The organism is Sediminibacterium sp. FW305-C-269 (assembly GCF_058231045.1).
Genome location: NZ_JBIQXQ010000002.1, coordinates 461374 through 519044, shown reverse-complemented (window position 1 = coordinate 519044; position 57671 = coordinate 461374). Strand labels below are relative to the sequence as shown.

The window sequence follows — 57671 nt, the reverse complement described above, 5'->3', positions numbered from 1 at the left end:
TTTCAAAGACGGCAGATGGAAAGGCCGGGGCGATATTACCTTCAAGCTACCGAGCGACCATGGCATTACCCTGTTTGGTTCGTATACACATGACCTGGACAATGGCCGTACCCGTTATAATGATGAGGATATCACTACCGACAATATCTTCAGCCAGCTGATACGCAGACAGGGCATCCGGCAGAAATTCCTGGGTGTGGAAGAAGTAAAACTGGCAGTCACCAAAGAATGGAAGAACAAATTTTCGGTACAGCCTTTTTTTACGCGTACGGCCTACGAAACCTTTAACCCACTGCCAACTACCCGATCATTGCTGAATCATGTTTCGCAAAACAATATTGTAAACTCAGAATTGGGCTTACGCTTACGTTATGCACCCGGCGAGAGAACCTTTGCTCGTCACCGTAAAGAGATCAGGCTGAAAAGTAATATGCCCGTTTTTGAAGCCAGAACCGCCTGGAGCATTGAAAACCTTTTTGGTTCCAATTACCAATACCTGCGGTTGGGGGCAAATATCACCCAAAATGCCCGTATCCCGCGTTGGGGCAAGCTCAATTACATGATCTATGGCGGACAGGTCTTTTCCAAAGAAGCCCTGCCGTTCATGGTACTTGAGATACATCCGGGTAATGAGATCTACTATTACAACAAACAGTCTTTTAACCTGATGAACCGCTTCGAATACATCAGCGATAAATTTGTTGGTATCAATGTAGAACACAATCTTGAGAAAAAACTGATCAACCTGTTGCCCTTTATGCGCAAGACTAATATGCGCCAGTTCTGGAACGTAAAATCTGTCTGGGGAAATCTTTCAGACGAAAACAGGCGTTTAAACATACAGGACTATTACTATGAATACCGCATGCGTTCCTTGCGCGGCGGATTTTATACAGAATTGGGAACCGGTTTTGAGAATATCTTTAAACTGCTCAGGATCGACCTGGTATGGCGTTTTGCACCTTTGCGCAATATACCACCGGGCATGAACCCGGCATTATTCAAGTCCCGCACCAATGATTTCGGCATATTCGGAAGTGTACGCTTCCAGTTCTGACAGGCACTGTATTTAATAAATCTTTACCAACTCCAGGGTTCCCCTGCATACTGCATTGCTTATCTTTAAAGCTATGAAAGGAATGATCACAGCTTTACTGGCTGCCCTGTTTCCGCTCTGTCTGCTCGCCAATACCATTGATCTTACACCCGGTATGTTGATCAGGAACTCTGTCACGATCAACCAGCGGTCATATACCTTATCAGCAGCTGCAGACATCAGTAAACCTTTATTGACCATTGAAGGCAATAATATCACGGTTGATTTTAACCAGGCAATTCTGCAGGGTTCAGGCGATAAAAGCAGGCCGGATGAATTTTACGGGCTTGCTGTGCTGGTAAAAAAAGGCTCGAAAAACATCATCATCAAGAACGCCTTCATACATGGCTATAAAGTGGCCATACTCGCAGACAGTGTCGACAATCTCACCATCGATCATTGTGACCTGAGCTATAACTGGCGCCAGCACCTGCAGAGCAACCGTGAGCGGGAAGATATCAGTGACTGGATGAGTTATCACCACAACGAAAAAAATGAATGGCTGCGTTATGGCGCCGCCCTGTACCTGGTGAATTGCAGATCGGCAGTGATCACCAATAATATCGTTACCGGCGGGCAATGCGCCCTGATGATGACGCGCTGCGAAAAAGCGACCATATCGGATAATGATTTCTCCTTCAACTCCGCTATCGGCATTGGTCTGTACAGAAGCAGTCACAACAGGATCTACCATAACCGCGTTGACTATAACGTTCGCGGCTATAGTCACTGTAAATACAAACGCGGACAGGACAGCGCCGGATTCCTGGTATTTGAACAAAGCAGCGATAATATTTTTGCCTATAACACAGCCACGCACAGTGGCGATGGTTTTTTCCTCTGGGCCGGTCAAACCACTATGGATACAGGCGAAGGTGGGTGTAATGATAATTTTATCTACGGTAACGATTTCTCTTACGCACCCACCAACGGCGTGGAAGTCACATTCAGCCGGAACCTGATCATGAAGAACACCATCAAAGACTGTGACCATGGCATCTGGGGCGGATATAGCTACGACACCGATATCACCGACAATGTCTTCGCCAATAACCGCATCGGCATTGCCATCGAACATGGACAGAACATCAACATCGTACTCAACGGTTTTCAGAACGACCAGACCGGTGTGAAATTATGGTCGCGCGAGAAACAGCCTGCCGACTGGACCTATGCCCGGAAAAGAAATACCGACAGCCGTAACTACTGGATAGCCGCCAACCGTTTTACTGCTACCCCAAAAGCTTTCGATATCATGGGAACCGATACAGTGGTATTCAGCGGCAATACCAAACTGCTGGTGGACGAAACCCTGGTATTAGGTGACCGTGCAGAAAACATAGACACTTCCCGCGACGCAGACATTCTGGATATGGAATACCAGCCGGATGAACGGCTCAAAACCATCAAAGCCACCAGTATGCCCGCTACCCTGCTGCCACAGGGCAAACAGGAGATACGCATTACGGAATGGGGGCCTTATGATTTCCGCTACCCACTGGTATGGCTGAAAGATGTGGACAATACTGGTCTGTACCATTTCGAGATACTGGGCCCCAATGGAACCTGGGAAGCAGAACAGGTCTCAGGGTTCAGGATCATTTCTATTGATACCAACCATTTTCCGGCAACTGTAACTGCGAGAGCAGACAGTGCACAGGCTGATCGATATATCCGTTTACTTTACAAAGGGCCAGCTTACCGCGATCAGTTTGGCAAATGGCAGGACAGTGCCCAGGCGCATATATTCAGCTATCGGGAATTTGCGCCACAGGCACAGTGGACCGTGAACTGGTACCGCTGGGATGCGGAACATGATCCGGCCAAAGATTACCAGACATTCAGCACCCTGTTTGAACAGCCAGCCTTTCATACGGCCACAACAGCTAACATCGATTATACCTGGTGGGGAGCTGTTGGCAAGGGATTACCTGCAGATTCTTTTGCCACCGTAGCTACCACGAAAATGAGAGTCCCCTCCGATACCTATGAACTGGGCATTACCGCTGACGACTATGTGAAAGTATTCATCGACGACCAGGAACTGATCAACGCATGGGATAGCAAGTACACAGAACTGGATGAGAATACACATCACCGCAAGCAGATCAGACTGTCGGCGGGAGAACACCGGATACACATTGTACATGCAGAGAACAAAGGATTGGCTACCCTGCAGTTTTACCTGAAACCGCTAACAGCTATACCCGCGCGGCTTTGAAAGTGTAGTTCTTCTGAGAAAAATAACTGAAAGCCACCACAAAGACCGTAGTGACCAGTTTGGAAGGTGTGGGATACCATTTGAACACTTCCACAAAGAGTTTCAGAAAAGTATAATTGAGGAACAGGCAGCCAAGTACCACCATGAAATATTTACCCAGCTGCTTGCGCTTACCTACCGATGTTTCCTGGAACACCACGTAACGGCTCAGGTAAAACCCGATGGGGAACGTGACACAGAAGCCGATCAGAAATGCCGCAATGTGCGGGCCAATGCTCAGGAACCCAATATGGATGATCTGCTTCTTCAATATAAAATTGTAGGAAACAAAGAAAAGGGCAATGTCCAGGCAGGTGTTGAAACCACCGCAGGCTGCATACCGGAAGGTCTGCAAAGGCATGAAACGGCGAAACAGTGGGTAAAAAAGGTCCACAACGCCCAATATCAGGCCACGGGTACTATCATGCAGCTTTCGCATAATGCTGGCGAAGGTAGGGGTTAATTAATTACTTTTGCCAGCCGAAAATGTTAAGAAATGAGCGTTGTTACCAGGATAAAAGAAGTTACCGCAGCCGCTATTCACCAGTTATACCAGGTAGAACTGGCAGCCGGCGATGTATTGGTAAATGCCACCAAACCTGAATTTGAAGGCGACTATACCGTAGTGCTGTTCGCTTTTGTGAAACAACTGAAAAAATCGCCAGATGCATTGGGACAGGAACTGGGGCAACAGATCGTATCGACCCACCCGGATCTTTTTACTGCGTATAATGTGATCAAAGGTTTCCTGAACCTGACGGTTGCGGATGCTTATTGGTTGCAGTTCATCAACGGGCAATACAGCAATACGGATTTTGGTCATGCGAAACCGAATGGTGAGAAAGTGATGGTGGAATACTCTTCTCCCAACACCAATAAACCGCTGCACCTGGGGCATCTCAGGAATAATTTCCTGGGAAGGAGCATCGCAGAAATTTTAAAGGCCAACGGTAACGATGTGGTGAAGACCTGCATCGTGAACGACAGGGGCATCCATATCTGCAAAAGTATGATCGCCTGGCAGCTGTTTGGCAATGGCGCCACACCCGCTTCCACCCATACCAAGGGCGATCATTTTGTGGGCGACTATTATGTGAAGTTCAACGACGAATACAAACGCCAGGTAGAAGAGCTGAAAGCCAAGGGCAAACTGGACGAAGAAGCAGAAAAGACCGCACCCATCATGCTGGCCACCCAGCAGATGCTGCTCGACTGGGAAGCCGGCAAACCCGAAGTGATGGAACTCTGGCGCACCATGAACAGCTGGGTGTATGAGGGTTTTGATGCCACTTACCAGCGCATCGGCAGCGATTTCGACAAGACCTATTACGAAAGCGATACCTATTTGCTGGGTAAAGACCTGGTAGAGACCGGTCTGGCCAAAAATGTGTTCTACCAGAAACCCGATGGCAGTGTGTGGATCGATCTTACAGCTGACGGACTGGATGAAAAACTGGTACGCAGAAAAGACGGTACTTCTGTATACATCACACAGGATATTGGCCTGGCGGAACAGAAGCAGAAAGAGTTCAATGCCAAACAAAGCATTTATGTGGTGGGTGATGAACAGAACTATCATTTTAAGGTATTGAAACTGATCTGTCAGAAACTGGGACTGCCTTCGGCTGATGGCATTTATCACCTCAGTTATGGTATGGTGGAACTGCCTACCGGTAAAATGAAAAGCCGGGAAGGCACCGTAGTGGATGCCGATGACCTGGTGGAAGAAATGGTGAACATAGCCCGCCAGAAAACAGAGGAACTGGGCAAGGTGAAAGATTTTACAGAAGAGGAATTACAGGAATTATACGACACCATTGGCCTGGGTGCCCTGAAGTTTTTCCTGCTGCGTGTGGATCCCAAGAAGAAAATGGTCTTCAATCCCGAGGAAAGCATCGACTTCCATGGTTTTACCGGGCCATTCATTCAATATACGCATGCCAGGATCAAAAGCATCCTGCGCAAAGCCGAACCGGTGACCGGCATCCGGGAACAGGGTCCGCTCCTGCCCCTGGAAAAAGAACTCTCCATTCACCTGGAAATGTTCCCCACCGTGTTACAGGATGCAGCCCAGGAACATGACCCATCCAAAGTGGCCATCTTCGTGTTCAACCTGGCTAAGACCTTTAACTCGTTTTATACCGAACATTCGATAGCCAATGCGGAGACACCTGAAAAAAAGGCGCTTCGTTTGCAGTTATCACAACTTACGGCCCAGACCATCAAAAACGGGATGAGCGTGCTGGGTATCCGGGTTCCCGAAAGAATGTAATCCCTTAGGGGCCATGGATTCACAGGTACATTCAATTAAAATCTGTGAATCTTCGGCAAAATTTCCCTGTTTGCTTTACATTTGCGTTCCCAAAGATGCGGAGGTGGCGAAATTGGTAGACGCACTACTTTGAGGTGGTAGCGCCTTTTACCGGGCGTGGGAGTTCGAATCTCCTCTTCCGCACTGAACCGGCTCATTTTGAGCCGGTTTTTTTGTTTTCAACGCTTAAGCTTACTTTGTAAAAAAATAGTCCATGTCGAGTTTTATCATCACCTGTCCCAACTGCAATACCCAGTTCGAACCCGGCGATTCCATGCGTGAGGAGATCCAGAAAGAGCTGCGCGGTAAGATGGCCGACTGGCAGAAGAAAAAAGACGAGGAATTCAGGCTGAAGGAGAACAGTCTGCTGCTGCAACTGCAGGCCAAAGACGAGGAGAACCGCAAACAGATAGAAGCTGAAAAAAAGAAGCTGGAAGAAGGGATCCGCAAATCAGTGGTCACCGATTTTGAGAACCAGTTGAAAATGCTGCAGCAGACGGCCGCCGAAAATGAAGAGAAACTGAAAGAGGCCCGCAAGCAACAACTCGAATTCCTGCAGAAAGAGCAGGCCCTGAAAACCAAGGAAGAAGAACTGCAACTCACGGTTCAGAAACAATTGCTGGAGGAAAGAGAGAAGCTGAAAGAACAGCTGCAGAAAGAGGAAGCGGAAAAATTAAGCCTGAAAGAACAGGAATACCAGCTACGCATGAAAGAACTGGAAAAGCAGCTGGACGACCAGAAAAAACTGGCCGAAGAAATGCGCCGTAAATCCGAACAGGGAAGTATGCAGTTACAGGGTGAGGTACAGGAACTGATGCTGGAGGAATTGCTGCAGGCCACTTTCCCCTTCGACAAGATCGAAGAAGTGGGCAAAGGGGTGCGTGGTGCCGATTGCACCCAAACCGTACGCAACCAGTTTGGCAACGAAGCGGGTAAGATCATTTACGAAAGCAAACGCACCAAAGATTTCTCCAACGAATGGATAGAGAAACTGAAAGCCGATATGCGCACACTTGGCGCCGATGTGGCGGTGATCGTTACGCAGGCTTTCCCTAAAGACATGGACCGCTTTGGCGAAAAAGAAGGCGTATATATCTGCAGTTTTACAGAAGTGAGAAGCGTGGCGCTTTTATTAAGGAACGCTTTGCTGAAAATAGCCGATGCCAAAAAAAGCCAGGACAACAAGGGCGACAAAATGCACATGCTCTACGATTACCTCACTGGCAGTGAATTCAGCGAACAGTGGAAAGCCATCCGCGAAGGTTTCATGAGCATGAAACTAAGCATCCAGCGCGAAAGGGATGCCATGGAAAAACTCTGGAAAGCCCGTGAGAAACAACTTGAGAAAGTATTGCTGAACGCAGCCCATATCAAAGGCTCGGTGGAAGGGATTGCCGGCGCCGATGCTATTAACCTGAACCTGATCGAAGACACAGACCCTTTATTACTTGAGTAATCCCTTCAACCATATCGACCCATCTGCACAGCCCGACCGCCCTTCGAAGAAGAAACCCATCTTCCCCGTAAACGATGACCTGCGCCAGTACCTGGTGAAATATGGGCGGGAAGTGAAACTGCCGGTGAGTTATGCCGACCTCCAGCGCTTCACCTACACCGTTCCGTTAAAAGACAAATACGGCAAGGAGACCGCCTGGGAAAAAGTTTCGTACGACATGCACGAGTGGGAATTCCTGCGCGAGAACCTGGTACGCATCTACGCCATCCTGAAAACCGAGGGCGACCTCAGTTTCATCAACCACCTGGATGTGGCAAGGATCGATTTCTGTTTTTTCGGGAACAGTCAGCCCTTCCGTATCCGCATCGTGAACAAGTTCAACGATAATTACGATCACTATTATATCAAGAAAGCCGATGCCAGCCGTATTTACGGACTGGAACTGGAACACCTGCTCTCCCCCAACCGGATGACCTATTTCACCGATAAGGAGACCCTGATAGAAGAGCATATACCCGGTATACCCGGAGATATCTTTATACACGATTACCTTCAGGATCCCAACACCAACCAGATACGCCTGGCCAAAGAGTTCGTAAAATTCAACGAACGCTGTTTTGTACACCTGCTCGGCGATATGCGTGCGTATAATTTCGTGGTCAATATCACACCCGATATTGAAGATTACCAATACCGTATCCGTGCCATTGATTTTGATCAGCAATCTTACGAAGGAAGAAAGAACCTGTACCTGCCGCAGTTCTTCAAGGAGAACAAACCATTGGTGGATATTGTGGCCAAACACCTGGATGCCAAATCCATTGCGCAATACCAGGCAGAAGAAAGGACCATGATGACTTTCCGACTTGTATCCGCCCGTTACCGGATGAAGGAAATCCTGGATATCATGGCATACGATGATATCTCCAAACCTGAGAAGATCGAACAGCTGAAACAGGAATTATCCGAACATTTCCACAACCCCACCTATTTCAAAAAGGCAAGGACCATGGGACAACTCGTAAAACGGCAATTAAAAGTAATGCTCCAGAAAAATCTCATGTTCGTCCCCAAAACCAAAACCCCCAACCGCTTCGACGACTAAAAAACATTCTATCATTCACTCATTCACTCATCCACTCATTGCTCATTGCCCTCCCCCACGCCAAACAAACAGTCCCCATGATCCGGTACTGGATCAATAAAGGAATGTTCAGTTCCTTTTTCACAAATCTTGCCTGAATGGTTCCACTATCAGAAAGTGTAAAGGGGTCAATCCGCAATACTTCACTGAAATCGACATCACCATAGCCCCACCATTTGAACAGGGCTTCCTTGCAACTCCACAAAAGGGTCAGTAAGCGGGTTTGCTGGTCAGCGGGATATCCCTGCACAAATGCCAGTTCTTCCGGATGCAGGAATTTGTGTTGGATCTTTTGCACCCTTTCCGTGATCTCTTCAATATCTACCCCCACCCTTTCCGCACTGCTCACGATGGCTGCGGCATATTTGCTGCAGTGAGAGATGGAGAAATGGTATTGTTCACCGGGTAAAAAAGGTTTGCGGGTGTCGGCGATCTCGATTTCCTTACTGGGAAAATCCGGAAACAGGAATGGCAGCAGGTAACGGCCGGCCAGGTGCTGTAAGCGTTTATGCGGATGAGTGATCTCTCTTCCCAGTGGCACTGCCTTCAGGAAAAAAATGGCTTCTTCTTCGATCTTCCAGACGGCCAGCCTGGTAGTTGGGTTGATATCTTGTTGATAAAACAGCGGCACTGCAGCAATTTAGCATTTAGATTGCAGGGCTTACATAATATAAGCGCTCAATTAGATAAAAGTACAAAGAATGATCCTCACAGATTCACGCATACTGGAAGAAATGGAAAAGGGCAGCATCAAGATAGAACCTTTTAACCGTGCCGACCTGGGCAGCAACAGCTATGATGTGCACCTGGGAAAATGGCTGGCCACTTATGTGAATGCAGAACTGGATGCCAAAAAACACAATAAGATCGAATATTTCGAAATACCTGATGAAGGTTTTGTATTGCAGCCCCATGCATTTTATCTTGGTGTAACCCAGGAATATACCGAAACCCATTCGCATGTTCCTTTTCTGGAAGGTAAATCATCTACCGGCCGGTTGGGCATTGACATACATGCCACCGCGGGCAAGGGTGATGTGGGTTTCTGCGGCAACTGGACGCTAGAGATCTCCTGCAAACAGCCTGTGCGTGTGTACAAAGGTATGCCCATCGGCCAGCTCATCTATTTCCCTGTGGATGGAGAGATCGCGGTCAAATACAACCAGAAAGGCAATGCCAAATACAGCGGACAGCCGGATAAGCCGGTAGAGAGCATGATGTGGAAGAACCAGTTCTAGATCAGTGATTCAGTTTCCAGATGGCTGCTGTCAGTACGGTGGCAAAACTTACCCAACAGAGATAGGGAACCAGAAGCCAGGCAGCCGTTTTCGACAAACGGGCGAACCAGACAATGGTCAGCAGGATGAACAGCCACATGAGCACGATCTCAAGTAATGCCGCACCGATCAGGTGCTGGTTAAAAAACAGGATACTCCAGCAGAAATTAAGCACGAACTGGATCATAAAAAGCAAAACTGCCACATTGCGCACAACAGAGCGCGGCTGTTTCCAGACCAGGTACAAACTGATCCCCATCAACAGGTACAGGATTGACCAGACGGGACCAAACACCCAATTGGGAGGATTGAAGGAGGGTTTCTGCAGACCTGCATACCAACCCGGTATCTCACTGATCGTGAAAATGCCGCCTAAAGAACCTATTCCAACCGTGAACAGAACGGAAGCCGCCAGTTTTTGCCAATTAAAGTTTGCCATATTTCTTCTGGTAGGCGATTAACCATCCCACCACCTCATTATAACTGTTCAACCCCTCTGTTTGTTTATTCAGTTTCAGGTATTGATCGTACAAACCGGATACGGCGGGTGAAATACGGTTCCTTCTCTTATAAAAGAATTCGCGGATCTCTTTCCTGTCTCTTTTCACCAGGGTATCCAGTAAAGACCGGTTCTGCAGGATCATCGCCTCAAATTGACTGTAATCCTTTTCCTTCCCGTACATACGCACCTGTTCCCCCTGGGCATAGGAAAACAGGTCCAGGCAGGCAGAATACCGCACATATACATTCTTAGAGGCCATTGCCGCCAGGAATCCCACAAAATTGGCTTCGCTTTCACTGGCATAACCCAGCTGGTGGGCCATTTCGTGGAGGGTAATATAAGGTATCAGTACCCGGGGCAGATCAGTTCGGAGCTGGGCCTCGCCGGTAAAAGGATTATAATACCCTGTAAAACCCACATAATCGGCAATGCTGCTGTACAGGCTGGATTTTACGGACCGGTTCCGGTAATTCAGGAATTCATATTCATAGGAAGCCGTTTCGTAGGAACGATAGGCTTCCCGGTACAGGGTGTCCAGCGGAGGCTCGGGTAAAACCGTATTCCCTATCTGGCGCCGGCATTCATTCAGTTGATCGATCAGCTGGTGAGCCAGTGAAGTCACTTCTTCCTTGCTATAGCCATTTTTATTGATCCGGAGCTGGTAGGCAATGCCCAGGCGATGGTAATTGAGTCCCCACATCAGCTGAAACACGATGAATACCCATAAGAGGGTCCGCAAAAAGCTGAACCCCACCAGGATCAGCCTTGCCTGGGTAAGCTCTCGACGATAGCGTAAACGTATCAGCCGGACAAGCTTTATCAGCAATAACAGGGATATCCAGGCATACAGCAGATCGCCCAGGCTGAAGGGCACCCAACGGGTGAGGGTACGGAGCGTGGAAGCCAGTGCCGGGTAGATACCCAGGGAGTATGATCGCTCCACCTGTTCCGGAAAAGCTGAAAAAACGGTGATAATCAATGAAATAGAAAAAAGGATGCCCAATTTCACCCATTGATATGCTGAAATGACCTTTTCCTGCTTCATGACCACAAATATGATATAAAATACCCTATCATTGCCCACAGGGTGCAGATCGGGCCCGGTTCAATTTTCCTTTGGGATTTCGGGCGTTTTGGCGTACCTTTGCAAGCCCTTAAAAAACGGTTATGAATCAGCGGCGGGAATTTGAGATAGCATTTGTGGGTTTGAAGCCGGGGATCCATGTTTACGAATACCGGATTGAGGATAAGTTCTTTGTACCGTATGGGGAGCAGGATTTTACCAACTGCGTTGCGAATGTCAAGCTGAGCCTCGATAAAAAAAACGGCTTCATGCAGCTGAAATTCGACATCGACGGAACGGTGAATGCACCTTGCGACCGGTGTGGGAACACACTGCCCATGCAGCTTTGGGACGAGTTCAACATCATTGTAAAAATGGTGGACGACCCGGAAGAGATGAACGAACAGGAAGAGGACCCGGATGTATATTATATCAGCCGTGGTGAAAGCCATTTACACCTGGCCGACTGGATTTACGAGTTCATCAACCTGAGTGTTCCGCTGCAGAAAATGTGCAGTAAGGAAGAAATGGGTGGACCCAAATGCAATACAGAGGTACTGGAGAAACTGAGGAAAATGGAAGAAGAGACCCGGAAAGACAGTGGCAACACTGTTTGGAAAGGACTGGATAAATTTAAAAACCTAGATTAATTTTTTTTGATACCATAAATTTCGAGATATGCCGAATCCTAAACGCAGACACTCCCAGCAACGTAGCGCCAAGAGAAGAACTCACTACGTAGCGCAGGAAGTAACATTGAGCAAAGACAGCACTACTGGTGAAACACATGTACGCCACCGCGCACACGTGAGCGAAGGAAAATTGTTCTATAAAGGGAAACTGGTAGCTGAAAAAGCTCCTCTGAAAGCGTAACCTTTTTAGTACAACTTTTAGCTTCGTGCCACGATGAATATTGGATTAGACATGATGGGTGGGGATTTTGCACCGCTGGAAGCGGTCAAAGGACTACAGCTGTACCTGTCTGACCCAACCCGCACGGCATCCATATACTGCATAGGTGATGAAACACTGGTAAAACCTCTGTTGGAGGAACACCAGGTTGCGTCACCTAATTTGCATTTGGTACATGCCCCCGAAGTCATCGGTTACCAGGAACATCCCACCAAGGCGCTGAAAGAAAAACAACGCTCCTCCATCGCCATCGGTTTTCATATGCTGGCCAACGGAAAGATCGATGCTTTTATCAGTGCGGGCAATACCGGCGCCATGCTGGTTGGTGCCATGTTTAGTATCAAACCCATCGAAGGTGTGCAACGGCCTACCATTGCCACTGTTGTTCCCAAGATCAATGGCGCTACGGGTGTGATTGCGGATGTGGGCCTGAATGCCGACTGCAAACCCGAGAACCTGAACCAGTTTGCCATATTGGCCAGCTTGTATGCACAGTACATCCTCGGTATCAGCCAACCTAAAACCGGTCTGCTGAACGTAGGTGAGGAGGAAGGAAAAGGCAACCTGCTTGCACAGGCCGCTTATCCTCTCCTGAAAGAAAATACAGCCATTCATTTTATCGGCAACGTTGAGGGTCGCGACCTGTTCAATGATAAAGCAGATGTAATCGTCTGTGACGGTTTTACCGGTAATATCCTCCTAAAAATGGCGGAGTCACTGTACGATGTGGCTGCGAAGCGTGGTTATCAGGAAGATGCTTATTTCAGCCGTTTCCATTATGAAAACTATGGTGGCACGCCTGTTCTGGGTGTAGCCAAACCCGTGATCATCGGTCATGGTATCAGCAATGCCAAAGCTTTCCGGAACATGATCGATGTGGCCGGCAAAATGATTGATAGTGATCTCTGCGGAAAGATCACCGAGAAGTTCCGATCCTGATAATCCAATCCGCCAGCATACTGCCGCCATCCAACCGCCCACTTTTTCCGTTCGTAAAAAGCAAACCCGGCACCCTATGAGCCTATCCTCATTTTTTTGCAAGCGAATTTTCCAGCTGAGCGGCTGGACCGTAGATACCAACCTGCCACCTGAGATCAAGAAATGTATCATCATAGCAGCCCCTCATACCAGCAACTGGGATTTCTGGTATGCAATGGCCAGTTTCACCATCTACCGGCTGAGGATCCGGTTCACCATTAAAAAAGAGTGGATGCGCTTTCCCTTTGGTCTGCTGATGAAACCACTGGGAGGCATCGGCATTGACCGTACACCCAGAACAGCCGGTGCCGATAGAAAAAGTTTTGTAGAAGCCATGATCGACCTGTTTCACCAGAACAAGGAACTGATTATCCTGATTACGCCGGAAGGTACCCGGAGCCGGCAGGATAAATGGAAGACCGGATTTCACCATGTAGCACAGGGAGCTGGAGTACCCATTTGCCTGGGTTATGTTGACTATAAACGCAAAAAAGCCGGTATTGGTAAAGTCATCTACCCTACCGATTTTGCTACAGATATGCGCACAATGATGGATTTTTACCGGAATATCCATCCGAAATACCCCGAAAACTTTGCGCTTGACCAGGAATTTGCCGGGTAAAAGGAATTTTTCAGTCTCCCGGCATCGTATTTCATCAAGCTATATTTCCACCTATCACAATCCTCATTTTCCCCTCAAACAGGCAAAATACCTGTAACTAATTGATTTTAATATACTTAAATGCATAACACATTATTATGCCATAGAAAATACTAACCTAAAGAAGGTACTATGTATTGCATAGTATTATTAATGGTTATATCTTTGATCTGTCAAACAAACAAAAACCATTAAAATAACCGTTATGAAAAAGTTCCTTTTTGCCGCCTACATGATCTTCCTGGTAACCCTGGTACCTGCTGTGATCTTTGCTTACCTGCATTCAGACAACAGCGGAAAGAATAACAAAACCAATACGGAGATCAGTAAAGAAGTCAGCAATGGCCGTGAAGATGCCGATCTGTTACACCTGGCAAAGACATTTTAACCGGTTATATGCAGATTTCCATACCATTGTTGGAACAGACAGCAGTTTCCCAAGGGTAGCGGATTAGCCAGCCCTGTACATCCGCTCCCTTTTAATTTCCTCTTTTCGATGTAGCTATTTTACGATTGCCCATTGCCGGGATGTCCAAAACTTTACCTTTGTCGCAAACAAGCGTTAGTCTACCATGTGGCTGAACAACATCCTGGAAACCATCGGAAACACCCCCCTGATCAAACTCAACAAGATCACCAAAGATATTCCGGCCACCGTGCTGGCTAAAGTGGATTATTTTAATCCGGGTAACTCTATCAAAGACCGTATGGCCCTGAAAATGGTGGAAGTGGCCGAAAAAGAAGGCAAACTCAAACCGGGCGGTACCATCATCGAAGGCACCAGCGGTAATACCGGTATGGGCCTGGCACTGGCTGCCTGTGTGAAAGGATACAAATGCATTTTTGTCACCACCGACAAACAATCCAAAGAAAAAGCAGATATCCTCAAAGCCGTAGGTGCGGAAGTGATCGTTTGTCCGACCAACGTACTTCCCGAAGATCCGCGCAGTTATTATAGCGTGGCCAAAAGACTGGGCAAAGAGATCCCCAATTCCATGTACATGAACCAGTACGATAACCTGGCCAACCGCCAGGCGCACTATGAAAGTACGGGACCTGAGATATGGGAACAGACAGAAGGAAAGATCACGCACCTGGTTTGTACGGCCGGTACAGGAGGTACGATCACCGGGACTGCGATGTATCTCAAAGAAAAAAATCCGAACATTACAATATGGGCCATTGATGTATATGGTTCCCTGCTGACCAAATACTATAAAACCGGCGAGATCGATATGTGTGAAGTTCACCCGTATATCTCAGAAGGTTTTGGCGAAGATTTTGTACCGCAGAACTACGATATGAGCGTGATCGATCATTTTGAACAGGTGACCGACAAAGATGGCGCAGTGATGGCCAGGCGTATTGCCAAAGAAGAAGGACTGTTCTGCGGATACAGCGCCGGCAGCTGTTTGCAGGGATTGATGCAGCTGAAATCAAGCCTTACCAAGGACGATGTGGTGGTGTGTATCTTCCACGACCACGGCAGCCGCTATGTAGGTAAGATCTACAATGACCAGTGGATGATGGAACGCGGTTTCCTGGATGTAAAAACTTTCAAGGACATCGTTAACGGAAGACACAGCAAAAGACTGGTTACCCTTGAGCCCACCCATACGGTAGCCGAAGCGGTTGACCTGATGAAAAAATACGATATTGAACAGATACCTGTGATGAAGGATCATGAATGTGTTGGGGCAGTCAGCGAGAGCGGCCTCTTCCAGAAAGTGTTCAGCAATCCTGAGATCCGTAATGCAACAGTGGCCAGTGTACTGGAACCCGCCTACCCCGTGGTTGATTTTGATACACCCGTGGAAAGACTTGGCAGCCTGATCACCAAAGAAAACGGGGCCGTACTGGCTAAAGATGAGAAAGGCGAATACCACATTGTTACCAAGTATGATGTGATACAGAGCCTAGCAAAATAGTTAGGCGGCAGTAATCGTGAGGCGTGAATCGTGAGTAGTCAATGGTGAATGTTTTTCTGAGACTTATCACTGACTACTCACGACTGACTACTCACGACTGACGAGCCCTGCTCACTCAAATCTACCTACCATGATCTCTACCCGGCATGATGTATTTCTCACAGTGGCGCAGCAGAAAAGCTTTTCAAAAGCCAGCCAGGTATTGTATATCTCGCAACCTGCCATCAGCAAACACATCAAAGCGCTGGAAGAACATTACAAGGCCAAACTGTTTGACAGAAAAGGTATCCATATAGAACTCACGCCTTCAGGCAAACTTCTGTTTGAAAAACTGACCGAGGTAAAAAGGATACAGGAACAGACAGAATTTGAAATTTCCAGCATCCGCGATGTAATGCAGGCGAAGGGCATGCTGAAACTTGGAGCCAGTACCACCATTGCCCTGTATACACTACCGAAAGTACTTTCAGCATTTCACCAGCATTATCCGCAGATCCATATCAGCCTGCTGAACCGAAATACCGAACTGGTGATAGAAGCCCTGCTGAACCAGGATATTAACCTTGGTATTACAGAAGGCCGTACCAAACTCACCAATATCGATTATCAGCCCTTTACCACTGATAAAGTAGTGGCAGTTTGCAGCAGGAAAAGTCCGCTGGCCAGAAAAAAACAATATACCATAAAAGAGATTCTGACTATGCCGCTAGCTATTCGCGAAAGAGGCAGTGGCACGCTGGCTGCTTTGAAATATGCGCTGGAAAAAAACAAAGTCAAACTAAGTGACCTTAATATCAAAGTACGTTTAGGCGGAACGGAAGCATTGAAAAATTTTCTCATTGAATCCGATTTACTTGGTTTCCTCCCGCACAGATCGGTGGCAAAGGAACTTGCGTATGGCGATCTTACCGAAATCCATTTTGAGGAACTACAGATCGAAAGAAATTTCTATTTCATTCAACGCAAGGGAGAAAATAGCGAACTCAATAAAAGCTTTATCAAACTGGCACAGAAGATTTATAACTTATAGTTATGGATCATAATAACTATAGATAATACAGGTTATATCTATTCCATAGTTTTACCCTGTGAAAACAGTCATTTTACAGGGTTCGTTACTGGAAAACCTAGTTTGTGCCCAATGCGGAAAAGCCTATCCTGCTTCAGTTCTGCAAACCTATGCAACCTGTTGCAACCAGCCGCTGCTGGCACATTACCAACTGCCGCATCTATCCAAAAAAGAACTATGTAACCGGCCACAGTCTATCTGGCGTTATCGGGAATTGTTACCGATACTGGATGACAACAACATTGTTTCCCTTGGCGAGGGATGGACACCGATTCATTCGCTTTCCGGAATGGCATCGCACCTGGGACTGCGTGAAATTTTATTAAAAGACGAAAGTGTAAACCCCACCGGTTCTTTCAAGGCTAGGGGGCTGAGTGTAGCCATTTCAAAAGCGAAGGAACTAGGTGTTACGCACTGCATCATTCCCACTGCCGGTAATGCTGGTGGTGCGCTGAGTGCCTATGCTGCGAAAGCGGGTATGCGTGCTACGGTGGTAATGCCAGCACATACACCCGACACACTGAAGGAAGAATGCCGACTGTATGGTGCAGAATTGATACTTATCGATGGGCTGATTGATACCTGCGGAAAAAAGGCCCGGCAGATGGCTACAGAAACAGGAGCTTTCGATATTTCTACCATGAAAGAGCCTTACCGGCTGGAAGGAAAGAAAACAATTGGTCTGGAAATTGCTGAACAGCTCAACTGGCATTTGCCCGACGTGATTATCTATCCTACGGGTGGAGGTACCGGCCTCATCGGCATGTGGAAGGCTTTTCGCGAAATGCAACAACTCTACTGGATCACCGGCAAGCTACCAAAGATGGTGATTGTTCAATCTGAAAATTGTAATCCTATGATACAAATGTTTGAGACCGGAACCTTTCCGGAATCTTTCACGGCAAAACCTTCCGTTGCGAATGGATTAGCTGTACCACACCCCTTTGCCAAAGACCTGATCTGCGAAGTGGTGCGCGAAAGCAAAGGCACGGCAATTACCGTAAGTGAAAAGGAAATCCAGGATGGCATTGCAAAAGTGGCCAGCCAAGAAGGATTGCTCTTATCACCGGAAGGAAGTGCAGCCTATATGGGTCTTCGCAAACTCATTGAAAAGGATTATGTCCGCGAAGATGAATCCGTTCTGCTGTTTAATACAGGCGCCTGGTATAAATACCGCTAGCAGCGGTTCACCATCTCTGCTGTGCCGTAAAGGGAAAAATCCAGGAAGCTGTTACCAGCTGTTGCTGGTTGCGACAGGTATACATGGCCGTGCAGTTTAGGAAAAGATGCAGCTGCTGCAGAAATGCATAACCCCGCTGTTAAAGTTCTCTGTAACTTAGCTTATGCCCCTGTACACCGATCAATTAAACCGGCAGGTGAAAATCACCAACCCTCCCAGGCGTATCGTTTCACTTGTGCCTTCACAAACCGAATTGCTTGCATACCTGGAACTGGACGAAGCCGTAGTGGGTATTACCAAATTCTGTGTGCGTCCCGATACTTGGTTTCGCGAAAAAACAAGGGTTGGCGGAACAAAACAGCTACATACAAAAATTATCCAATCCCTGCAACCCGATCTCATCATTGCCAATAAGGAAGAGAATGTGCAGGCGCAGGTGGAAACGCTGGAAGGTCTGGCACCCGTTTGGGTAAGCGATATCAATACACTCGATGATGCGATTGACATGATCGGCCAGTTGGGAAGCATCACGGGAACCGATGTAAAAGCACAATCACTGATCAATACCATCCGTATAGGACTTACCGCACTGCAACATTCCCTGGCAGGCAGAAAAAAAATCCGGGCCATTTACCTGCTCTGGAAAGATCCGTACATGACAACAGGGGGCGATACCTTCATTCACCACATGATGGAATACGCCGGACTGGAAAATATATTTGCTCATGAGACCCGCTATCCAGTCATCACGACAGAAATGATGCAACAGGCAAAACCCGATCTGGTATTGCTATCCTCGGAACCCTATCCTTTTGGTGAAAAACAGGTTCGAGAACTGGCGAAATACTTACCCGAAACAAAACTGCTACTGGCTGACGGAGAAATGTTCAGCTGGTATGGCAGTCGACTGCAATATGCCGCAGAATACCTGCAAAAGCTCCATACATCCCTGGTTTAATCAATGGACCTGTAGAGAAAGCTAACAGATGTTTGCCCTAAGTAAAGTATCTTGCAGCTAACAATAAGCCCCAAAAACCGCTAAACCTGACAATCTAAACACATGAAAAAATACCGTGCCGGCGTATTATTCGGCGAAGAACTCGAAGCATTGTACAATGATGCAAAAGACAACCAATTTGCACTTCCTGCAGTTAACACCATTGGCACCAACACCATTAACGCAGTGCTGGAAACAGCAGCCAAAGTAAATTCACCGGTGATCATCCAATTCTCCAACGGCGGTGCACAGTTCATTGCCGGTAAAGGAATGCCCAACGATCAATTACAGGGGAATATTGCCGGTGGCATATCCGGTGCCCTGCATATCCACAACGTGGCCAAACATTATGGCGTACCTGTAGTGCTGCATACCGACCACGCTGCCAAAAAATGGTTACCCTGGGTGAGCGGTCTGATCGATGCCGGCGAACAATTCTACAAAGAGAAGGGCCAGCCGTTGTTCAGCTCACATATGCTGGACCTGTCTGAAGAGCCCCTGGAAGAAAATATTCATACCTCTGTTGAATTCTACAAACGCATGGCGCCACTGGGCATGAGCATCGAGATCGAACTCGGCGTTACCGGCGGTGAGGAAGACGGCGTGGACAACAGTGGCGTTGAGAACGACAAATTATACACACAACCACAGCACGTTGCATACGCATACACCGAACTGAGCAAAGTAGGTAAACTGTTCACCGTAGCGGCCGCATTTGGTAACGTACATGGTGTATACAGTCCGGGTAACGTAGAACTGCGTCCTGTGATCCTGAAAAACAGCCAGGACTATATCGAGAAAGAACTGAAGACCGGTCCAAAACCTGTTTATTTTGTATTCCACGGTGGAAGTGGTTCGCCACAGCACCAGATCAGGGAAGCCATTGGGTATGGTGCTATCAAAATGAATATCGACACCGATCTGCAGTGGGCATTCTGGGAAGGTATTCAGCAGTTTTATGTTAAAAATGAAGCCTACCTGCAGGGCCAGCTGGGTAATCCGGAAGGCGCTGACAAACCCAATAAAAAATACTACGATCCAAGGGTATGGTTACGCAAAGGCGAGGAAAGCTTCAGCAAGAGGCTGGAAACTGCTTTTGAAGACCTCAACTGTATTAACCGGAACGCGTAAATAGTACCGGAATAAGTATAATCACCGCCAGCCTGAAAAACTGGCGGTTTTTTGTGCCCTGCTGTGGTCTAGTTGATCCTGTCGCCAAAAGAATACTGATTGACAATTAGATTCGTTTTAAAGCTGAACTATTTGGTTATAGTAGTGATATATATTAATTTATCCCTTATTTTCACTCCCCTTTTCAGGAAGGGGATGGTAAAGCGGAGGAACCCGATTCACCATCCGGGTGGTTAAAAAATGATTATCTTCACCGCCCCAATTGCAATTGACCGTTATGAAAAAAGAACGTGAAGAAGACTTTGAAGCAAACCTGACCGGAGATGATAGCCAGGGAGGAGATCCTGCCAAACCCCGGTGGTTCAAACGCATCAGGAAAGGTATTTTAACTTCTACAGCCGATAAAAAGGAAACACCCGAGGGTTTATGGACCAAATGTCCGGAATGTAATTATATCTGTACCACCAGCGAATTAAAAGAGAACCTTTTTGTTTGTCCTAAATGCAATTACCATCACCGCATAGGCAGCGATGAATATTTTGATGTGATTTTCGATAACAAAGAATACACCGAACTTTTCGAAGATATACAAAGCATTGATGCACTCGGTTTTACAGATCTCAAACCCTACCAGAAACGCCTGGACGATATCCACTCCAAAACCGACCTGAAAGACTCCATGCGCGTTGCCGTGGGTAAGGCCAATGGAGAAGGTATTGTGATCGCCTGTATGGATTTTGAATTCATCGGCGGCTCGCTGGGTAGTGTGATGGGCGAAAAATTCAGTCGCGCGGTAGATTACTGTATCCAGCACAAACTTCCCTATCTCGTGATCAGCAAAAGTGGTGGTGCCAGGATGATGGAAAGTGCTTTCAGCCTGATGCAGCTGGCCAAGACCAGCGGTAAATTATCGCAGTTAAGTGATGCCAAACTTCCCTATATCTCTTTACTCACTGATCCTACTTTTGGTGGTATCTCGGCCAGTTTTGGTATGCTGGGCGACCTGAATATTGCTGAGCCCGGTGCCCTGATCGGTTTTGCCGGTCCGCGTGTGATTAAAGAGACCATCAAAAAAGACCTTCCCGAAGGTTTCCAACGCAGTGAGTTTTTACTGGAGCACGGTTTCCTGGATTTCATTGTTGACAGGAAAAACCTGAAAGACAAACTGGCGCAGCTGGTTTTACTTTTCAGAAGCTAAGTTTCAATTAGTAGTCAGTAGTTAACAATTGCTCATTACTAACTACTAATTATTAATTACCAATGACCAACTTTCATGGCCGAAATGAACAACCGCCAGGCTTACTTTAACTACTCCATAGAAGACAAATATGTAGCGGGTATTGTATTACTGGGAACGGAAGTGAAATCGATCCGTGAGGGTAAGCTCAGTTTCAACGATGCTTTCTGCCTGTTCGATGACGGGGAATTATGGGTTCGGGGCCTGTTCATTGCCAGTTATACACACGGAACAGCCTATAACCACATTGAGGTGCACGATCGGAAACTACTGCTCAACAAAAAAGAGCTGAAGAAGATACAGGCCAAGATCAAAGAGAAAGGATATACCGTGGTGCCACTGAAAGTATTCTTTACGGACAAGAACCTGGTAAAAGTAGAGATCGGACTGGGCCGCGGTAAAAAGCTGCACGACAAACGCGAGACCATCAAGAACCGCGACGTGGAGAAAGAGATCAAACGTTACCTGAAATAAACCGCTTTTTCCAAAGGTATTTTATTCCTCTTCGGGAGTTTTGTACCTTCTTTTTTTCTCTGGCCGGTAATCCAGTTGTTCCACCAAAGCTTCTGCTGTTGGGTTCCGGGTAACGGAGACCGCCACCTGGAACAAGGCAATATAGATTACCACGGTTCCCAGCAGTTCGCCCCAGCTTAACCAGTAGCCCCAGAAACGGTACACCACTGCTTTTTCAGGATGGTCCGTTTCATAGATCACTTCTGTCTTTTCTCCTGTTTCCCATTCACGAAAAACATACCGCGCGTCTATGGCATATTGTTTACGGCCATCATGGAACAACGCCTGGGGAATATTTTTGCCCGATGCACTGTCTGGCAGCCATTGAATCGTAGCCGGAGCCTTCTCCCCATCAAAATAATCCGGCTGCCGGGTAGCCACCAGGTAACAGGCAAAACAGACAAGGTAGAGTATGGTAACGGATTTATACAAGCGGGTAATGATATGCTTACAAATAATATATGTGAAACGCATCGCTTTAAAAAAATGGGATCAAGAGAACACTCTTAATCCCATCATCATATGCATCGGGTTGGGTTAGTTCGCGAGACTTCGGAAATCCACGGGAACCAGTTTGCTGACCCCGGGCTCTTGCATGGTCACACCATAGATCACATCTACCGCACTCATGGTCTGTTTGTTGTGCGTTACGATGATGAACTGCGAATTATCGCTGAATTTCTTGATCATCTGTGTGAACTTACCTACGTTGGCATCATCCAGCGGTGCATCCACCTCATCCAGGATACAGAAAGGCGCCGGTTTGATGAGATAGATCGAGAACAGCAGTGCCGTAGCGGTCAGTGTTTTCTCTCCTCCACTCAACTGGGTGATGGAAGAAGGACGTTTTCCTTTGGGCTTGGCGATGATTTCGATACCTGTCTCAGCCAGGTTCTCGGGGTTCACCAATATCATATCTGCCGTATCCTCTTCTGTGAACAGGGCTTTGAACACTTTCTGGAAGTTCTCGCGTACCTGGTTAAAGGTATCGAGGAACTGCTGGTTGGCAGTGGCTTCCACTTCCTGGATGGTTTGTAACAGGCTTTCTTTGGCCGATACCAGGTCGTTCTTCTGTTCGAGAATGAACTCATAACGTTTTTTCATTTCCGTATACGCTTCAATAGCGGTCGGGTTTACTTCGCCCATATTCTCGAGGCGTTTCTTCATCCTGTCTGAACTGGCCTGAAGGTCTTCCAGCGCCGTATCGGTAGTTCTCGCCTGATCCAGTATCTCATCCAGTTCCACTTTGAATTCTACGCTCAGTCTTTCCTTCATACCGGCCAGCTGCAGTTTCAGTTCATTCAACTTGTCTTTGATCTCTGTTACCAGGTGATCGATCATTTCCTTGCTCTTCACTTTCAAACGCAACTCACTCTCTTTTTCCTGTAAAGCATTACGCAGATTGTAGTATGCCTGGTCCGCTTCGTTCAGTTTTTTCTCCTCTTCTTCTTTCTTGCGCAGCATTTCCAATAACAGTTCTTCCGAACCGATCAAGGCTTTTTCACTCTCTTCAATATTGGCGCTGGCTTCTGACAGTTGCGAGGTATTGTTACCGATCTGCAGGTGCAGGTCGTTCAGCTGGTTCTCCTTGAACACCAGTTCCTGCTTCAGGCCGGTGATCTTGCTCTGTTGGCGTGTCAACTGCAGGTTGGTCTCATTGTATTGAACCGATGCAAAGTTGTATTCGTATTCAGCCGACTGGTAATCCTGTTCCACTGATTTCAGTTCCTCAGAAGTAGACTGCAACTGCTCATTCAGCGAATGGAACTCTTCGCGGGTAGCCGCAATCGCGTCGTGTTCGGCCTGTAAGCGCATGTCCAGGTCTTCCAGGCGCTGTAAACCGTTTTGCTGTGCTGCCTGCAGGTTCTCCATACGGTTCTTGGCAGCAAATACCTGGTTGGTCAGCTGGTTGATCTCATTTTCGGTCTGTTTGATCACGTTCTCCTTCAACTGGTCGTTGAAAGCGATCACTTCATTGTGTTTGGCCTGGATATCTGATTTCAGCAGGTTCACCACCGCTTCCTGGTCGAAGATCTCTTCAGACAGTTTTTCCAGGTTCTTGGCACGGCCAATCTTCTTTCCTTCAAACAGTCCTACACTACCACCGGTCAATGTGTATTTGCCTTTTACATACTTACCGGTCTTTTCCAGTACTACAGCTCCGTTGCTGTTGGCAATGGCTTCATCGTTCTCGGCTATGTAAACATTGGCCAGCAGGTATTGCGCCAGCTTACGGTATTGCTCGTCCACCTCTATCACATCCATTGCTCTGATGGTGTTGGCGGGCTGATGGGTCTCTACGCGGTAGTCTGCGAATTTCTCCAGCATGAAGAAATTGGCTTTCCCTTTTTTATTCGCATCCAGCAGGTGAACGGCCTGTAAACCTTCTTCCAGGTTGTTCACCACATAGTAGTTCAGGTAAGGTTCCAGTACGTTCTCTACGGCAGTGCGGTATTCTTCCTTTACATAAATGATGTCCGACAGGATTGGCGCCGAATGGTTCCATTCAGGGTTCTTATGCAGGAACTTGATGCTCTCCGGATAACCTTCCATTGAGTCGATCAGGCTTTTCAGCAGGTTATATTCGTTACGCTTGGCATCCAGTTTCCGGTTCTCTTCGTTCAGTTCGTTGCGGAGCAGTTCCAGTTGAGCCTGTGTTTCAAATATCTGCTCTTTGGTACGCTCCTGGTGTTCCTGCAATTGCTGCAGGTCAATGCGTTTGGCCTCGAGGGTGGTCTCCTTCTCTTCCAGTTCAACCGTCAGTTGCTGCATCTGCGACTCACGATTCTGTTTTTCTTCATTCAGTTGGGTCTGGGCACGCTGCAGGTTCAGGATTGAGGTATCAGCAACAGCCACTTTTTTCTCCGCATCGAACTGGCTGCGCTGGATCTGCTGGTAGCGGTTGCGCAAAACATCCAGCCCGGTACGTTTTTCATCGAAACTGCGGCGTTTGTCTTCCACATCCAGTTTGGTGGTTTCCACTTTATCCTGCAGTTCCAGCAAACTCGCTTCTTCCTCGCCTACCTGTATCTGTGTATAAGAAATCGAATCACCAATGGTCTTTAACTGCCCCTCGGCTTTTTCCAGGAACTCTTTCAGGTTGGTTTCCTTCTCTTTCAGGTAATGCAGTTTCTGGGTAGCCAGGTTCTTTTCGTTCTCCTTGCTGCGCAGTTCCTGCAGGTATTCATTGAACTCGTGCTGCATGCTCTGCAGGGCACGTTCTTTTTCGATAAACCCTACTTTTTCCTGTTCGATCGCGGCCTCATCGGTGGCGATCTCTGCTTCCAGCTGGATCTTTTTGTCGTTCTCCGATTCCTGCTGCTCGTTCAGTTCTTTGTAAGTGATATTGAACCCTTCGAGAGAAGCTTTGGCCAGTTCAATGGCCACTTCGCGGTATTCTTTTTTGATCTCGTAAAATTTCTCCGCTTTCTTGGCCTGGTTCTCGAGTGTCTTTAATTGGTTATTGATCTCGAACAGCAGGTCTTCGATACGTGCCAGGTCCTGTTCGGTGGCATCCAGTTTATTCTTGGCTTCTTTTTTACGGGTCTTGTAGATGGTGATACCGGCGGCCTGCTCCAGCATGCGGCGACGGCTGTTCTCCTTGTCCTTGATGATATCATCCACCATTCCCAGTTCGATGATAGCATAACTGTCGGTGCTTACACCGGTATCCAGGAAGAGGTTATGAATATCTTTCAGGCGACAGGTCACATCGTTCAAACGATATTCGCTTTCCCCGTTCTTGTAAAAGCGGCGGGTTACGGTTACGGTATTGAATTCGGTAGGTAAGAGGTTCTTGGTGTTTTCGAACGTGAGGCTTACTTCGGCCAAACCGCTCGGACTTCTGGTTTTACTTCCGTTGAAGACAAGCGCTTCCAGATTTTCACTTCTGAGTGCAGATATTTTTTGTTCACCGATCACCCAACGGATGCTATCGATGATATTACTTTTTCCACAACCATTCGGTCCGATAATACCGGTGATCCCTTCGTCAAAACTCACTACAGTTTTATCAGCAAAACTTTTGAACCCTTTGATTTCTAATGACTTTAATCTCACGTATATTCCTGTTTAAGTACCTGCGAACATACAGTAAAAGGGGTAGAATTCCTGTAGAGAAAAAATTGCTGTGTATAATAAGTGGAGAAGTATGGAAGTATTTTATATTTCACTCAAAAAATACGTTTCAATAAATTGTAAATCAATTACTTAAAATAGGTTAATTTCTTTTTAAAATGCAACCATACGCCCTATTAATGTAATTTTCCAGCCGGTATATTTGTCCCTAAACCCATTCACTTTGGCGAAGATCATTTTCACAGTTACCAACGACCTCAGTTACGACCAGCGCATGCACCGGATCGCGGGCAGCCTGGCCAAACAGGGGTACAAAGTGATATTGGTGGGAAGGCGCCTGCCCTCATCGGCCGATCTGCCCGACCGGGGATTTTTGCAGAAAAGAATCCGCTGTTTTTTTCATCGCGGGGTCGGGTTCTATGCAGAATACAATTTTCGTTTGTTCTGGTACCTGTTGTTCAGGCAGGCCGACATGATCTGCGCCATCGACCTCGACACCATTCTGCCGGTGTACCTGGTAACTGCTATCAAAAAACAGCAAAGGGTATATGATGCCCATGAACTTTTTACCGAACAGAAGGAGGTCCTGTCACGCCCGCAGATACACCGGTTCTGGCTGGCGGTGGAGCGGTTTGCCGTGCCCCGTTTTACCAAAGGATATACCGTGAATGAAACCATCCGCACCGAGCTGGCAAAGAGATATGGTGTGAGGTATGCCGTTGTACGAAATCTGCCCAGATTGACCACCCTCACAAACGATTCTCCCCGAACCCGGGAAAAATGGATCCTATACCAGGGTTCGGTAAACGAAGGCCGCTGTTTTGAGACCCTGATTCCCGCTATGCAGCAGGTGAAGGCGAAACTGGTGATCTGCGGAAAGGGTAATTTTTTTGAACAGACCCGGGCCCTTATAGAACAATACAAGCTGCAGCAAAAAGTGACCTTACGCGGTTATGTTGACCCGGAAGATCTGGTCACCCTTACCCCACAGGCATCTATCGGTCTCACACTGTTCGAGTCTGAAGGCATGAACCAGTATTACTCGCTGGCCAACCGTTTTTTTGATTATATCATGGCCGGTATACCCCAGGTATGTGTGGACTACCCCGAATATGCCGTCATAAACCAACAATTCAATATTGCGTACCCAATACCGGATACCGATCCGGATACCATTGCAGGAGCTCTGAACAATTTACTTACCGATACTGTTTTGTATGAACAGTTACGGCAGAACTGCCTCAGCGCAAGAAAGATCCTGAACTGGGAAAATGAAGAACAGGTGCTGATCAGGTTCTATAAAGAAATAGCTTAGTGGAAAAAAAACTGCATATCATCTCCTTTAACGTTCCTTACCCTCCTGATTATGGTGGTGTGATGGATGTGTTCTATAAATTACCGGCACTGCAGAAACTGGGTATCAGAATTCACCTGCATTGTTTTGAATATGGCCGTGGTGTGCAGCCCGATCTGAACAGGTATTGCGAAAGCGTACACTATTATGAGAGGCATACCGGGCACAAGGGCTTGTCCAACACCCTGCCCTACATTGTTTCGAGCCGCAGAAGCGAAAGCCTGCTGGAGAACCTGCTGAAAGATGATCATCCCATCCTTATGGAAGGTGTTCATTGCACTTTCCTGCTGCTGGACAAGAGATTTGCCCACCGAAAATGTTTTGTAAGGCTGCACAATGTGGAATACCAGTATTATCGTGATCTCTGCAATAGTTCTGCTTCCTGGATCAAAAAAATGTACTACTGGATGGAAAGCAGGCTATTGAAGTCATACGAGAAAAAGATAGCCAACAAGGCCGTATTCTGGGGTACCACCGAAAAAGACAACGAGGTATACCGGAAAGAACTGGGTTGCCAACATATTGCTTCCATGCCACTCTATATACCCGATTGGCAATTAGATTGCCAGGAAGGAATGGGCAGTTACTGCTTTTACCACGGCGACCTGAGTGTGGATGCCAATGACAAAGCCGCTACCTGGCTGCTTGATAACGTTTTCCGGAAAATAAAAGTGCCTTTTGTCATTGCCGGAAAGAACCCATCGGAAAAATTAGTAGAACTGGCTCATGCACAAAACCATACCTGCCTGGTGGCAAACCCTTCTGACAGTGAGATGATCGATATGATCACCAAAGCCCATATCCATGTCATCCCTTCGTTTACCAGCACCGGCACCAAGACAAAACTGATCAATGCCCTGTTTCATGGAAGGCACTGTGTGGTGAACGACGCCACCGTTGCGGGTAGCGGGCTTGAGTCTGCCTGTCATATCGGAACCAATGCCAATGCATTCTGCGAACTAATTGCACAGTTATACCACCAGCCTTTTACTGAAGAAGAAAGTAAACTACGCAGACACCTGCTTACAGGCTTGTTCAACAACGAAGCCAATGCCAGGCAAATGGTGGAATGGATATGGGGTAAAGAATAATCAAACAACCATTATACCGCTATCGCTGCACTATCAATCACCCTTCCGCCCTCTGTTTTAAGCATGCGGGAAGGATAGCGGTTGATAACGATAAAATCGTGGGTAGCCATAAGGACTGCGGTACCGTAATCGCGTGATATCTGCATAAGTAACTGCATGATCTCATCACTGGTCTCGGGGTCGAGGTTACCGGTAGGTTCATCAGCCAATATCAGTTTGGGAGAATTCAGTAAGGCACGGGCAATATCTACACGTTGCTGCTCGCCACCACTCATTTCAAAGGGCATTTTGAAGCCTTTGCTTTTCAGGCCTACTTTTTCCAGCACATCATTGATCTTTTCTTCCATCAGCCGTTCATCCTGCCAGCCGGTGGCTTTCAGTACAAAACGGAGATTTTCCTGAACATTCCTGTCGGTCAGCAACTGAAAATCCTGGAAGATTACGCCCAGGTTACGGCGCAGAAAGGGTACTTTTTTCCAATCCATCGTACGCAGGTCAAAACCTACTACAGATCCCTGTCCCTCTTTCAGGGCCAGCTCTCCATAAAGTGTTTTCAGCAAACTACTTTTACCGGTTCCGGTTTTACCAACCAGGTATACAAATTCTCCGCGACTGATGCTGAAGTTCACATTCTGCAACACCAGGCTATCTCCCTGGTAAATATTGGCATTCTGTATAGAAACTACGATGTCTGACATGATCCTAAATTACGATTAGTTAACAACATGCGGCCATCCGGCTACAGTTTTAGTTTACTGATAACAACCTGATTAATATACGATCTCTCCAAAAGCCCCTTTCAGCAGCAGGGAAGATTTTTCCGCCTCTGCTACCCTGCCCACTACCCGGGCTTCAATACCCATTTGCTGTGCTGTAGCGATCATGGCATCTGCAGCTTTCTCATTGGTGAATACTTCCAGTCGATGCCCCATATTGAACACCTGGTACATTTCGCGATAGTCAGCTCCGGAGTTCTTCTGGATCAGCTGGAAGATTGGTGGGACCGCAAACAGGTTGTCCTTGATAATGGACAACGGGCGTGGCAGATATTTCATACACTTGGTCTGACCGCCACCACTGCAGTGTATCAGTCCATTGATGTCTTCAAAATGTTCATCCAGCAAACGCTTCAGCAAAGGCGCATAAGTCCGGGTGGGAGATAATAATAATTTACCGACAGGGATTTTCTCACCATTCACTTCCATCTCATCTGTGAGTTTACTGCCGCCGATGTACACCACATCCTTATGTAGTGTGGTCTCGAAGGTTTCAGGATATTTCTCCGCATAGTATTTACTGAGCACGTCATGACGGGCACTGGTCAAACCATTACTGCCCAGGCCGCTGTTATATGCCGTTTCATACGCTGCTTTACCGGCACTTCCGAAACCTACGATCAGGTTACCGGGAGCGATCTTGTCATTGGTGATGAGTTTGTTCTTGGGCCAGCGGGCCGTCATGGTACCATTCACAGCAATGGTCCGTACCACATCGCCCACATCAGCAGTTTCACCTCCGAGGTAGTGAATATTTACGCCATAACTGCGCAGCCGGTCGAAGAATTCCTGTGTGCCATTGATCACGGCCTGCAACACGTCACCCGGGATGCGGAGTTTGTTACGGTCGATGGTGGAGGAGAATAAAAAATTATCGGTTACACCCACACAGAGCAGGTCATCCAGGTTCATGGCCACCGCATCTTCGGCAATGCCTTTCCAGACAGCTACATCGCCCGTTTCTTTCCAGTACAGATAAGCCAGGATACTTTTGGTGCCTGCACCATCGGCATGCATGATATTCACCCAGTCGGGATCGCCACAGAGCAGATCGGCATAAATCTTACAGAAAGCATGGGGATATAAACCCTGGTCCAGCTTCTGGATAGCCGCATGTACTTCTTCTTTCTGGGCCGATACACCGCGTTTTGCGTATAGTGACATTTTGGAATTTTGTAATGGATAATTCTGGAACGGGGCAAAGGTACAGATTCGGGGTGGTAGGCGGTCATTTCCCCATCTGCCAATTCCAAATTTTCCCGAATTACTCCCTTACTTTTGCGGTTATTATGAGGGTACATCGTGAATTAGCGGGTTCGCTGCCGGAGTTTCAAAAAGCTGTGGTCACCATCGGCACTTTCGATGGGGTTCACCTCGGTCACCGTCAGATCATCGCCCAGATGAAGGAAGAAGCGGCAAGGATCGGCGGAGAAACGGTGATTATTACCTTCCATCCCCATCCCCGGAAGATCGTTTCCTCTGTCCCGGGCGATATCAAATTACTGAGCACACTCAACGAAAAGATCCACCTGCTGGAAGCGGCGGGTGTTGACCACCTGGTGGTGGTTCCTTTCGACCATCGCTTTGCCAACCAGACTGCTGAACAATATGTAAAGGATTTCCTGTATCATTATTTCAAACCGCATACTGTCATCATTGGCTACGACCATCGTTTCGGGAAGGGCCGAGAAGGAGATTATCATTTACTGAAGAGTTACGGACAAAACCTGGGTTTTGAGGTGAAAGAAATCTCTGAACAACTGATCAATGAGATCGTGGTAAGTTCAACACGCATTCGCCGGGCCATTGCAGAGAATGATACCGCAACGGCGAACCGTTTTTTGGGCTATCCCTATTTTTTTGAAGGCGTGGTGATTGAAGGGAATAAACTGGGCCGGACCATCGGTTATCCTACCGCCAACCTCCATATCAGCAGTGAAGAGAAACTGATTCCCGGCAATGGCGTATATGCAGTAACCGTGGTGCTGAACCCCGAAACACAACCTATCACTACCAATCCAAAGCCCGGAAATAGTTACAAAGGCATGATGAATATTGGTCTGCGTCCGACGGTGGATGGCAAGAAACGGGTGATAGAAGTCAATATTTTTGATTTCAATAAAGACATCTACGGACAAACCCTGCAGGTGCACGTGCAACAATATCTTCGCGGCGAAATAAAATTCAACGGGCTCGAAGAACTGAAAGCGCAATTGCATCAGGATCATGAAGAAGCCGTCGGCTGTTTAGCCGGGATCTGAGTCACCCTGCTTTTTCTCTTTTCTCGTAAACAACGCATCAGGGTCAAAATCGATGATCTGCCGGTAATCTTCCAGGCCGAATATAGCAGCCAGCCGGATCAGGGTCTCAATCTTTACTTCTGATAATCCATTCTCCCAGGTAGATAAGGTAGAACGCCCAACCTGCAGGGACGATGCCACATAACGTTGGTCATAATTACGCAATTCCCTGATTAGCCTGATATTACGGGCAATGCGCATTCTTTCTTCGTTTCGATGGTACATATGTTCGGATTTAAGAGGCTCAGACGCACAATAGTAATTCCTTTCTGTTTCAGAAAAAAGGGTGAAAACACGCTATTAGACCAGGTATTTCAACCCTATTTTCACCCCGTAGATATCTGTCTGGCAGAACAACATAGTTCTATCTGTTTTCCTTGCATCCGGTAACCCGGCTGTGGAATTTTACGACATCATTTGGCCAATGATGGGCTTGAATCCATTCCGACAGCTTTGCCCTTATCAAAAAATAGAAAGGTAGGACCCGGAGTTGAAACGGGAATACAGTTAACCACTGTTTCAACAAGAACCCAAATCCACAACCATGAAGAAGTCTATGATTCTTTTTTGTTTCCTGATCGCTACCGTTTTTTTCTTTTTCTCCTGTAAAAAGAAGATTGATGAACGTATTACGGAAGAGCAGGCAATAACAAACCTTGCGGCTTCAGCAGATTTCCAGGATTTCAGTAAAAAATTCCTTCCCGATCTGCTGATACTGGCTAATTACCACCGGCAGGTGACAAATCGGGGAGGGCGCATATCTTTTATCAATGACCTGAAACTGACCAACGGCGAAGAAGCTAAAATTGCTGCCGTATATGAAAAATTCTCGCTCAGTTACGAGGATGCCATGCACTTAAAGAACAGGGTCGATAATGACCTCCTGCGGCTATTTCACCAGCACTCTTTTTTATTACAGTTTGATGAAGCAGGGATCAAAAAAATCCTGTTACAGTCCTTACAGAAAGGGCTTCATTCAACCGATGCGTCCTGGATAAGAACAAAAGAGGAGATCAATCAACAGATCAGCCTGACCGATATTGCTTCCTTACCCCAGAACAACAAACAGACCAATGGGGTTCGCGTGAATAAGCTTGGCATCACCATCGATGAGATCTGGGAATGCCTGAAAGATGCCGCCGGTTTTGGTTCGGGTGGTATTCTCGGGATAGCAGGCCTCAGCAGACTTGCCAAAGACGGTATCCAGGAAGCAGTGATCGGTGCTTCCAAATGGCTGGCCAAAAGAGCCGGATGGATCGGCGCCGCCATTGCACTGGTCGACTTCAGTTCCTGTTTGTATCACGAATCCATTGATTAAAGCAATGCTTATGAAAAATATCCTCGTTTTCCTGTCTTTACTGGTAATCCTGATCCCGATCCTATCCATCATTCAGAACCTGATCAACATTGAATTGATCACGCTGAAGGAATATTTTTCCCTGATAGTGGTGTACCTGGTATTGGTATGCATTTACCTGCAGGACAAGAAATCTTTTGAATCCTGATTTCATCAGATCAGTGAAATGCATACTTATTCATTTCACTGATCTTTTCCTTATTGATCAGGAAAGTACGGTGGTTAGGCCATCATCTTCACCGCCATCTCTTTCATCAGCCCGGCGTCGGAAGTGCCGCCATCGTGTACACCAATGCCGCGAAGGTTGTATTGGTGCAGGAGGAGCAGTATCTTTTCCACCCCGCTATAATCGTATTTGCGGGCTGCACCGAGATAGTCGCGCACGAAATAAGGGTTTACACCCAGTGCCGTGGCCACTGATTTTTCATCAGGATTGGGTACACTGTAGATCATGAATACCTTACTGAAGAAATTATATAATGCCGGCAAGATCATCTGTATGGGACCTGCTTTGGGGTTGGCCTCAAAATAGTGGATGATACGAACGGCTTTGGCAAGGTCTTTCTGCGCAATGGCAGCCTGCAATTCAAATACATTGAATTCCTTGCTTACACCGATATAATTCTCAATATCGTCTTCCGTGATGTTTTTCCGGGTTCCCAGGTTCACCGCCAGTTTCTCAATCTCATTCTGGATACGGCTCAGGTCGTTACCAATATGATCTACCAGTAAATGCAGGGCTTTGGGCGAAATATTCAGTCCATGCTGCTGCACCATCTGCCCCGCCCATTCGGGTAACTGGCTGTCGTACATTTTTTTGGTAGTCAGCATCTCCCCTTTCTGCTTCAGCACTTTAGCCAGTTTGGATCGGCCATCTACTTTCTTTTCCTTATAACTCACTACGAATACGGTAGTGGCAAGCGGGTTTTCAATATATCCTTCCAGCTTTTCAATATCTCGCATCTGTTGCGCCTCTTTCAGCAAAACAACCTGTCTTTCGGCAAACATCGGATAACGCATACAGGCATTCACCACAGAAGCCCAATCCGCATCTTTTCCGTAGAATACGGTAAGGTTAAAACCAGCTTCGGCCTCATTCAGGATCTTATGCTCGGCATAGTTCACTACCTGGTCTATAAAGTAAGATTCCTCCCCCTCCAGCCAGTAAATGGGTTTGAATATCCCTTTTTTCCATTCGCCTATGATCTTTTCTGCCGACATGGTTGCAAAGATGACGTACGGGGCACGAACGGCGAAAAAAGGTCCGTGAAAGTTTTAAACATAGTCCGGCCCTATGTCAATTGCCGCTATTCCCTTCCCCGGATAATTCACAAATCATTCCCCAAGACTCAGTTTACTACCGTGATCCGGTCGCTGGTTAACAAGGGCAAATCTTTAAACCGGAGGATCACATTGGCGGTTACCACAACATCCTGCTGGCAATAGGTTACAATGCGGGGCAGGTTCTGTTCAAGGTAATAAACATCCTGTACCATACTGCCGTCAATATCTGATTTGGAAGTGGGGATACCCAGCACATTGGCCAGCAGGTGAAGGGAAACATAATTCTTATTATCCCCGAATTTCCACCAGTTAAGGGTATCGAACATTTTTACCTCCCAGGGCTTTTTATCGTGCAGTTGCAGGTATGCGGGCAGAGGGAGCCGGTTAATGAGCAGACGGCGACAGATATAAGGGATGTCAAATTCCCTGATATTATGACCACCAAACTGGAAATTCCGGTTGTGCTGGTACATTTTATTGCATAAATCCGTAAAAATACGGAGTATTTCTACCTCATCATGTCCATAGATACTCTTCATTTTAAGGGCAGGCAGGCCCTCTTCGGTTTCATAGAAAAAAGCTGTGGATATGCAGATGATCTTTCCGAATTCGGCCAGGATACCGGCTTTTTTACGGTAGATTTCTTCAGGGTCCTTTCCTTCTGGCACGGTTTTAGATATCTTGTCCGAAAAAAGTGCCTGCCAGCCAGGATCCAGGTCCTTAAAGGAAGGGAGGCCGGGCACTGTTTCAATATCCAATAACAATAGTTCTGTAAGCATATAATAATTTGTATAATTTTCTGAATCTAAAAAACCTGACACATGAGTTACTCAGCCTCCCCTAATGATGCATCCGGATCGCAGTTTCCGCAGCAGAAAGACAACCGTAAACTAATTTACGGAATTCTGATAGCGGCACTCATAGGCACATGGGGCTATATCATTTACGATAAGAGCCAGACACGTGAGACCGTGACCCTGCTGGAGACCCGCATCCTGAATGTAGACAGCGCCCGAAACGCGATACAGCAGGAATTCCTGACCGTATCGGCCAAAGCGGATTCCCTGACACAGAACAATATCCAGCTGCAGGGCGACCTGGCCGATAAAAATGCAGCTATCCAGAAACTGAAATCCAATATCGGCAGCATCCTGAAAAAGAAGAATGCTTCTGATGCGGAACTGGCCGAAGCCAAGCAAATGATCGGCGAGCTGAACGGCAAGATTGACGGCCTGTTCGCCGAGATCGATAAATTAAAGGGGGAAAACCAGCAGTTGACTTCCGCTAACCAGCAACTGGCCACAGAAAAGTCTCAGTTGACTGCTGATAAACAAAGTCTGGAGCAAAACCTGAGCACCACCAAAACTGAGAAAAAACAACTGGAAGACAAAGTAGATGTGGCCTCTACCCTGCATGCATCCTCTATTGGTGTTGCCGCCATCAAAGTGAGCAGCAGTGGTAAAGAAAAAGAAACCAGTACCGCCAAACGGGCTAACATGATCCGCGTGGCTTTCATGCTGGATGAGAACCGTATCACCCCCTCCGGCACCAAAGACATCTACGTGATCGTGACCGGTCCGGATGGTAAAGTAGTGGGTGAAGGTGGCACTTTCAATACCCGCGAAGAAGGCAGCAAAGCTTTCTCTAGTAAAGTAAGCGTTAATTACGAGCAGGGTAAATCTACACCAGTAAGTTTCAACTGTGGACAGAACGAAAAATACAAAGAGGGCAATTATACCATTGAGATCTACAACAACGGTTTCAAAATTGGCCAGGGTGTAAAGACCCTGAAAAAAGGAGGACTGTTCAGCTAATTTCTTTTTACATTTTATTAAAAAGGCAGCTACAAAATAGTAGCTGCCTTTTTTTATGTAAGCCTTGCCAGATTGAAGTAAGGGAAAGAAATGGGATAATCCTGTAAATTTACCCAACGGCAGAAAGACAACAAATATTCATTCATTCATCCACTCATTCACTCATTATCTTCCCCATGACCCCTCAATGGCTGAACTGGAAAATAGTCCTCACTTTTATCGCCATTGTACTGGTGAGCGGCACCATTTTTTATTCACAGTATGTTTCTGGTAAAATTGCAGCGGAGGAAAGAAAGAATGTAGCAGTATGGGTAGAGGCGCAACGTACGATTCTGAGCTCTTCAGACAGTGCCAGTATTAACCTGGCAACGCGGATCTCCACCGAAAACACCAATATACCGATCATTGAAACCAATGAAAAGGACAGCATCACGGGGAACCATAGTAACCTTGACAGCCAACTGGTACAATCCGATCCCGGTTATCTGAAACACAAGCTGGCGGAATTCAAACGTTACAATAATAAGCCCATCACCATCGTGCTTACGGAAAACCCCTATACTGCCAACCGGTATTATTATGGTGAGAGTAAATTGCTGAAGGAAGTGCAACTGTACCCGCTGATACAGCTGATCATTGTGGCACTTTTTATCACCATTGCATTGGTTGCTTTGCAAACCTCTTATAAAAGCGAACAGAACCAGTTATGGGCTTCCATGGCCAAAGAAACCGCACACCAACTGGGAACACCGGTATCCAGTTTACAGGGGTGGCTGGAGATCCTAAAAGAGCGGGAAGCCAACCAAGACATTGTTCCGGAGATAGCCAAAGATATCAACCGCCTGTTACTGATCACCGACCGTTTTGGCAAAATAGGCAGTGAACCTCAGCTGGAGAAAGGCAAGCCCGCAGATCAGATACACCATATGATGGAGTATATGAAAAAGAGAACCGGAGGACAGGTGAATTTTATATTTGACGATACTTCTATCAGGCATACGGAAACACTGTTATCGCCTCCCCTGTTCGACTGGGTACTGGAGAACCTGATCAAAAATGCCCTGGATGCCATAGAGGGCAACGGAACCATCCGGATCAATGCAGAAAGCAACGAAAAATACTTGTTGATCGATGTGACAGATACCGGCAAGGGGATATCAAAAAACAATATCGCGGAGGTTTTCAAACCTGGTTTCACCACCAAGAAAAGAGGATGGGGTATCGGCCTTTCGCTCAGCAAAAGGATTATTGAGCAGTATCACAAAGGTAAACTCTTTGTGAAATGGAGCGAACCCGGAGCAGGCAGTACTTTCCGGATCATTCTGCCTCTTCAAAAGCAACAGGCGGTGTAGCCATAGCCATCAATCCAAAATAACTCATGGCAGTCTGCCATTGTTGAATGGATTGTGGTGTGGCCGTCTCCACATACAGATTGGCCTCGCCACAAAGGCTCAGCAACTCTGATTCTGCATCGGCGATCTCAGCATTGTCGTCTGATTCACCAATACAGCGGAAACAACTGTACATCCTTGATAATTTTTCATCAGACAAATGATCAAAAGCGTGCTGTTGTATCAATTGCCCTGCTGCATTCACCAGTAATTCATACGAACTCGTTTTCATAGCTGATGTTTTATATATGTAAAGTTCCTATATGGACACCAAAATCAGTGTTAACGCGCATTACGGAAATGTTAACGGGACAAGAAGGTGCATAACATGTGAATAGCGAATCCTTACAGAATGCTGAACAGATGAACAAGGAACAGATGACTGTTGAATGCAATAGGGGGTATTTACAGTATCACGGTTTAACTGAACAGATGAATCTGCCTGACGGCAGACAGGTATTGAATGAGTTTTTAAGTTTCAGTAACCAGACAATACAGTTAGTTCTGCCGTTTTACGGAGCCGCCACTGTTGACATTGATATCGCGGATCAATCCTTCGCCTTTAAATCGAACAAATCCACCACTATTGGCTTTTGCCGAGATCTCTTTGTTGACGGTGATCTGCACACCGGCGCCACTGCTTGCTTCCGCTTTACAGAAATCCGTAATCAGAGGATACCCCCTGAACTGCGCACCGCTGTTGCCATCAACATCCAGCTTGCCAACCTTACCACTGAGTGTGATGGATCCACCACTACTCAAACGGGCAGACAAAGCCTGAAGATTCAGGTCACTCCCATTGACGGAGCCGCCGCTGCTGGCTTTGAGTGCATCCAAGTTTACATAGGATACATATACTTTCACGTGCCAGTTCTTCCACTTGTTCCAGAATTTCCAATCATCGCTGGTACGGGATATTTTAAGCACCCCATTCTCAACAATGGTCCTGACTTGGTCCATATATTCCTGGTTACCCACACTAACGGCAAGTTCTTCCTTATCTCCCTTGCTGATCACCACTTCAATACCTGAAGAGGTCTCAATGGCATGAAATGCGCCTACAGATCTTTTCTGGGCATGATCATCATAAACTACTTTCTGCGCGCTCACTGAAGCAAATGCCATCAGCAGCATCAAGAGGGCGATTCCTATTTTTTTCATAGCTGTTTTTTGGGTGTAACGGTTAACTGTCTGTAAAGTTACCATTGCCCGAAAAAAAATGGATCCCGTTCATCCCATTCCTATGCAGATACACTTTTTATTTGAGTACAATAGCTCCCAGCGCGGGCAGGTTTATCCTGATCCGGTAACATTTTGACGGTTTATCTACCAGTTCCGACCAGATCCCGGGATTGAACACATCCCCTGTACCCCAGAATTCTTTGCTGTCGCTATTGAAGATCTCGGTCCACTTGCCCTTTCCGTGTACATAAATCTCCCAGTCCTGTCGTACCACGGGTGTCACATTCAGGATAACCAGCACATTATCTTTTTCTTTTTTCCCCTTACGCATATATACCAGTACCGATTCGCTCCGATGGTTCAGGTCTATCCATTCAAAACCACCGGTTTCAAACTGTTTTTCATAGAGTGCGGGTTCTGACCGGTAGAGTTCGTTCAGTTTCTGCACACAGTATTTCATGCCGCCATGACTCACGTGCTGCAACAATTCCCATTGCAGTTCACTTTTATAATTCCATTCGTTGGTGGCGCCAAATTCATCTCCCATGAACAGCAGTTTGGCACCCGGATGGGTAAACATATAGGTGTATAGTATCCTGAGGTTCGCAAATTTCTGCCATTCATCGCCCGGCATTTTGTAGAGCATGGGACTTTTTCCGTGAACCACTTCATCGTGACTGAGCGGCAGCATAAAGTTCTCATCGTAGAAATACATCATACTGAAGGAGAATTTATCCTGGTGAAACTGGCGGAACAGGGGGTCCATCTTAAAATAATCCAGGGTATCATGCATCCAGCCCATCATCCATTTCATACCAAAACCCAGGCCACCTTCAAAAGTAGGTTTGCTGATCTTGGGCCAGTCCGTAGCTTCTTCGGCGATGGTCTGTATATCCGGGAAATCGCGGTACAGGGTCTCGTTCAGGTCTTTGATGAAAGCGATCGCTTCCAGGTTTCCGTTACCGCCAAATTCATTGGGCTCCCACTGGCTGTCGCTACGGCTATAATCCAGTCGCAGCATGGAACTCACCGCATCTACCCGTAACCCATCGGCATGGAACCGGTCGCACCAGAAACGGGCACTGCTGATGAGGAAGGATTTCACCTCACCCCTTTTATAATTGAAGATATAAGAGTTCCAGTCGGGATGATACCCTTTGCGCATATCCGCATACTCATAGGTATGTGTTCCATCGAACATGAATAAGCCATGCGCATCATATGGAAAATGAGAGGGTACCCAATCCAGTATGACCCCTATTCCTGCCTGGTGAAAAGCATCCACCATGGCAGCATACTCCTGCGGCGATCCGAAGCGGGATGTGGGGGCAAAATAACCGGTACCCTGGTATCCCCAGCTTCCATCGAAGGGGTGCTCCATCACTGGCATGAACTCCACATGCGTAAATCCCATTTCTTTCACATAGGGCACCAGCCGCTCCGTGATCTGCGCATAACTGTTGTACACTTCTTCATTGTGCTTGTCGGGACGCATCCAGCTGGCCAGGTGCACCTCATATACTGAATAAGGAGCGGAAAGTGAATTGTGTTTCTTACGCGTCTTCATCCAGATGGTATCCTGCCAATCATAATCGGTCTGCCAGGTAATGGAAGCCGTATAAGGACGTTTTTCCCAGAAATTGGCAAAGGGATCACCTTTGTCGAGCTTGACACCCTGGTACCCATGAATATGATATTTGTACGCCTCGCCGGTACCCACCCCCGGAATAAAACCTTCCCAGATGCCAGAGTTATCCATCCGAACTTTCAGGGGATGCGACTCCTTGTTCCAGTTATTAAAATGCCCAACTACCGAAACAAAAGTGGCATTGGGTGCCCATACGGCAAAATAAGTACCCCATTCATCCAACACCTGCAGTTGCTTATTACCGAAAAGCTGGTACAGCCGATAATGGGTTCCCTGCTGAAAGTTGCGGACATCCTCATCCGTAAACAGGGAATAATTCCAGACAGTCTGCCGCTTATCCACGAAATGTATCTCTTCATATTTTTTCGACACGGCCTTTACAACCTTTGTCTTATTCTTATCTCCTGTATCTGTCTTTTTCTTGGTGCTGGATGCTGACATATCTGGCGCGGCTTTGGTTTTTGCTGGCATAATACAGTGATTATCAAATAATATATTTTTTTAACATTAGTTTACAACTAAAGAATTAGTTAACAAAGGATAAATATGGATTTTGTGCAGAAATGCATCCCATACCCAACACTGCTAACCGATGAGAAAACTACTGACCCTGTTCATCCTGCTCGCGGGCATGGCAACCGCTACCCCAGCGCTTGCCCAATCCAGCTCCCTTAAAGGTACCATAACGGATACCCTTAACAAACAAAATCTTTCCAACGCCGTTATTTCCGTTTTGCGTGCCAAAGACTCTGTGCTGGTTAAATTTACGAGAACCGGGGCAACGGGCCATTTTGAGTTGAAGAATCTTGGAACAGGCAATTATATCTTAATGGTAACCTATCCCAGTTATGCCGATTATGTGGAGAAGATCAGCGTGGAGGCAGGCAAGGACCGCGATTTGGGCAAACTTCCTCTTATTACCAGGGCCAACCTGCTACAGGAAGTGATCGTACGGCAGCGGGTAGGCGCGATACGGGTAAAAGGAGATACAACCGAATACAAGGCCGACAGCTTTCATGTAAGTGCCAATGCAGACGTACAGGAATTGTTACGCAAAATGCCAGGCATACAGGTGAACAGTAAGGGGGAAATTACTGCACAGGGCGAAAAAGTGGAGAAAGTACTGGTGGATGGTGAAGAGTTTTTCAGTGATGACCCCGCAGTGGTCACTAAGAACCTGCGCGCCGATGCGGTTGACAAGGTACAGGCATTCGATAAAAAAAGCGACCAGGCCACGTTCACCGGTATCGATGACGGACAAAAAATCAAAACCCTGAACATTCAACTGAAGGAAGATAAAAAGAAAGGTTATTTTGGAAAAGTGGAAGCTGGTACTGACTTTGACAAATACCGTTATGGCAAAATACTGGCCAATGCTTTCAAAGGCAAAAGAAAGATCTCGGGATATCTCACCACAGACAATACCAAATTTGAATCACTGAACTGGAACGAGAACCAGAACTATGGCGGAAACACGAATATGAATACAGAAATCACTGATGATGGTGGTATCATGATGTGGTCTAATGGCGATGAATTCAGTTATGGAAGGGGATTCCCTACTTCCACCACCGGCGGGCTTCATTTCAGTAACAAATGGAATAAGGATAAACACAACAGCAACAACACTTACCAATATAATAACCTGGATGTGACCAGCATCACCACCAGTAAAACACAAAACATTCTACCGGATACCAGTTTTACCAATAGCACATCGCAGAACCAGGTGGGTTCTCGCAATAGGCATAAATTAACAAGTGTATACGAGTGGCAGATCGATTCGTCCAGTTCGCTAAAGATCATCGCCAGACCTTCTATCGTAAAAAGCAACAACCTCACACGCTACCTTGGGCAATCCATCAGCGAGGATGGCAAAGTGATCAATGCCAGCGACAGGACCACTACCAGCACTGATGAGAACAAAACGCTCAACGGAAATATTTTCTGGCGCAAAAAATTCAAAAAAGCAGGACGCACCGTTTCCTGGAACACAGATCTGAACTTCAATGACCGCGCAGAGAACACTTTCCTGATGGCTGCCAACAGCTTTTACGATGCCAACGGCACCCTGGTAAAGCTCGACAATATTGACCAGCTGAAAGTGAACAAACAGAACAGTTCCAGCATCAATTCACTGCTCACGTACACGGAGCCCTTATGGAAGAACACCTTCCTGGTCCTGAACTACCGCCTTAATCTGAACCGGAACGATGCAGAACGAAATACACTCAGCAAAAACGGCACAGGTAAATATGAAAATTTTGTAGATACCCTGAGTAATCATTTTATCTACAATACCACCGGTCACCAGGGGGGCTTCAACATCCGCTACAATGTGAAGAAGTTCAACTTCGCTGTTGGTACGGGTTATGGTACTTCCATCTATCACCTGACCGATATCCGGAAAAACACGGATCGTGACGTAACTTTCAATAACCTGGTTCCTTCCGTTTCGCTGAACTATACGCCCAAACAGCAAAAAAGTATCCGTTTCAACTATAACGGAAGTACCCGGAATCCGACCCTGCAGCAAATACAGCCGATCCTCGACAATATTGATCCGCTAAACATCACCATCGGTAACCCGAACCTGAAACAGGCTTTCAACCATAATTTCAATTTCCGGGCATCGGATTACAAAGTATTGAAGAGCAGAAGTATGTCGTTCAACATGAACTATTCGTTCACAGACAATGCTATTTCCAACGCTTCCACCATCGATCAGTATGGCAGACGGGTGAACCAGGCCATCAATGTATCGGGCACTTATAATTTCAATGCATCAGTTGGTTACGGATTTGATATCATACCATCCCTGAATTTTGGCGTGAACGTGGGTCCCAGCAAGAACAGGTACATCAACATGATCAATGGTTTTCGGAACGAGACAGAAAATAACAATATCAACTTCAGTATTTATTCCGGTTACTGGGGTGATAAGTGGATCAATTTCTGGCTGAACCTGAGCGCCAATCATGTAAGTTCCAGGTCCTCCATCAGGCCCGATGTGGTTACCCAATACTGGACTTACAGCAGCTATTCCAATATCCAGCTTAAATTCAAAAAACAAAAGTTGTATGTTGATATGAACCTGGAAGCCAATATCTACCAGAAAACGGCCGCTTTTGCCAACCAGCAGAACATGTATAATTTCAGTCCTTCCATACGGAAGGTCATTTCCAAGGATGATAAATGGGAAGCCAAATTATACGTGAATGACCTGTTTAACCAGAACAGGGGTATTAACCGGAGTGCCACCAGCAACTTTATCTCTGAAACTACCAACCAGACCATCCAGCGTTATTTCCTGTTGTCACTTATTTATAACTTCAGTAAAAATGGTAAACCTACCGGCTTCTGATATGAAAAAGATAGTACTCATTGCCTGTTTGGGCTGCATGCTCAGCGCTTCCGCCCAAACACAGTTCATTACCAAAGGACGGATTGAATTTGAAAAAAAGATCAACCAGCACAAGAGTGTGGAAGAACAGGCCGAGAACAGCAGCTGGATGCAAACGATCCTGAAAGCGTATCCTAAGATCGTTACAGATATGTATGAGCTTCGTTTCGATAGCAACAGGTCGCATTACAAACTCACCAAAGAGAACAATGAAAACAAGTACCTGATGTGGGGCAGCAAACCCACAGAAACGGATGGCGTGATACAGTACCTTGACAACAGAACCGTTTCTACCCAGCGGGAGGTTTTTGAAAACACCTATGTGATCAAAGACAGCCTGCGTAACCTGGAGTGGCGCATTACAGATGAAACCAGGCAGATCGCAGGTTTTGAGTGTAGAAAAGCAGTGACAAAAATTTGCGATTCTGTATACGTGGTTGCTTTTTATACCGATCAGATCCCTGTAAGTGCCGGACCTGAAAGTTTTGGCGGTTTACCCGGTATGATACTTGGACTGGCCGTACCCCGTTTATATACCACCTGGTTTGCTACCAAAGTGGAATTGATTGACCCCACACCTGCCCAGCTGAATCCTGTGCAGAAGGGAAAAAAAGTAAACTGGGAGCAACTGTATGCAGAACTGAAGAAGGGATTCAAAGACTGGGGGAAGGAAGCAGATAAAAGATTATGGATCGTTTCCTTATGACATAAGGCAGTATTGCAATAAAAAGGGTGTACCGTAGTACACCCTTTTTTTATAACACTTTATCCGATCAGTTGGACTTGGTTACGTTCACTGCCATGGGGCCTTTTTTACCCTCTTCCACTTCGAACTGTACTTTATCGTTCTCGCGAACTTTTTCTTTCAGTCCGGTGGCGTGAACAAAATATTCTTTTGCTTCATCGTCTGCCTTGATAAATCCGAAGCCCTTGGCTTCGTTAAAAAACTTTACTGTTCCTGTTTGCATGGGTGATGGTTTTATTTAAGTAGTTCTAATATAGTGATTTTTTTTGCCGGTACAGAAAAACTATCTGATAAAATGGCACCGGTCACCACATCTCTGCCCCTGTTAAAACCATGGGTCCTTTCTGCATAATCGGCCAGGTTCAATTTCTTCTCCGTATCGCCGGTATTCATGATACACATAACGGTTTGCCCTGCATCATAGCGGAAGTACACATACAGGCCGTCTTGCGGAAGGTATTGCATGAACTTGCCTGTTCGCAGGGCTGAGGATCCTTTTCGAAAATTGGCCAGTGTCCGGACGTATTGCTGTACTTCTTTTTCAGTATCGGTAAGACCCTCACCGGTGAATGCGTTCTTACGGTCTCCCTTCCAGCCACCCGGAAAATCAAGACGAACCCAGCCATCCGGATTAGCGATCCCTTTCATGAGCACTTCTGTACCATAATACAGCTGGGGAATCCCCCTGCAGGTCAATAACCAGCCTAGACCCATCTTCATTTTGGACACGTCCTCATTCACGGTACTGAAAAACCGGGTCATGTCATGGTTATCCAGGAAGATCACATTACGCGACGGATCTGTATAGATAAGGTCATTGCTTAACGTATTGTATAATTTATTCACACCTTCCGTCCAGCCGAATTTTTCGTTCAGCGCGGGTTGGATGCCATAGAACAGAGACTGGAAATCCACTACCCCCTGCAGGTTACTCTTGAATGGAACTGTGAGCCGGTTCTCTGCAAAATAGGCCTGGTTGATAACCCCATGTACCCAAACTTCACCGAAGAGAGTCATATTGGGATACTCATCAGTAAGGGCTTTGTTACAGCGGTTCATGAAAGCAAGGTCGTTGTAGAGATAGGTGTCTATACGCCATCCATCCACCCCGAATTCTTCCACGCACCAGATCGCATGTTGTATCAGGAAATTGGCAACATAGGGATTCTGCTGGTTCAGATCAGGCATTTCGCGCGTGAACCATCCGTCGGCAGTTTTCTTTGCATCCGACCTGGCGCCATATGGGTCGAACAGTGGCTGGTCCTTATAACTGGTCTGTGTAAAAGATGGCCACTGATGCAACCAGTCTTTGGCAGGAGGATCTTTCACAAAAAAATGATAACTGCCCACATGGTTGTATACGGCATCCTGTATCAGTTTCATGCCACGCTGGTGCAGCGCCTCACTTAATTTCTTGTAAGCGGCTTCCCCGCCCAAACGGGGTTCAATTTTGTAATGATCCGTAAATGCATAGCCGTGCTCTGTGCGGTCAGGCATATCGTTCTGCAGCACCGGGGTCATCCACAAAGCGGTCACTCCCAACTGCTGCAGGTAATCCAGATGATCGATCACTCCCTGCAGATCACCTCCATGGCGGTGAAAGATCGAATCACGGTTCAGGCTCTGATCCCGTAATCCTGCTATCCGATCATTAGAAGGGTCGCCGTTACTGAACCGATCCGGCATCAGGAAATAGATAAAATCCGCTGAGGTTACTCCCTGTGCAAATGTTTTACCCTTCCCCTCTCTTCTACCTTTCAAGGGCCATGTAACGCTATGTGTTTGGTTACCTGCGATAAATTCAATAGACACATTACCTGGCTTTGCCGAAGGCGCCACAGCCAGGTCCAGAGAAAGGTATCTACCATTTTCAAACGGATGCACTCCGGTAAGCGTAACACCCGGATATTGTATGCGGACTTTCTCTTTATTAAATCCTTCATGGGTTCCGCGAACCAAAACCTGGACTTTGTTCCATTTCATTCCTGTATACCAATTAGTGGGGTATAATTCCGCATATTGCGAGAACGATACCACCGACATGGCCAGCATAACAGACAAGACCCATATACCCTTTTTCATAATTATGTGTTTGTTTTGTTTTCTTTTACGATCACCGCACAGACAATGGCGGCGAGGCATAACAAAGCACCACCGATCTGAACAGCCAGCAACCTGTCGTTATGCAATACCGTTTCCATGATCTTGCCAAAGAAAAGAGAAGCGATAATCTCAGGCAATACAATGAAGAAATTAAATATCCCCATATAAATCCCGATCTTATTTTCGGGTAAACAACCTGCCAGCATGGAATATGGCATAGAGAGGATTGATGCCCAGGCAATTCCCACCAGCCCCATTGCCACATATAACATAACGGGCTGATGAATATAGTTCACAGAAATCAAGCCGATACCTCCCAACAACAAACAGGCGGTATGCGTATATTTTTTCCCAAGTTTACCGACCCAAAAAGGCAGCGTAAACGAAAAAGCGAAAGTAACCAGGTTCAATATGGCCGATGTGGTATTGGCATATTCCAGTCCCCGGGTATATACATCACTGTTGGTCTGCGGATCGCCACCAAAGATATCTGCGGCCACTCCTGTACTGTAATAGAACCACATGAGGAACAATCCCGGCCAGGTCAGGAAATTCACCAGGGCCAGTCGTTTCATCTGATCCGGCATGTGTATCATGGATGACAATATCTCTTTCAGCCCACCACCAATACCTTTCCCCGATGCCTGCATTTTTTCCTTCCAGTCCGCATCTGCGGGGGGGTATTCCTTACTTCTGAACACCGTATACAACACAGAAACCAGGAACACGGCACCACCAATATAAAATGAGAGTACAATGTTTTCCGGGATCGAGCCACTGGTCTTATCTCTCGAAACTCCGAACCATTCTACCAGCTTCTGTGGCAGGTAACCGGCCACAAAAGAAGCCAGTCCAATAAACATACTCTGCATCGCAAAACCATAGGATCGCTGTTTCTCATCCAGGTTATCTGCCACAAAGGCCCGGAAGGGTTCCATACTGATGTTGATGCAGGAGTCCAGTATCCACAATACGCCGGCAGCCATCCAGATGGCTGATGCATTAGGCATGACAAACAAAGCCAGTGAACTTAAAATGGCTCCGATCAGGAAATAAGGCCTGCGTCTTCCCAGCCTGGGATGCCAGGTACGATCACTCAGGTAACCGATGATCGGCTGCACAATCAATCCCGTCATGGGAGCCGCCAGCCAAAGGCCAGGTATCTGTTCAGGAGAAGCACCAAGATATTCATAGATGGCACTCATATTCCCCATCTGCAGGCTCCAGCCGAACTGGATACCAAAAAAACCAAAACACATGTTCCATATCTGCCAGAATCCCAGACGGGGTTTGGCAGCGGTGTAGGCTGTTGACATAGCAATCGTTTAGTGGTATTATGTAAGAATTACACGTAATCTAAAATACAATAAAAAACATCCCGTAGGATGTTTTCCTGTGATGTGAATGGTGAGTAGTCAGTGGTGAGTTGCAAAAGGCATAGCGCCTATACTCACTACTCACCACTGACCACTCACGTCTTATATCACAAAACCATCAGGTAAAATCGCCTGTTTTTTTACTACCACAATACCATCCTTCACAGTGTACAAGGCGTGGTCTGTATTGGGCAGATGTTTGCCGCCATTGATGCGCACATCATTACCGATGCGGCAGTTTTTATCGATCAAGGCATCTTTGATATAACAACGTTCGCCGATACCAATCAGGGGTAAGCCTTTCTGGCGGTTGATCTCCATCTGTTCGATGGTTTCATAATAATCATTACCCATAATATAGGTATTGACCACAGTAGTGCCATGGCCAATTCTGGCGCGGATACCCACCACACTTTGCTCCAGGCGACTGGCCAGGATAATGGAGCCTTCTGCAATAATAGTTTTCTCCAGCGTAGTACCACTGATCTTGGCAGGCGGCAGCATACGTGCACGGGTATACACCGTTTTGGTGTTGTCGAATAAGTTGAAAGGCGGTATCTCCTGCGTCAACGCAAGGTTAGCCTCGTAGAAGGAATAGATGTTTCCGATATCGGTCCAATAACCATCGTACTGGTAACCGACTACTTTGTGGTTCTCGATGGATTGCGGTATGATCTCTTTACCAAAATCAGTGGCCTGTGGGTATTTATCATTCAGCAGGTCGTACAATACCTGTTTGCTGAAGATATAGATACCCATGGAAGCCTGGTAATGTTTGCCCTGCCGCTGCATTTCAGCACCGGTATCGCTTACCCATTCAGGCAACAGGTCTTTTTTAGGCTTTTCGATGAAAGAAGTGATATAGCTATGCTCATCTGTTTTGAGGATACCGAATTCAGGAGCATCCCGCTCATCAACAGGAATAGTGGCGATAGAAATATCAGCACCTTTTTCTTTATGTGCAGCCAGCATATCGCTGAAATCCATCTGGTATAGCTGGTCGCCGCTCAGGATCAGGATATAATCAAAATCGAGGTTAGAGATATGGCGTAGCGATTGGCGCACTGCATCGGCGGTTCCCTGGAACCAGCCTGCATTGTCCGGTGTCTGTTCCGCAGCCAGGATATCAACAAAACCGGTACTGAAAGCACTAAAGTGGTAGGTATTCTTGATGTGTTTGTTCAGCGAGGCAGAATTGAACTGCGTTAACACAAACATGCGATTGATATTGCTGTTGATGCAGTTACTGATCGGGATATCCACCAATCGGTATTTACCTGCAATGGGTACCGCAGGTTTGGAACGACTGGCAGTTAACGGATACAAGCGGCTCCCGGCTCCCCCACCAAGAATGACAGCCAGTACTGATTTTGAAATCGTCTTCATATACGCAGTTTATATTTTTTGGCGCTTACCTCTGTTGATGACAAGCGCTATGAATTTACTAAATCTATCGTAATTTTTTGTACACATCTGTATACTGGTCCACCGTACTTTCCCAGCTGTGATCGATCTGCATCATGTGTTTACGCATCTTTTCCATCTGTGCCTTATCCTTGTAAACCGAAACCGCACGGCCGATAGAATAATCCACATCGCCTACCGTTGCATTGTTAAAGCGGATCCCGAAGCCATCGGGGTCGCCCATATCCACCACCGTATCCTGCAAACCACCCGTACTGCGCACCATGGGTACGGTGCCGTAACGCATGGCATACATCTGGTTCAGTCCGCAAGGCTCTACCCTGCTCGGCATCAGCAGAAAATCGGCGCCGGCATACATCTTATGACTCAGAGTCTCATCATACCCGATCACCGCATTGAATACCCCTTTATGGGGCAGCACCATCTGCTGAAATTCCCACTCGATATGTGTTTCACCACTACCCAATACCAGAAAACTGGCGTTGCCCCCGGTATGGTACATCGCCGATTTGATGGCATCCGGCAGAATTTCGGCAGCTTTCTCTCCCACCAGGCGGCCAATGAATACAAACAAAGGTTTTTCAGGGTCAAGACCGAACTGTTTGCACAATGTCTCTTTATTCTTCTGCTTGCCTTTGGTAACCGTTTTTACACTGAAGTGCTCTGTCAGGTACTGATCGGTTTCAGGGTTCCATACCTCATTATCAATTCCGTTCAGGATACCGAGACACTTGCCTCTTTCGTATTCAAATAGTTTTTCCAGACCGTTGGAGTTATAGCGTAACTCTTCCATGTAACTGTTACTAACAGTTGTTATTTTATCAGCACATTTCACAGCGGATGCAAGGGGATTGATCGAGTCTGCCCAATCCAGCATACCGCGTTTCCAGAGATCCCAGCGGGGAATGTATCGGCTCTTATCCCAACCCATCCAACCCTGGTATTGAGCATTGTGAATGGTGAATACCGTTGGCACATTTGCTAACGATTGGTAGTCATAACAGTACTTCATCATGAAAGGGATCAATCCTGTATGATGGTCGTGACAATGCACCACATCAGGCTTGTGTTCCCAGCTGCTCATCCAGTTCACCACGGCTATCTGGAAGGCAGTAAAGCGCTCTGCGTCGTCTTCGTAGCCATAGATCTTCTGCCTGTCAAGCAGCCCGTTGATATCTACCAGGAAGAGATCGAAACCCAGTTTATTAGTGGGTTCTTTAATGATCGTATAGTCGAAGAACCAGTTGCCCAGGTTGGAAGATCCTTTAAAATCAACGGTCCACTCATTCTCATACAGGAATTTTGTGCGGTACATGGGCATGACCACTTTGGCTATATGCCCCGCTTTACACTGATATTTGGGCAATGCTCCCACAACATCTCCCAGTCCTCCTGCCTTGGCCACAGGATAACATTCTGCACTGACATGTATGATCTCCATCAAATTCTTTTTAGCAAGTTTTTCTGAAGTTAGCAACTAAACGGTTACCTGCAATAATGTTTGTAAATTTTTTCGCCCGCTTATTGTCGTTTATTTTACCTTCACCAATAAACCATTTCTTGTCATGACCCAACCCAAACAGCCCACCAATACCGGTGCATTGGCCACCCTGGTGATCGTATTTTTTTTCTGGGGATTCATTGCTGCCTCGAACAGCATCTTTATCCCGTTCTGTAAAACGCATTTTAACCTGAACCAGTTTGAATCGCAGTTGATCGGTTCGGCCTTCTATGGTGCCTACTTCATCGGATCCCTGATATTATTTATCTGTTCCAATGTACTGGGTTATGATATCCTGAATAAAATTGGTTACAAACGCGGCATTATCTATGGTCTGCTGATCTCAGTGGTTGGCGCCTTGCTGATCATTCCTTCAGCCAATGCCAACTCCTTTCCAGCTATCCTTGCTTCCTTCTTTGTAGTGGCACTGGGATTCTCCCTGCAGCAAACAGCAGCACAGCCTTTTGCCATCATACTCGGCGACCCTTCTACCGGTTCGCACCGGTTAAACCTTGGTGGCAGCGTGAATTCGCTGGGTACCACCCTCGGTCCATTGATCGTAAGTTTCTTCCTGTTCGGAACCGCCGATAGTAAAAATGCGGTGGTTACGGTCACCAACATCAACGTATTATATATGATTGTAGCGGCCGTATTTGCGGCAGTTGCCATCTTCTTTGCACTATCGAAACTGCCAGACGGCAAGAACGATGAGAAATTTGAAAAGGCCAATAAGGCTTCCGGTTCCCTGTTGATCATGACCCTGCTGATCGGTGCTGTGATCGTGGTTGGGCAACTGACTGAAGTACCCAAAATTACCTTACTGATCATCACACTGGTATCGGTGGTAGGCGTTCTTTTCTACTCCAACAGCCAGGCTACCAAGAACAGCGAAGGCTGGGGTGCCATGAAATACCAGCAACTGATCTATGGTATGATCGGCATTTTTGTATATGTGGGTGTGGAAGTTACCATCGACAATAATTTCGGCGCACTACTGAAAACACCGGGATACCTTAGCGATCTGGGACTGGACGAAAGCCAGATCTCCAAATATGTTTCATTGTACTGGGGCAGTTTGATGATCGGCCGCTGGACCGGTGCCATCAGTGTATTCAATCTTAGCGGAGCTATGAGAAAGATCATGACCATTATAGTTCCTTTCATTGCTTTCTGTATTGTGCTGGGTGTAAGTAAAATCTATGGAAACGATATTTCTGACCTGTTCGGTTATGCCGTATTTATTGCCATCGCCATCGCTGCATTCTTCTACGGACAGGAGAAACCGGTAAAAACATTGGTAACCGTTGCCTCCCTGGCCTGCATTGCCATGTTAGTGGGTGTATTCACCAGCGGTATCATTTCGGTGTACGCATTCATGGCAGGTGGTTTATTCTGCTCTGTTATGTGGCCCTGCATTTTTGCACTGGGTGTAGGCGGCTTAGGAAAATATACCAGCCAGGGTTCTGCCTTCCTGATCATGATGATCCTGGGTGGAGCCATCATACCTCCTATGCAGGGTGCATTGGGCGATATCACTACCATGCACAGCTCTTACTTACTGGCAGCAGGATGTTTTGCCTTCCTGGTATTCCTGGCACTGAAATTAAAGCGTGTATTACATGCGCAGGGCCTCGACTTTGACGAGCAGATCAGTGGCGGACACTAAAAAACAATACCTTTGGACAGATGCCAGAGCAACAAAACGATATGATTATGTCTAGAACAAACCCCAGTTTAGAACAACTTGCCATCGGCGTGGATATTGGTGGAACAGGTACCAAATTTGGTATTGTAGACCGGTTGGGCAATCTGCTGTACTCAAGCGAAATGTCGACCCGCAAACACAACGAAGTAGAGAATTTTATAGCTGATCTGCATGCCAACCTGGTTCCGATGATTGAGCAGGCGGGCGGTATTGGCCGTATTAAGGGTATTGGTCTGGGAGCGCCTAACGGGAATTATTATACCGGAACGGTAGAATATGCACCAAACCTTCCCTGGAAAGGTATCCTGCCTTTCTCCAAAATGATCGAAGATAAATTCAAGTTGCCCGTAGTACTCACCAACGATGCCAATGCCGCAGCATTGGGAGAGATGATGTACGGTGCTGCGCAGGGCATGAATGATTTTATTATGATTACCCTTGGCACCGGTGTAGGAAGCGGTATTGTGGCCAATGGCAAACTGATCTACGGACACGATGGTTTTGCAGGTGAGCTTGGACATACCATCATCATCCCCGATGGCCGTATGCATGAAGGAACCGGCAAAAGAGGCTCGCTGGAAAGTTATGCATCGGCTACAGGCGTACGATTGACCGCACTGGAGTTACTGACCAACAGCAATACTCCGAGTGTACTAAGGAACCTGTCACAGGACCAGATCGATTCCAAAGCAGTATACGATGCAGCCATAGAGGGTGATGAACTGGCAAAAGAGATCTTTGAATACACAGGTAAGATACTGGGTATGGCGTTAGCCAATTTTGTGATGTTCTCCAGTCCGGAAGCCATCATCTTATTCGGCGGACTCACCAAATCAGGTGAACTGATCTTAAAACCAACCCGTGAACACATGGAAGCAAACCTGATACAGGTATTCCAGAACAAAGTAAAGATACTGGTCAGCCACCTGAAAGCTTCAGATGCGGCCATACTGGGTGCTTCGGCATTGGTGTGGGATCTGAAATAATGAGTGAATGAGTGAATGATAGAATGAATGAGGTAATGTAGCTTTATTCATTCTATTTTTCTTTGTACTTGGCAGGTAGATAAATGGGAGACTGTAAAGAGCTTTTAAAAACGCTCGCCGCCATACTGAAACTCTTGAAAAATATTTCTAATCCTAATATTGCTGATTTCTAATTCTTAATTAAAAAAACTGCCGGTACCGGTCTCTGTCCCTCTTTATCGCTGGGAGTGATGGTTTGTTTTCCGTTCAGCAGTAAACAACTGCTTCCCCCGCCATCCAAATTCAGGGCTTCTATACAGCCGATCTCTTTCAGCATGTTGGCTTCCTGGACTAAGCTTGCCCCTTCTGCCTTTCCAGGTGAGCGGCCCTCGATGACCAGCATGATCAATTTACCATCAGCCGTATATCCCATTGCCGTACGGGGATGTTTGTCATGGATGGCTTTACCGCCAAACTTAAGTTCTTCATTATTGGTTATCTGAACCTGACCATTCTGAACCAGAACAGGTCCACCGCCTACGGCAGTCTGCATTTTCCATTTACGGAAACTGCCCTTACGCAACATTTGTTTGGCAGGGAGTTGCTGTATGGAATCTTTCCAGTTACTGATCACCTGCTGACTGGCATATGCATATTTTGCAGACGAATCGGTGTACAACCAGGCAATATCGGCTTCCCTGTTTTTGCTGATGCCAATGGCGCTTCCGAAACTGTGGCGGTAGGTTAAAGTATCTTTCCCTTTACCCGCCATACTATGCACCTGGTAAGCCAACATTTTGCCATCCCTAATCACCACATTCAGGTTACTGTTGTGAACGAATTCAAAAAAAGTGGTATTCATCACCAGCAGGGGCTGGTTCTCCTGAGCATAGTATTGCGAGGGGGTGAGCCGTTTGCCATTACCTACCTGGGTGCTGAACTGCAGAGACCTGTCAGTAAGGTCCGCACTCACATAATACGCGATATTGGGTTTGCCTTCAGTGGCATCGGTGGTCTTATACACATGCACCCCATCAGGTAAAGGTTGATACAATGAATCTACCTTCTTCCAGCTCCATTGTGCCTGAAGTGTAACAGAACAAAGCAGTAACAGCGCAATAACCAGGACATTTCTTTTCATGGTGCAATGATAAAAACAACGCCCGACATGGCCGGGCGTTCTGTATGATCAAATCGTTTTCAATTGTTGTTCTTCCTGCCATTTGGCCCTGCCATAACCAGGGATCACATGTTTTTCGCTGTGATAGGATGAACGGACCAAGGGGCCGCTCTCTACATAATCAAAGCCAAGTTCATACCCAATGGCACGTAGTTCGGCGAATTCATCAGGATGGACAAAACGTTGTACCGGCAGATGTTTTTTGGTGGGTTGCAGGTATTGTCCGAGTGTCAATACATCCGTACCAACCGATACCAGGTCTTTCATGCTTTGTATCACTTCCTCCTTGGTTTCGCCCAAGCCCAGCATAATGCCGGTTTTGGTGCGCATGCCGCCTTTCTTTAGCAGGTTCAGCACTTCCAGGCTCCGGCGATATTTGGCCTGTATACGAACCTGTCGGGTCATACGTTCTACGGTTTCCATATTATGACTTACTACGTTGGGTGCCGCATGAATGATACGTTGCACCTGATCGGCCTTGCCCTGGAAATCGGGGATCAGCGTTTCAAGTGTAGTTCCGGGGTTTAAGCCCTTTACGGCTTCAATGGTATTGTACCAGATAATGGAGCCGCCGTCTTTCAATTCATCCCGGTCCACGCTGGTGATCACCGCATGTTTTACTTTCATCAGGTGAATGGCTTCTGCCACACGCTGGGGTTCATCCCAATCAACGGGCTCGGGTCTGCCGGTGGCTACCGCGCAAAAACCGCAACTGCGCGTGCATACATTACCGAGGATCATGAAGGTAGCGGTACCTTCTCCCCAGCACTCGCCCATATTAGGGCAATTACCGCTTTCGCAGATGGTATGTAGTTGATGGGTATCCACCAGGCCACGGACATGCTTATAGCTTTCGCCGATAGGCAGTTTTACACGAAGCCAGTTGGGCTTTTTCAGGGCGGGTTCTGTAGCATTGATCTTGGCTACCACAGGTAATTCTTGCATCGGCACAGATTCGGTTAAGAGGTAGAGGTCCGGAGGCCGGACTTCTGCAAAAATAGCTTACTTTCTCTTACCAAAAACAAGGGAGATATAGGCGTTGAAAAAGAACTTATGTTCCTTGTTCAACAGCATAATGGGCATGGCTTTAGAATAATATTCCGCATTGACCCCTACTTCCATGGCGGAAAGCACTTCGTTATACCGGCCATAATCAAACCGAAGAGCTGCACGGGCATGGGCGCCCGGAACAAATGTGATCTCGTTGAAACCCTTGCCAAAATTTCCTTTTCCAATGATGATACTGGGGTCCAGGAAGAGATTTTCATTATCAGGACTGTATTTGATCTGCTCCCGGGTATTGGTAGAAGGGTTCTGGATCTCGATATAATATGGTTTCAGCAAACCGGCTGATAAGCCACCGCCATATATAGCAGAAACGGCCACTCCGTTTTTATTACCTTTCCCACCGATCAGCAATTGCTGGCCCAGACCTCCTTTCAGGTAGTAAAAATTATTCCGTTTACCGTAAATATAACTGGAGATGACCAGGAAACCTTGTGAAGCACTGAGAGTAGGTACTTTTTCTTCTTTCTTGTCTTTCCGCTCGCCAAACTCAAGCCACCACAGGTTGGTTTTGTTGATGGTCTTGTATTTGCCATGTTCATAAAACATGCTCCAGGCATCTGTATTGAACTTAAAACCAAATGCACCCTGTTTTTGATAGATCAGGGCCCCCTCTTCTTCCTGTTTGATCAGTTGATTGATCTTTTCCCTGCGCTCTGCTTTTTTCAGCTGCCTGGCATCTGCACCGGTGGATAGTACTTTCTGCTGTGCAGAAACCACCAGCGTACCCAGCATACCTACGATTAAAAATAGCTTCTTCACTTCCATTTGATTTGTTACTTGTAAATTTATGGCAAAATGATTCAATGACTTCACAAATTATTTATAAAGGTGAGCTCCGAACAGCCGCTACTCACCTGCAAAGCGGCTCTGTGATCGAAACCGATGCTCCTACAGATAACCAGGGTAAGGGTGAACTGTTTTCTCCCACTGACCTGGTAGCTACCGCGCTGGGTGCCTGCATGGTGACTACCATGGGTATCAAGGCCCGCACTATGGATATAGTACTGGACGGAACCCGTTTGGATGTTACCAAAGTAATGGCCAGTGATCCGCGTCGCATCAGCAAGATCATAGTGCATATGTTCTTCCCGTCCACACTGAATCTCGACGACAAACAAAAAGAGATCCTGGAAAGAACCGCCCGCACCTGCCCGGTGGAAAGAACCCTGCATCCCGATGTTGAACTGGACATGCAGTTCAATTGGTGAGTCGTGAATCGGCAGTCGTGAGTAATCAGTAGTGAAAATTCAAAAGTGGCTAACACTACCTACTCATTACTCACGACTGCCGATTCCCGACCGACGCTCTCTCAAAAGACGTCATTTTTCAGTATTCTGTTGCCTACGGCACAATCGAGACAACGCCTGTGGATGCAATAATGATTTGTTAATTCTATCAACGCCTGTGAATCAACAGCGGAATGTTGGGCGATACCCAGCCTTTGCCATTGCCGCGAGATCTGGTTCTGCTCGGCAGCTATTTCATACATCCACCGGATAGCCCTTTCCTGATAGGCTTCTTCTTTGCTGTACAGACCATAGGCAAATAACAGGGGCAATACAGTATTGATGAAAATATTCTCCGCCATCTGCTTACCCAGATGTTTGTGCTGGTAACCAGCGGTTTCATCAAACCGGTAATGATCGTGCCAGTAATCGTTTGCCGTTACCATAAAATGGTCCATCAAAGTATACAAATCCACGGTTTCTTTAATCGTAGAGAACAGGTAAGGCAGCCGGTGTATCAACATGGCCAGTTGTGCCAGCCGGATGGTTGGAAAAGAAGCAGGCCGCATCCGTAAAAAAGCAGGCGATTTGAGTATGTTTTCCAAATGGTATTTCTTTTTCAGGAACCGATATTCCCTTTGCAGCAGAATCGCATAATCATCTTCATACTTGCCGCCTAACAGGTTGGCCTGGCCCAATAACAGAGCTTCCAGTTGTTGTACCTGGTTCTTGTGCCGGGCAAGTAACTGTACCGGTATGGTTTTGGCCACCATTTCAAACAAGGGCCCATTTACTTTGGATCCGAAGTTGGCTGCCAGCATACGCCAGCACACTTCCTCCCAATGATTGGAGCTAGCTGCCACCATGGTGAGGACCTGTTTTGCCCTCCGCTCCAACCGCTCTGCTGCCAGACGTTCTTTCCAGGCATACCAGCCCAACTGATCCAGCACCGGCAAAAAAGGTTGACAGGGAATCATCACCATGG

53 protein-coding genes and 1 tRNA gene (2 of these 54 only partly in view) are annotated in these 57671 nt (G+C 46.8%); 31 read left to right on the top strand and 23 right to left on the bottom strand.

Annotation, left to right across the window (positions count from 1 at the left end):
- Both ACH3Y6_RS07605 and ACH3Y6_RS07600 read left to right on the top strand, forming a co-directional pair.
- Positions 1-1057, top strand: partial view of a DUF5686 and carboxypeptidase-like regulatory domain-containing protein gene (locus ACH3Y6_RS07605; protein ID WP_490834996.1) — the final stretch only. Its footprint begins 1496 nt before the window's first position; only the last 1057 of its 2553 coding nucleotides appear in the window; the start codon falls outside the window, past its left edge; the stop codon is at positions 1055-1057.
- A gap of 73 nt (positions 1058-1130) precedes the next feature.
- On the top strand, positions 1131-3317 hold the full coding sequence (locus ACH3Y6_RS07600; protein ID WP_490834995.1) for a right-handed parallel beta-helix repeat-containing protein: 2187 nt from the start codon (positions 1131-1133) through the stop codon (positions 3315-3317).
- Here the strand turns inward: ACH3Y6_RS07600 and ACH3Y6_RS07595 are convergent.
- A complete protein-coding gene (locus tag ACH3Y6_RS07595) occupies positions 3298-3795 on the bottom strand; it encodes a GtrA family protein (RefSeq protein ID WP_490834994.1) in 498 nt (165 codons plus the stop codon). The two genes, ACH3Y6_RS07600 and ACH3Y6_RS07595, sit on opposite strands and share 20 nt — an antisense overlap.
- Before the next feature lie 57 nt (positions 3796-3852).
- Here ACH3Y6_RS07595 and argS point away from each other — a divergent pair, with 57 nt between their 5' ends.
- The 4 genes from argS to ACH3Y6_RS07575 all read left to right on the top strand — a co-directional run bounded on the left by argS (position 3853) and on the right by ACH3Y6_RS07575 (position 8228).
- Positions 3853-5628 (top strand): arginine--tRNA ligase, encoded by a 1776-nt coding sequence (gene argS, locus ACH3Y6_RS07590; protein ID WP_490834993.1) that lies wholly within the window; start codon positions 3853-3855, stop codon positions 5626-5628.
- A gap of 97 nt (positions 5629-5725) precedes the next feature.
- A tRNA-Leu gene (locus ACH3Y6_RS07585) sits at positions 5726-5811 on the top strand.
- A gap of 70 nt (positions 5812-5881) precedes the next feature.
- On the top strand, positions 5882-7123 hold the full coding sequence (locus ACH3Y6_RS07580; protein WP_490834992.1) for a DUF2130 domain-containing protein: 1242 nt from the start codon (positions 5882-5884) through the stop codon (positions 7121-7123).
- Positions 7116-8228, top strand: a complete 1113-nt coding sequence (locus ACH3Y6_RS07575; protein WP_490834991.1) for a hypothetical protein — start codon at positions 7116-7118, stop codon at positions 8226-8228. Before ACH3Y6_RS07580 ends, ACH3Y6_RS07575 begins: the two co-directional genes overlap by 8 nt.
- A 19-nt stretch (positions 8229-8247) precedes the next feature.
- Here ACH3Y6_RS07575 and ACH3Y6_RS07570 read toward each other — a convergent pair whose 3' ends face one another.
- A complete protein-coding gene (locus ACH3Y6_RS07570; protein WP_490834990.1) occupies positions 8248-8898 on the bottom strand; it encodes a 4'-phosphopantetheinyl transferase family protein in 651 nt (216 codons plus the stop codon).
- A 70-nt stretch (positions 8899-8968) separates the two neighbouring features.
- Here ACH3Y6_RS07570 and dcd point away from each other — a divergent pair, with 70 nt between their 5' ends.
- A complete protein-coding gene (gene dcd / locus ACH3Y6_RS07565; protein ID WP_490834989.1) occupies positions 8969-9505 on the top strand; it encodes a dCTP deaminase in 537 nt (178 codons plus the stop codon).
- A gap of 1 nt (position 9506) precedes the next feature.
- Here the strand turns inward: dcd and ACH3Y6_RS07560 are convergent, their stop codons facing one another.
- The gene (locus ACH3Y6_RS07560) at positions 9507-9983 is read right to left on the bottom strand and encodes a TspO/MBR family protein (protein WP_490834988.1); all 477 of its coding nucleotides are present in this window, start codon (positions 9981-9983) and stop codon (positions 9507-9509) included.
- Positions 9970-11091 (bottom strand): DUF3810 domain-containing protein, encoded by a 1122-nt coding sequence (locus ACH3Y6_RS07555; protein ID WP_490834987.1) that lies wholly within the window; start codon positions 11089-11091, stop codon positions 9970-9972. The genes ACH3Y6_RS07560 and ACH3Y6_RS07555 overlap by 14 nt, the downstream gene beginning before the upstream one ends.
- Before the next feature lie 122 nt (positions 11092-11213).
- On the opposite strand from ACH3Y6_RS07555, the gene ACH3Y6_RS07550 reads away from it, so the two are divergent.
- The 12 genes from ACH3Y6_RS07550 to smpB all read left to right on the top strand — a co-directional run bounded on the left by ACH3Y6_RS07550 (position 11214) and on the right by smpB (position 21676).
- Positions 11214-11759: a YceD family protein gene (locus ACH3Y6_RS07550; RefSeq protein ID WP_490834986.1), complete on the top strand. Its 546-nt coding sequence runs from the start codon at positions 11214-11216 to the stop codon at positions 11757-11759.
- A 28-nt stretch (positions 11760-11787) separates the two neighbouring features.
- Positions 11788-11982, top strand: a complete 195-nt coding sequence (gene rpmF / locus ACH3Y6_RS07545; protein ID WP_078830450.1) for a 50S ribosomal protein L32 — start codon at positions 11788-11790, stop codon at positions 11980-11982.
- A gap of 33 nt (positions 11983-12015) precedes the next feature.
- The gene (gene plsX, locus ACH3Y6_RS07540; RefSeq protein ID WP_490834985.1) at positions 12016-12960 is read left to right on the top strand and encodes a phosphate acyltransferase PlsX; all 945 of its coding nucleotides are present in this window, start codon (positions 12016-12018) and stop codon (positions 12958-12960) included.
- Positions 12961-13036: 76 nt separating this feature from the next.
- Positions 13037-13621, top strand: coding sequence for a 1-acyl-sn-glycerol-3-phosphate acyltransferase (locus ACH3Y6_RS07535; RefSeq protein ID WP_490834984.1), 585 nt, complete (start codon positions 13037-13039; stop codon positions 13619-13621).
- A gap of 244 nt (positions 13622-13865) precedes the next feature.
- Positions 13866-14048 (top strand): hypothetical protein, encoded by a 183-nt coding sequence (locus ACH3Y6_RS07530; protein WP_490834983.1) that lies wholly within the window; start codon positions 13866-13868, stop codon positions 14046-14048.
- A 184-nt stretch (positions 14049-14232) separates the two neighbouring features.
- Complete coding sequence (locus ACH3Y6_RS07525) at positions 14233-15588, top strand: pyridoxal-phosphate dependent enzyme (RefSeq protein WP_490834982.1); 1356 nt, start codon at positions 14233-14235, stop codon at positions 15586-15588.
- A gap of 130 nt (positions 15589-15718) precedes the next feature.
- Complete coding sequence (locus ACH3Y6_RS07520; protein ID WP_490834981.1) at positions 15719-16618, top strand: LysR substrate-binding domain-containing protein; 900 nt, start codon at positions 15719-15721, stop codon at positions 16616-16618.
- A gap of 58 nt (positions 16619-16676) precedes the next feature.
- On the top strand, positions 16677-17837 hold the full coding sequence (locus ACH3Y6_RS07515) for a threonine synthase (protein ID WP_490834980.1): 1161 nt from the start codon (positions 16677-16679) through the stop codon (positions 17835-17837).
- Positions 17838-18000: 163 nt separating this feature from the next.
- Positions 18001-18795, top strand: a complete 795-nt coding sequence (locus ACH3Y6_RS07510) for a helical backbone metal receptor (protein WP_490834979.1) — start codon at positions 18001-18003, stop codon at positions 18793-18795.
- A gap of 102 nt (positions 18796-18897) precedes the next feature.
- Positions 18898-19965 (top strand): class II fructose-bisphosphate aldolase, encoded by a 1068-nt coding sequence (gene fbaA, locus ACH3Y6_RS07505; protein ID WP_490834978.1) that lies wholly within the window; start codon positions 18898-18900, stop codon positions 19963-19965.
- Between the two features lie 277 nt (positions 19966-20242).
- Positions 20243-21163, top strand: coding sequence for an acetyl-CoA carboxylase, carboxyltransferase subunit beta (accD, locus tag ACH3Y6_RS07500; RefSeq protein WP_490834977.1), 921 nt, complete (start codon positions 20243-20245; stop codon positions 21161-21163).
- 75 nt (positions 21164-21238) lie between these two features.
- Positions 21239-21676: an SsrA-binding protein gene (gene smpB / locus ACH3Y6_RS07495; RefSeq protein WP_490834976.1), complete on the top strand. Its 438-nt coding sequence runs from the start codon at positions 21239-21241 to the stop codon at positions 21674-21676.
- A gap of 21 nt (positions 21677-21697) precedes the next feature.
- Here smpB and ACH3Y6_RS07490 read toward each other — a convergent pair whose 3' ends face one another.
- Positions 21698-22147: a hypothetical protein gene (locus ACH3Y6_RS07490; protein ID WP_490834975.1), complete on the bottom strand. Its 450-nt coding sequence runs from the start codon at positions 22145-22147 to the stop codon at positions 21698-21700.
- Between the two features lie 105 nt (positions 22148-22252).
- The gene (gene smc / locus ACH3Y6_RS07485; protein ID WP_490834974.1) at positions 22253-25774 is read right to left on the bottom strand and encodes a chromosome segregation protein SMC; all 3522 of its coding nucleotides are present in this window, start codon (positions 25772-25774) and stop codon (positions 22253-22255) included.
- Positions 25775-26015: 241 nt separating this feature from the next.
- On the opposite strand from smc, the gene ACH3Y6_RS07480 reads away from it, so the two are divergent.
- Together ACH3Y6_RS07480 and ACH3Y6_RS07475 are read left to right on the top strand one after the other, a co-directional pair.
- Positions 26016-27107 carry a glycosyltransferase gene (locus ACH3Y6_RS07480; protein ID WP_490834973.1) on the top strand — a complete coding sequence of 364 codons (1092 nt, stop codon included), beginning with the start codon at positions 26016-26018 and terminating at the stop codon, positions 27105-27107.
- Entirely contained in the window at positions 27107-28237 is a 1131-nt protein-coding gene (locus ACH3Y6_RS07475) for a glycosyltransferase (protein WP_490834972.1), read from the top strand. Before ACH3Y6_RS07480 ends, ACH3Y6_RS07475 begins: the two co-directional genes overlap by 1 nt.
- Before the next feature lie 11 nt (positions 28238-28248).
- Here ACH3Y6_RS07475 and ACH3Y6_RS07470 read toward each other — a convergent pair whose 3' ends face one another.
- Together ACH3Y6_RS07470 and ACH3Y6_RS07465 are read right to left on the bottom strand one after the other, a co-directional pair.
- Positions 28249-28935 (bottom strand): cell division ATP-binding protein FtsE, encoded by a 687-nt coding sequence (locus tag ACH3Y6_RS07470; protein WP_490834971.1) that lies wholly within the window; start codon positions 28933-28935, stop codon positions 28249-28251.
- 72 nt (positions 28936-29007) lie between these two features.
- The gene (locus tag ACH3Y6_RS07465; protein ID WP_490834970.1) at positions 29008-30177 is read right to left on the bottom strand and encodes an AIR synthase related protein; all 1170 of its coding nucleotides are present in this window, start codon (positions 30175-30177) and stop codon (positions 29008-29010) included.
- A 125-nt stretch (positions 30178-30302) separates the two neighbouring features.
- Between ACH3Y6_RS07465 and ACH3Y6_RS07460 the strand changes: the two genes are divergently transcribed.
- Complete coding sequence (locus ACH3Y6_RS07460) at positions 30303-31274, top strand: bifunctional riboflavin kinase/FAD synthetase (RefSeq protein ID WP_490834969.1); 972 nt, start codon at positions 30303-30305, stop codon at positions 31272-31274.
- Here ACH3Y6_RS07460 and ACH3Y6_RS07455 read toward each other — a convergent pair.
- Positions 31260-31538 (bottom strand): helix-turn-helix domain-containing protein, encoded by a 279-nt coding sequence (locus ACH3Y6_RS07455; RefSeq protein ID WP_490834968.1) that lies wholly within the window; start codon positions 31536-31538, stop codon positions 31260-31262. The two genes, ACH3Y6_RS07460 and ACH3Y6_RS07455, sit on opposite strands and share 15 nt — an antisense overlap.
- Before the next feature lie 319 nt (positions 31539-31857).
- On the opposite strand from ACH3Y6_RS07455, the gene ACH3Y6_RS07450 reads away from it, so the two are divergent.
- Both ACH3Y6_RS07450 and ACH3Y6_RS07445 read left to right on the top strand, forming a co-directional pair.
- On the top strand, positions 31858-32631 hold the full coding sequence (locus tag ACH3Y6_RS07450; protein ID WP_490834967.1) for a hypothetical protein: 774 nt from the start codon (positions 31858-31860) through the stop codon (positions 32629-32631).
- Positions 32632-32641: 10 nt separating this feature from the next.
- The gene (locus ACH3Y6_RS07445) at positions 32642-32818 is read left to right on the top strand and encodes a hypothetical protein (RefSeq protein WP_490834966.1); all 177 of its coding nucleotides are present in this window, start codon (positions 32642-32644) and stop codon (positions 32816-32818) included.
- Between the two features lie 74 nt (positions 32819-32892).
- Here the strand turns inward: ACH3Y6_RS07445 and holA are convergent, their stop codons facing one another.
- Together holA and ACH3Y6_RS07435 are read right to left on the bottom strand one after the other, a co-directional pair.
- Positions 32893-33891, bottom strand: coding sequence for a DNA polymerase III subunit delta (gene holA, locus ACH3Y6_RS07440; protein ID WP_490834965.1), 999 nt, complete (start codon positions 33889-33891; stop codon positions 32893-32895).
- 128 nt (positions 33892-34019) lie between these two features.
- A complete protein-coding gene (locus ACH3Y6_RS07435) occupies positions 34020-34733 on the bottom strand; it encodes a ribonuclease H-like domain-containing protein (protein ID WP_490834964.1) in 714 nt (237 codons plus the stop codon).
- Between the two features lie 42 nt (positions 34734-34775).
- On the opposite strand from ACH3Y6_RS07435, the gene ACH3Y6_RS07430 reads away from it, so the two are divergent.
- A complete protein-coding gene (locus tag ACH3Y6_RS07430; protein ID WP_490834963.1) occupies positions 34776-35768 on the top strand; it encodes a DUF8428 domain-containing protein in 993 nt (330 codons plus the stop codon).
- A gap of 176 nt (positions 35769-35944) precedes the next feature.
- Positions 35945-37120: a sensor histidine kinase gene (locus ACH3Y6_RS07425; protein WP_490834962.1), complete on the top strand. Its 1176-nt coding sequence runs from the start codon at positions 35945-35947 to the stop codon at positions 37118-37120.
- Here ACH3Y6_RS07425 and ACH3Y6_RS07420 read toward each other — a convergent pair.
- The 3 genes from ACH3Y6_RS07420 to glgB form a co-directional block, all read right to left on the bottom strand.
- The gene (locus tag ACH3Y6_RS07420; RefSeq protein ID WP_490834961.1) at positions 37086-37391 is read right to left on the bottom strand and encodes a hypothetical protein; all 306 of its coding nucleotides are present in this window, start codon (positions 37389-37391) and stop codon (positions 37086-37088) included. The genes ACH3Y6_RS07425 and ACH3Y6_RS07420 overlap by 35 nt on opposite strands.
- Before the next feature lie 266 nt (positions 37392-37657).
- Positions 37658-38320 (bottom strand): GIN domain-containing protein, encoded by a 663-nt coding sequence (locus ACH3Y6_RS07415; protein WP_490834960.1) that lies wholly within the window; start codon positions 38318-38320, stop codon positions 37658-37660.
- Positions 38321-38417: 97 nt separating this feature from the next.
- Positions 38418-40460 carry a 1,4-alpha-glucan branching protein GlgB gene (glgB, locus tag ACH3Y6_RS07410; protein ID WP_490834959.1) on the bottom strand — a complete coding sequence of 681 codons (2043 nt, stop codon included), beginning with the start codon at positions 40458-40460 and terminating at the stop codon, positions 38418-38420.
- Positions 40461-40581: 121 nt separating this feature from the next.
- Here glgB and ACH3Y6_RS07405 point away from each other — a divergent pair, with 121 nt between their 5' ends.
- Positions 40582-43353: an outer membrane beta-barrel protein gene (locus ACH3Y6_RS07405; protein ID WP_490834958.1), complete on the top strand. Its 2772-nt coding sequence runs from the start codon at positions 40582-40584 to the stop codon at positions 43351-43353.
- A 1-nt stretch (position 43354) separates the two neighbouring features.
- The gene (locus ACH3Y6_RS07400; protein WP_490834957.1) at positions 43355-44098 is read left to right on the top strand and encodes a GLPGLI family protein; all 744 of its coding nucleotides are present in this window, start codon (positions 43355-43357) and stop codon (positions 44096-44098) included.
- A 67-nt stretch (positions 44099-44165) separates the two neighbouring features.
- Here ACH3Y6_RS07400 and ACH3Y6_RS07395 read toward each other — a convergent pair whose 3' ends face one another.
- The 5 genes from ACH3Y6_RS07395 to ACH3Y6_RS07375 all read right to left on the bottom strand — a co-directional run bounded on the left by ACH3Y6_RS07395 (position 44166) and on the right by ACH3Y6_RS07375 (position 50482).
- On the bottom strand, positions 44166-44360 hold the full coding sequence (locus tag ACH3Y6_RS07395) for a cold-shock protein (RefSeq protein WP_490834956.1): 195 nt from the start codon (positions 44358-44360) through the stop codon (positions 44166-44168).
- An 11-nt stretch (positions 44361-44371) separates the two neighbouring features.
- On the bottom strand, positions 44372-46219 hold the full coding sequence (locus tag ACH3Y6_RS07390) for a glycoside hydrolase family 13 protein (protein ID WP_490834955.1): 1848 nt from the start codon (positions 46217-46219) through the stop codon (positions 44372-44374).
- 2 nt (positions 46220-46221) lie between these two features.
- Positions 46222-47556, bottom strand: coding sequence for an MFS transporter (locus tag ACH3Y6_RS07385; protein ID WP_490834954.1), 1335 nt, complete (start codon positions 47554-47556; stop codon positions 46222-46224).
- A 162-nt stretch (positions 47557-47718) separates the two neighbouring features.
- A complete protein-coding gene (locus ACH3Y6_RS07380; RefSeq protein ID WP_490834953.1) occupies positions 47719-49002 on the bottom strand; it encodes a glucose-1-phosphate adenylyltransferase in 1284 nt (427 codons plus the stop codon).
- 64 nt (positions 49003-49066) lie between these two features.
- Entirely contained in the window at positions 49067-50482 is a 1416-nt protein-coding gene (locus tag ACH3Y6_RS07375) for a glycogen synthase (protein ID WP_490834952.1), read from the bottom strand.
- Between the two features lie 124 nt (positions 50483-50606).
- Here ACH3Y6_RS07375 and ACH3Y6_RS07370 point away from each other — a divergent pair, with 124 nt between their 5' ends.
- Positions 50607-52208 carry an MFS transporter gene (locus tag ACH3Y6_RS07370; protein ID WP_490834951.1) on the top strand — a complete coding sequence of 534 codons (1602 nt, stop codon included), beginning with the start codon at positions 50607-50609 and terminating at the stop codon, positions 52206-52208.
- Between the two features lie 47 nt (positions 52209-52255).
- Positions 52256-53233 (top strand): ROK family protein, encoded by a 978-nt coding sequence (locus ACH3Y6_RS07365; RefSeq protein WP_490834950.1) that lies wholly within the window; start codon positions 52256-52258, stop codon positions 53231-53233.
- A 169-nt stretch (positions 53234-53402) separates the two neighbouring features.
- Here the strand turns inward: ACH3Y6_RS07365 and ACH3Y6_RS07360 are convergent, their stop codons facing one another.
- The 3 genes from ACH3Y6_RS07360 to ACH3Y6_RS07350 are packed head-to-tail and all read right to left on the bottom strand — an operon-like array spanning position 53403 to position 56219.
- On the bottom strand, positions 53403-54353 hold the full coding sequence (locus ACH3Y6_RS07360) for a phosphodiester glycosidase family protein (protein ID WP_490834949.1): 951 nt from the start codon (positions 54351-54353) through the stop codon (positions 53403-53405).
- 48 nt (positions 54354-54401) lie between these two features.
- The gene (gene lipA / locus ACH3Y6_RS07355) at positions 54402-55337 is read right to left on the bottom strand and encodes a lipoyl synthase (RefSeq protein WP_490834948.1); all 936 of its coding nucleotides are present in this window, start codon (positions 55335-55337) and stop codon (positions 54402-54404) included.
- A 57-nt stretch (positions 55338-55394) separates the two neighbouring features.
- Complete coding sequence (locus ACH3Y6_RS07350) at positions 55395-56219, bottom strand: hypothetical protein (RefSeq protein ID WP_490834947.1); 825 nt, start codon at positions 56217-56219, stop codon at positions 55395-55397.
- A gap of 44 nt (positions 56220-56263) precedes the next feature.
- On the opposite strand from ACH3Y6_RS07350, the gene ACH3Y6_RS07345 reads away from it, so the two are divergent.
- Positions 56264-56668 (top strand): OsmC family protein, encoded by a 405-nt coding sequence (locus ACH3Y6_RS07345; RefSeq protein WP_490834946.1) that lies wholly within the window; start codon positions 56264-56266, stop codon positions 56666-56668.
- A 101-nt stretch (positions 56669-56769) separates the two neighbouring features.
- Here the strand turns inward: ACH3Y6_RS07345 and ACH3Y6_RS07340 are convergent, their stop codons facing one another.
- On the bottom strand, positions 56770-57671 hold the 3' portion of the coding sequence (locus ACH3Y6_RS07340; RefSeq protein ID WP_490834945.1) for a DUF2851 family protein. It continues 376 nt past the right edge of the window; 902 of the gene's 1278 nt are visible here — the last part of the coding sequence; its start codon lies beyond the right edge, outside the window — the gene reads right to left on this strand; its stop codon occupies positions 56770-56772.

Excerpts from the sequence above, each read along its gene's own strand:
- ACH3Y6_RS07600 (WP_490834995.1), top strand. The coding sequence starts at position 1,131 with ATGAAAGGAATGATCACAGCTTTACTGGCTGCCCTGTTTCCGCTCTGT.
- ACH3Y6_RS07595 (WP_490834994.1), bottom strand. The coding sequence starts at position 3,795 with ATGCGAAAGCTGCATGATAGTACCCGTGGCCTGATATTGGGCGTTGTG.
- argS (WP_490834993.1), top strand. The coding sequence starts at position 3,853 with ATGAGCGTTGTTACCAGGATAAAAGAAGTTACCGCAGCCGCTATTCAC.
- ACH3Y6_RS07580 (WP_490834992.1), top strand. The coding sequence starts at position 5,882 with ATGTCGAGTTTTATCATCACCTGTCCCAACTGCAATACCCAGTTCGAA.
- dcd (WP_490834989.1), top strand. The coding sequence starts at position 8,969 with ATGATCCTCACAGATTCACGCATACTGGAAGAAATGGAAAAGGGCAGC.
- ACH3Y6_RS07560 (WP_490834988.1), bottom strand. The coding sequence starts at position 9,983 with ATGGCAAACTTTAATTGGCAAAAACTGGCGGCTTCCGTTCTGTTCACG.
- ACH3Y6_RS07555 (WP_490834987.1), bottom strand. The coding sequence starts at position 11,091 with ATGAAGCAGGAAAAGGTCATTTCAGCATATCAATGGGTGAAATTGGGC.
- ACH3Y6_RS07550 (WP_490834986.1), top strand. The coding sequence starts at position 11,214 with ATGAATCAGCGGCGGGAATTTGAGATAGCATTTGTGGGTTTGAAGCCG.
- rpmF (WP_078830450.1), top strand. The coding sequence starts at position 11,788 with ATGCCGAATCCTAAACGCAGACACTCCCAGCAACGTAGCGCCAAGAGA.
- plsX (WP_490834985.1), top strand. The coding sequence starts at position 12,016 with ATGAATATTGGATTAGACATGATGGGTGGGGATTTTGCACCGCTGGAA.
- ACH3Y6_RS07535 (WP_490834984.1), top strand. The coding sequence starts at position 13,037 with ATGAGCCTATCCTCATTTTTTTGCAAGCGAATTTTCCAGCTGAGCGGC.
- ACH3Y6_RS07530 (WP_490834983.1), top strand. The coding sequence starts at position 13,866 with ATGAAAAAGTTCCTTTTTGCCGCCTACATGATCTTCCTGGTAACCCTG.
- ACH3Y6_RS07525 (WP_490834982.1), top strand. The coding sequence starts at position 14,233 with ATGTGGCTGAACAACATCCTGGAAACCATCGGAAACACCCCCCTGATC.
- ACH3Y6_RS07520 (WP_490834981.1), top strand. The coding sequence starts at position 15,719 with ATGATCTCTACCCGGCATGATGTATTTCTCACAGTGGCGCAGCAGAAA.
- ACH3Y6_RS07510 (WP_490834979.1), top strand. The coding sequence starts at position 18,001 with ATGCCCCTGTACACCGATCAATTAAACCGGCAGGTGAAAATCACCAAC.
- fbaA (WP_490834978.1), top strand. The coding sequence starts at position 18,898 with ATGAAAAAATACCGTGCCGGCGTATTATTCGGCGAAGAACTCGAAGCA.
- accD (WP_490834977.1), top strand. The coding sequence starts at position 20,243 with ATGAAAAAAGAACGTGAAGAAGACTTTGAAGCAAACCTGACCGGAGAT.
- smpB (WP_490834976.1), top strand. The coding sequence starts at position 21,239 with ATGGCCGAAATGAACAACCGCCAGGCTTACTTTAACTACTCCATAGAA.
- ACH3Y6_RS07470 (WP_490834971.1), bottom strand. The coding sequence starts at position 28,935 with ATGTCAGACATCGTAGTTTCTATACAGAATGCCAATATTTACCAGGGA.
- ACH3Y6_RS07465 (WP_490834970.1), bottom strand. The coding sequence starts at position 30,177 with ATGTCACTATACGCAAAACGCGGTGTATCGGCCCAGAAAGAAGAAGTA.
- ACH3Y6_RS07460 (WP_490834969.1), top strand. The coding sequence starts at position 30,303 with ATGAGGGTACATCGTGAATTAGCGGGTTCGCTGCCGGAGTTTCAAAAA.
- ACH3Y6_RS07455 (WP_490834968.1), bottom strand. The coding sequence starts at position 31,538 with ATGTACCATCGAAACGAAGAAAGAATGCGCATTGCCCGTAATATCAGG.
- ACH3Y6_RS07450 (WP_490834967.1), top strand. The coding sequence starts at position 31,858 with ATGAAGAAGTCTATGATTCTTTTTTGTTTCCTGATCGCTACCGTTTTT.
- ACH3Y6_RS07445 (WP_490834966.1), top strand. The coding sequence starts at position 32,642 with ATGAAAAATATCCTCGTTTTCCTGTCTTTACTGGTAATCCTGATCCCG.
- holA (WP_490834965.1), bottom strand. The coding sequence starts at position 33,891 with ATGTCGGCAGAAAAGATCATAGGCGAATGGAAAAAAGGGATATTCAAA.
- ACH3Y6_RS07435 (WP_490834964.1), bottom strand. The coding sequence starts at position 34,733 with ATGCTTACAGAACTATTGTTATTGGATATTGAAACAGTGCCCGGCCTC.
- ACH3Y6_RS07430 (WP_490834963.1), top strand. The coding sequence starts at position 34,776 with ATGAGTTACTCAGCCTCCCCTAATGATGCATCCGGATCGCAGTTTCCG.
- ACH3Y6_RS07425 (WP_490834962.1), top strand. The coding sequence starts at position 35,945 with ATGACCCCTCAATGGCTGAACTGGAAAATAGTCCTCACTTTTATCGCC.
- ACH3Y6_RS07420 (WP_490834961.1), bottom strand. The coding sequence starts at position 37,391 with ATGAAAACGAGTTCGTATGAATTACTGGTGAATGCAGCAGGGCAATTG.
- ACH3Y6_RS07415 (WP_490834960.1), bottom strand. The coding sequence starts at position 38,320 with ATGAAAAAAATAGGAATCGCCCTCTTGATGCTGCTGATGGCATTTGCT.
- glgB (WP_490834959.1), bottom strand. The coding sequence starts at position 40,460 with ATGCCAGCAAAAACCAAAGCCGCGCCAGATATGTCAGCATCCAGCACC.
- ACH3Y6_RS07405 (WP_490834958.1), top strand. The coding sequence starts at position 40,582 with ATGAGAAAACTACTGACCCTGTTCATCCTGCTCGCGGGCATGGCAACC.
- ACH3Y6_RS07400 (WP_490834957.1), top strand. The coding sequence starts at position 43,355 with ATGAAAAAGATAGTACTCATTGCCTGTTTGGGCTGCATGCTCAGCGCT.
- ACH3Y6_RS07395 (WP_490834956.1), bottom strand. The coding sequence starts at position 44,360 with ATGCAAACAGGAACAGTAAAGTTTTTTAACGAAGCCAAGGGCTTCGGA.
- ACH3Y6_RS07390 (WP_490834955.1), bottom strand. The coding sequence starts at position 46,219 with ATGAAAAAGGGTATATGGGTCTTGTCTGTTATGCTGGCCATGTCGGTG.
- ACH3Y6_RS07385 (WP_490834954.1), bottom strand. The coding sequence starts at position 47,556 with ATGTCAACAGCCTACACCGCTGCCAAACCCCGTCTGGGATTCTGGCAG.
- ACH3Y6_RS07380 (WP_490834953.1), bottom strand. The coding sequence starts at position 49,002 with ATGAAGACGATTTCAAAATCAGTACTGGCTGTCATTCTTGGTGGGGGA.
- ACH3Y6_RS07375 (WP_490834952.1), bottom strand. The coding sequence starts at position 50,482 with ATGGAGATCATACATGTCAGTGCAGAATGTTATCCTGTGGCCAAGGCA.
- ACH3Y6_RS07370 (WP_490834951.1), top strand. The coding sequence starts at position 50,607 with ATGACCCAACCCAAACAGCCCACCAATACCGGTGCATTGGCCACCCTG.
- ACH3Y6_RS07365 (WP_490834950.1), top strand. The coding sequence starts at position 52,256 with ATGTCTAGAACAAACCCCAGTTTAGAACAACTTGCCATCGGCGTGGAT.
- ACH3Y6_RS07360 (WP_490834949.1), bottom strand. The coding sequence starts at position 54,353 with ATGAAAAGAAATGTCCTGGTTATTGCGCTGTTACTGCTTTGTTCTGTT.
- lipA (WP_490834948.1), bottom strand. The coding sequence starts at position 55,337 with ATGCAAGAATTACCTGTGGTAGCCAAGATCAATGCTACAGAACCCGCC.
- ACH3Y6_RS07345 (WP_490834946.1), top strand. The coding sequence starts at position 56,264 with ATGACTTCACAAATTATTTATAAAGGTGAGCTCCGAACAGCCGCTACT.